At 65.8% G+C, this 53,379-nt stretch carries 60 protein-coding genes and 2 tRNA genes (1 of these 62 only partly in view); 20 read left to right on the top strand and 42 right to left on the bottom strand.

The genetic code is table 11. The features are described 5' to 3' along the window. The 4 genes from U0023_RS09120 to U0023_RS09105 form a co-directional block, all read right to left on the bottom strand. Positions 1-777, bottom strand: partial view of a beta-ketoacyl-ACP synthase gene (locus U0023_RS09120; protein WP_009490844.1) — the 5' portion only. Its footprint begins 504 nt before the window's first position; the window shows 777 of its 1,281 coding nt (coding positions 1-777); its start codon is at positions 775-777; the stop codon falls past the left edge of the window. Between the two features lie 10 nt (positions 778-787). Next, positions 788-1,912: a beta-ketoacyl-ACP synthase gene (locus U0023_RS09115; protein WP_009490843.1), complete on the bottom strand. Its 1,125-nt coding sequence runs from the start codon at positions 1,910-1,912 to the stop codon at positions 788-790. Then, positions 1,912-2,373, bottom strand: coding sequence for a 3-hydroxyacyl-ACP dehydratase FabZ family protein (locus U0023_RS09110; RefSeq protein ID WP_009490842.1), 462 nt, complete (start codon positions 2,371-2,373; stop codon positions 1,912-1,914). The genes U0023_RS09115 and U0023_RS09110 overlap by 1 nt, the downstream gene beginning before the upstream one ends. 125 nt (positions 2,374-2,498) lie before the next feature. Next, positions 2,499-2,780: an acyl carrier protein gene (locus U0023_RS09105; RefSeq protein WP_009490841.1), complete on the bottom strand. Its 282-nt coding sequence runs from the start codon at positions 2,778-2,780 to the stop codon at positions 2,499-2,501. 311 nt (positions 2,781-3,091) lie between these two features. Between U0023_RS09105 and U0023_RS09100 the strand changes: the two genes are divergently transcribed. Next, positions 3,092-3,814 (top strand): fused DSP-PTPase phosphatase/NAD kinase-like protein, encoded by a 723-nt coding sequence (locus U0023_RS09100; RefSeq protein WP_009490840.1) that lies wholly within the window; start codon positions 3,092-3,094, stop codon positions 3,812-3,814. Between the two features lie 132 nt (positions 3,815-3,946). Here the strand turns inward: U0023_RS09100 and U0023_RS09095 are convergent, their stop codons facing one another. Further along, complete coding sequence (locus U0023_RS09095; protein WP_009490839.1) at positions 3,947-5,728, bottom strand: ABC transporter ATP-binding protein; 1,782 nt, start codon at positions 5,726-5,728, stop codon at positions 3,947-3,949. A gap of 190 nt (positions 5,729-5,918) precedes the next feature. Between U0023_RS09095 and U0023_RS09090 the strand changes: the two genes are divergently transcribed. Next, complete coding sequence (locus U0023_RS09090; RefSeq protein ID WP_009490838.1) at positions 5,919-6,545, top strand: LysE family translocator; 627 nt, start codon at positions 5,919-5,921, stop codon at positions 6,543-6,545. A gap of 30 nt (positions 6,546-6,575) precedes the next feature. On the opposite strand, the gene U0023_RS09085 is transcribed toward U0023_RS09090, so the two are convergent. The 3 genes from U0023_RS09085 to U0023_RS09075 all read right to left on the bottom strand — a co-directional run bounded on the left by U0023_RS09085 (position 6,576) and on the right by U0023_RS09075 (position 10,509). Then, complete coding sequence (locus U0023_RS09085) at positions 6,576-8,972, bottom strand: transketolase-like TK C-terminal-containing protein (RefSeq protein WP_009490837.1); 2,397 nt, start codon at positions 8,970-8,972, stop codon at positions 6,576-6,578. 199 nt (positions 8,973-9,171) lie between these two features. Continuing rightward, positions 9,172-10,314, bottom strand: a complete 1,143-nt coding sequence (locus U0023_RS09080; RefSeq protein WP_009490836.1) for an AAA family ATPase — start codon at positions 10,312-10,314, stop codon at positions 9,172-9,174. Between the two features lie 120 nt (positions 10,315-10,434). Further along, a tRNA-Gly gene (locus tag U0023_RS09075) sits at positions 10,435-10,509 on the bottom strand. A 149-nt stretch (positions 10,510-10,658) separates the two neighbouring features. Here U0023_RS09075 and U0023_RS09070 point away from each other — a divergent pair. From U0023_RS09070 to U0023_RS09055, 4 genes are read left to right on the top strand one after another with little or no spacing between them, the layout of a single operon-like run. Then, on the top strand, positions 10,659-11,186 hold the full coding sequence (locus tag U0023_RS09070) for a prolyl-tRNA synthetase associated domain-containing protein (protein ID WP_009490835.1): 528 nt from the start codon (positions 10,659-10,661) through the stop codon (positions 11,184-11,186). Positions 11,187-11,228: 42 nt separating this feature from the next. Further along, positions 11,229-12,128 (top strand): thioredoxin, encoded by a 900-nt coding sequence (gene trxA, locus U0023_RS09065; protein WP_009490834.1) that lies wholly within the window; start codon positions 11,229-11,231, stop codon positions 12,126-12,128. Between the two features lie 29 nt (positions 12,129-12,157). Continuing rightward, a complete protein-coding gene (locus U0023_RS09060) occupies positions 12,158-12,829 on the top strand; it encodes an LON peptidase substrate-binding domain-containing protein (RefSeq protein ID WP_009490833.1) in 672 nt (223 codons plus the stop codon). A gap of 11 nt (positions 12,830-12,840) precedes the next feature. Beyond that, positions 12,841-13,062 (top strand): Trm112 family protein, encoded by a 222-nt coding sequence (locus tag U0023_RS09055; RefSeq protein ID WP_009490832.1) that lies wholly within the window; start codon positions 12,841-12,843, stop codon positions 13,060-13,062. Between the two features lie 130 nt (positions 13,063-13,192). Here U0023_RS09055 and U0023_RS09050 read toward each other — a convergent pair whose 3' ends face one another. Beyond that, positions 13,193-14,077 carry an HpcH/HpaI aldolase/citrate lyase family protein gene (locus U0023_RS09050; protein WP_009490831.1) on the bottom strand — a complete coding sequence of 295 codons (885 nt, stop codon included), beginning with the start codon at positions 14,075-14,077 and terminating at the stop codon, positions 13,193-13,195. Between the two features lie 112 nt (positions 14,078-14,189). On the opposite strand from U0023_RS09050, the gene U0023_RS09045 reads away from it, so the two are divergent. From U0023_RS09045 to U0023_RS09035, 3 genes are all read left to right on the top strand, one after another. Continuing rightward, complete coding sequence (locus U0023_RS09045; RefSeq protein ID WP_009490830.1) at positions 14,190-15,884, top strand: serine/threonine dehydratase; 1,695 nt, start codon at positions 14,190-14,192, stop codon at positions 15,882-15,884. Positions 15,885-15,898: 14 nt separating this feature from the next. Next, complete coding sequence (locus U0023_RS09040) at positions 15,899-16,576, top strand: carbonic anhydrase (protein ID WP_009490829.1); 678 nt, start codon at positions 15,899-15,901, stop codon at positions 16,574-16,576. 232 nt (positions 16,577-16,808) lie between these two features. Next, a complete protein-coding gene (locus U0023_RS09035; RefSeq protein WP_009490828.1) occupies positions 16,809-18,335 on the top strand; it encodes a sensor histidine kinase in 1,527 nt (508 codons plus the stop codon). A gap of 87 nt (positions 18,336-18,422) precedes the next feature. Here U0023_RS09035 and U0023_RS09030 read toward each other — a convergent pair whose 3' ends face one another. Continuing rightward, positions 18,423-19,454 carry an aspartate-semialdehyde dehydrogenase gene (locus tag U0023_RS09030; protein WP_009490827.1) on the bottom strand — a complete coding sequence of 344 codons (1,032 nt, stop codon included), beginning with the start codon at positions 19,452-19,454 and terminating at the stop codon, positions 18,423-18,425. A gap of 269 nt (positions 19,455-19,723) precedes the next feature. After that, positions 19,724-20,206, bottom strand: a complete 483-nt coding sequence (locus U0023_RS09025; protein WP_009490826.1) for a GNAT family N-acetyltransferase — start codon at positions 20,204-20,206, stop codon at positions 19,724-19,726. A gap of 119 nt (positions 20,207-20,325) precedes the next feature. On the opposite strand from U0023_RS09025, the gene U0023_RS09020 reads away from it, so the two are divergent. After that, positions 20,326-21,117, top strand: a complete 792-nt coding sequence (locus U0023_RS09020; protein ID WP_040638248.1) for a hypothetical protein — start codon at positions 20,326-20,328, stop codon at positions 21,115-21,117. Here U0023_RS09020 and U0023_RS09015 read toward each other — a convergent pair. Continuing rightward, positions 21,095-22,219: a sulfite oxidase gene (locus U0023_RS09015; RefSeq protein WP_009490824.1), complete on the bottom strand. Its 1,125-nt coding sequence runs from the start codon at positions 22,217-22,219 to the stop codon at positions 21,095-21,097. The genes U0023_RS09020 and U0023_RS09015 overlap by 23 nt on opposite strands. Positions 22,220-22,359: 140 nt before the next feature. On the opposite strand from U0023_RS09015, the gene U0023_RS09010 reads away from it, so the two are divergent. Then, positions 22,360-22,704, top strand: coding sequence for a hypothetical protein (locus U0023_RS09010; RefSeq protein WP_009490823.1), 345 nt, complete (start codon positions 22,360-22,362; stop codon positions 22,702-22,704). Between the two features lie 46 nt (positions 22,705-22,750). Here U0023_RS09010 and leuB read toward each other — a convergent pair whose 3' ends face one another. The 9 genes from leuB to U0023_RS08965 all read right to left on the bottom strand — a co-directional run bounded on the left by leuB (position 22,751) and on the right by U0023_RS08965 (position 29,986). Continuing rightward, a complete protein-coding gene (gene leuB, locus U0023_RS09005; protein ID WP_009490822.1) occupies positions 22,751-23,857 on the bottom strand; it encodes a 3-isopropylmalate dehydrogenase in 1,107 nt (368 codons plus the stop codon). Positions 23,858-23,943: 86 nt separating this feature from the next. Then, positions 23,944-25,368, bottom strand: a complete 1,425-nt coding sequence (locus tag U0023_RS09000) for a serine/threonine protein kinase (protein ID WP_009490821.1) — start codon at positions 25,366-25,368, stop codon at positions 23,944-23,946. Positions 25,369-25,371: 3 nt separating this feature from the next. Continuing rightward, positions 25,372-26,112, bottom strand: a complete 741-nt coding sequence (locus U0023_RS08995) for a metallophosphoesterase family protein (RefSeq protein WP_009490820.1) — start codon at positions 26,110-26,112, stop codon at positions 25,372-25,374. Between the two features lie 201 nt (positions 26,113-26,313). Next, complete coding sequence (locus U0023_RS08990) at positions 26,314-27,504, bottom strand: lytic murein transglycosylase (RefSeq protein WP_009490819.1); 1,191 nt, start codon at positions 27,502-27,504, stop codon at positions 26,314-26,316. Between the two features lie 126 nt (positions 27,505-27,630). Beyond that, a tRNA-Asn gene (locus U0023_RS08985) sits at positions 27,631-27,715 on the bottom strand. 402 nt (positions 27,716-28,117) lie between these two features. Next, the gene (locus U0023_RS08980; RefSeq protein WP_009490818.1) at positions 28,118-28,489 is read right to left on the bottom strand and encodes a cupin domain-containing protein; all 372 of its coding nucleotides are present in this window, start codon (positions 28,487-28,489) and stop codon (positions 28,118-28,120) included. A 74-nt stretch (positions 28,490-28,563) separates the two neighbouring features. Next, entirely contained in the window at positions 28,564-29,166 is a 603-nt protein-coding gene (gene leuD / locus U0023_RS08975; protein ID WP_009490817.1) for a 3-isopropylmalate dehydratase small subunit, read from the bottom strand. Between the two features lie 141 nt (positions 29,167-29,307). Continuing rightward, positions 29,308-29,715 (bottom strand): metallopeptidase family protein, encoded by a 408-nt coding sequence (locus U0023_RS08970; protein WP_009490816.1) that lies wholly within the window; start codon positions 29,713-29,715, stop codon positions 29,308-29,310. A 4-nt stretch (positions 29,716-29,719) separates the two neighbouring features. Further along, positions 29,720-29,986, bottom strand: a complete 267-nt coding sequence (locus tag U0023_RS08965; RefSeq protein ID WP_009490815.1) for a hypothetical protein — start codon at positions 29,984-29,986, stop codon at positions 29,720-29,722. A gap of 124 nt (positions 29,987-30,110) precedes the next feature. On the opposite strand from U0023_RS08965, the gene U0023_RS08960 reads away from it, so the two are divergent. Next, positions 30,111-30,425 carry a hypothetical protein gene (locus tag U0023_RS08960; RefSeq protein ID WP_009490814.1) on the top strand — a complete coding sequence of 105 codons (315 nt, stop codon included), beginning with the start codon at positions 30,111-30,113 and terminating at the stop codon, positions 30,423-30,425. Between the two features lie 71 nt (positions 30,426-30,496). Here U0023_RS08960 and leuC read toward each other — a convergent pair whose 3' ends face one another. The 3 genes from leuC to U0023_RS08945 form a co-directional block, all read right to left on the bottom strand. Beyond that, complete coding sequence (gene leuC, locus U0023_RS08955) at positions 30,497-31,903, bottom strand: 3-isopropylmalate dehydratase large subunit (protein ID WP_009490813.1); 1,407 nt, start codon at positions 31,901-31,903, stop codon at positions 30,497-30,499. A 230-nt stretch (positions 31,904-32,133) separates the two neighbouring features. Further along, positions 32,134-32,517, bottom strand: coding sequence for a 50S ribosomal protein L19 (rplS, locus tag U0023_RS08950; protein WP_009490812.1), 384 nt, complete (start codon positions 32,515-32,517; stop codon positions 32,134-32,136). A gap of 132 nt (positions 32,518-32,649) precedes the next feature. Beyond that, positions 32,650-33,321, bottom strand: a complete 672-nt coding sequence (locus tag U0023_RS08945; protein ID WP_009490811.1) for a winged helix-turn-helix transcriptional regulator — start codon at positions 33,319-33,321, stop codon at positions 32,650-32,652. Between the two features lie 103 nt (positions 33,322-33,424). Between U0023_RS08945 and U0023_RS08940 the strand changes: the two genes are divergently transcribed. Then, positions 33,425-34,381: a PLP-dependent cysteine synthase family protein gene (locus U0023_RS08940; protein ID WP_009490810.1), complete on the top strand. Its 957-nt coding sequence runs from the start codon at positions 33,425-33,427 to the stop codon at positions 34,379-34,381. Positions 34,382-34,384: 3 nt separating this feature from the next. On the opposite strand, the gene U0023_RS08935 is transcribed toward U0023_RS08940, so the two are convergent. From U0023_RS08935 to U0023_RS08905, 7 genes are all read right to left on the bottom strand, one after another. Then, on the bottom strand, positions 34,385-34,783 hold the full coding sequence (locus U0023_RS08935; protein WP_009490809.1) for a VOC family protein: 399 nt from the start codon (positions 34,781-34,783) through the stop codon (positions 34,385-34,387). A 125-nt stretch (positions 34,784-34,908) separates the two neighbouring features. After that, the gene (locus U0023_RS08930) at positions 34,909-35,124 is read right to left on the bottom strand and encodes a hypothetical protein (RefSeq protein ID WP_009490808.1); all 216 of its coding nucleotides are present in this window, start codon (positions 35,122-35,124) and stop codon (positions 34,909-34,911) included. A 138-nt stretch (positions 35,125-35,262) separates the two neighbouring features. Then, positions 35,263-36,642 carry an FAD-containing oxidoreductase gene (locus U0023_RS08925; protein ID WP_009490807.1) on the bottom strand — a complete coding sequence of 460 codons (1,380 nt, stop codon included), beginning with the start codon at positions 36,640-36,642 and terminating at the stop codon, positions 35,263-35,265. Then, positions 36,639-37,103 (bottom strand): membrane protein, encoded by a 465-nt coding sequence (locus U0023_RS08920; RefSeq protein WP_009490806.1) that lies wholly within the window; start codon positions 37,101-37,103, stop codon positions 36,639-36,641. The genes U0023_RS08925 and U0023_RS08920 overlap by 4 nt, the downstream gene beginning before the upstream one ends. Positions 37,104-37,202: 99 nt before the next feature. Beyond that, entirely contained in the window at positions 37,203-37,688 is a 486-nt protein-coding gene (locus U0023_RS08915; protein WP_009490805.1) for a VOC family protein, read from the bottom strand. A 21-nt stretch (positions 37,689-37,709) separates the two neighbouring features. Continuing rightward, positions 37,710-38,189: an SRPBCC family protein gene (locus U0023_RS08910; protein WP_009490804.1), complete on the bottom strand. Its 480-nt coding sequence runs from the start codon at positions 38,187-38,189 to the stop codon at positions 37,710-37,712. Positions 38,190-38,218: 29 nt separating this feature from the next. Further along, the gene (locus U0023_RS08905) at positions 38,219-38,650 is read right to left on the bottom strand and encodes a VOC family protein (RefSeq protein ID WP_009490803.1); all 432 of its coding nucleotides are present in this window, start codon (positions 38,648-38,650) and stop codon (positions 38,219-38,221) included. Between the two features lie 63 nt (positions 38,651-38,713). Here U0023_RS08905 and U0023_RS08900 point away from each other — a divergent pair, with 63 nt between their 5' ends. Further along, complete coding sequence (locus U0023_RS08900; RefSeq protein ID WP_009490802.1) at positions 38,714-39,415, top strand: winged helix-turn-helix transcriptional regulator; 702 nt, start codon at positions 38,714-38,716, stop codon at positions 39,413-39,415. Positions 39,416-39,419: 4 nt separating this feature from the next. Here the strand turns inward: U0023_RS08900 and U0023_RS08895 are convergent, their stop codons facing one another. Further along, positions 39,420-40,151: a dienelactone hydrolase family protein gene (locus U0023_RS08895; protein ID WP_009490801.1), complete on the bottom strand. Its 732-nt coding sequence runs from the start codon at positions 40,149-40,151 to the stop codon at positions 39,420-39,422. A gap of 135 nt (positions 40,152-40,286) precedes the next feature. Between U0023_RS08895 and U0023_RS08890 the strand changes: the two genes are divergently transcribed. Continuing rightward, positions 40,287-41,387 carry a patatin-like phospholipase family protein gene (locus tag U0023_RS08890; RefSeq protein WP_009490800.1) on the top strand — a complete coding sequence of 367 codons (1,101 nt, stop codon included), beginning with the start codon at positions 40,287-40,289 and terminating at the stop codon, positions 41,385-41,387. 4 nt (positions 41,388-41,391) lie between these two features. On the opposite strand, the gene U0023_RS08885 is transcribed toward U0023_RS08890, so the two are convergent. After that, a complete protein-coding gene (locus tag U0023_RS08885; RefSeq protein ID WP_009490799.1) occupies positions 41,392-41,571 on the bottom strand; it encodes a hypothetical protein in 180 nt (59 codons plus the stop codon). A gap of 76 nt (positions 41,572-41,647) precedes the next feature. Continuing rightward, the gene (locus U0023_RS08880; protein WP_009490798.1) at positions 41,648-41,929 is read right to left on the bottom strand and encodes an HNH endonuclease; all 282 of its coding nucleotides are present in this window, start codon (positions 41,927-41,929) and stop codon (positions 41,648-41,650) included. Positions 41,930-42,010: 81 nt separating this feature from the next. Between U0023_RS08880 and U0023_RS08875 the strand changes: the two genes are divergently transcribed. Next, positions 42,011-42,559, top strand: a complete 549-nt coding sequence (locus tag U0023_RS08875; RefSeq protein ID WP_009490797.1) for a BON domain-containing protein — start codon at positions 42,011-42,013, stop codon at positions 42,557-42,559. 31 nt (positions 42,560-42,590) lie between these two features. On the opposite strand, the gene U0023_RS08870 is transcribed toward U0023_RS08875, so the two are convergent. Beyond that, positions 42,591-42,794 carry a hypothetical protein gene (locus tag U0023_RS08870; protein ID WP_040638247.1) on the bottom strand — a complete coding sequence of 68 codons (204 nt, stop codon included), beginning with the start codon at positions 42,792-42,794 and terminating at the stop codon, positions 42,591-42,593. Between the two features lie 163 nt (positions 42,795-42,957). On the opposite strand from U0023_RS08870, the gene U0023_RS08865 reads away from it, so the two are divergent. Further along, positions 42,958-43,776 (top strand): MipA/OmpV family protein, encoded by an 819-nt coding sequence (locus tag U0023_RS08865; protein ID WP_009490796.1) that lies wholly within the window; start codon positions 42,958-42,960, stop codon positions 43,774-43,776. A gap of 151 nt (positions 43,777-43,927) precedes the next feature. On the opposite strand, the gene U0023_RS08860 is transcribed toward U0023_RS08865, so the two are convergent. The 5 genes from U0023_RS08860 to U0023_RS08840 form a co-directional block, all read right to left on the bottom strand. Continuing rightward, the gene (locus tag U0023_RS08860) at positions 43,928-44,314 is read right to left on the bottom strand and encodes a 6-carboxytetrahydropterin synthase (RefSeq protein ID WP_009490795.1); all 387 of its coding nucleotides are present in this window, start codon (positions 44,312-44,314) and stop codon (positions 43,928-43,930) included. A gap of 138 nt (positions 44,315-44,452) precedes the next feature. Further along, positions 44,453-45,079 carry a type B chloramphenicol O-acetyltransferase gene (catB, locus tag U0023_RS08855; RefSeq protein ID WP_009490794.1) on the bottom strand — a complete coding sequence of 209 codons (627 nt, stop codon included), beginning with the start codon at positions 45,077-45,079 and terminating at the stop codon, positions 44,453-44,455. Positions 45,080-45,173: 94 nt separating this feature from the next. Next, positions 45,174-47,105, bottom strand: a complete 1,932-nt coding sequence (locus U0023_RS08850) for a putative bifunctional diguanylate cyclase/phosphodiesterase (protein ID WP_009490793.1) — start codon at positions 47,103-47,105, stop codon at positions 45,174-45,176. A 29-nt stretch (positions 47,106-47,134) separates the two neighbouring features. Beyond that, a complete protein-coding gene (locus U0023_RS08845) occupies positions 47,135-47,653 on the bottom strand; it encodes a molybdopterin-dependent oxidoreductase (RefSeq protein WP_009490792.1) in 519 nt (172 codons plus the stop codon). 225 nt (positions 47,654-47,878) lie between these two features. After that, on the bottom strand, positions 47,879-48,817 hold the full coding sequence (locus U0023_RS08840) for a ring-cleaving dioxygenase (protein WP_009490791.1): 939 nt from the start codon (positions 48,815-48,817) through the stop codon (positions 47,879-47,881). A gap of 279 nt (positions 48,818-49,096) precedes the next feature. On the opposite strand from U0023_RS08840, the gene U0023_RS08835 reads away from it, so the two are divergent. From U0023_RS08835 to U0023_RS08825, 3 genes are all read left to right on the top strand, one after another. Further along, positions 49,097-50,290, top strand: coding sequence for a winged helix-turn-helix domain-containing protein (locus U0023_RS08835; RefSeq protein ID WP_009490790.1), 1,194 nt, complete (start codon positions 49,097-49,099; stop codon positions 50,288-50,290). 129 nt (positions 50,291-50,419) lie between these two features. Then, the gene (locus U0023_RS08830) at positions 50,420-51,172 is read left to right on the top strand and encodes a phosphatase PAP2 family protein (RefSeq protein ID WP_009490789.1); all 753 of its coding nucleotides are present in this window, start codon (positions 50,420-50,422) and stop codon (positions 51,170-51,172) included. Continuing rightward, the gene (locus U0023_RS08825; protein WP_009490788.1) at positions 51,169-51,717 is read left to right on the top strand and encodes a regulatory protein RecX; all 549 of its coding nucleotides are present in this window, start codon (positions 51,169-51,171) and stop codon (positions 51,715-51,717) included. The genes U0023_RS08830 and U0023_RS08825 overlap by 4 nt, the downstream gene beginning before the upstream one ends. Positions 51,718-51,870: 153 nt before the next feature. On the opposite strand, the gene U0023_RS08820 is transcribed toward U0023_RS08825, so the two are convergent. Then, positions 51,871-52,419, bottom strand: coding sequence for a GNAT family N-acetyltransferase (locus U0023_RS08820; RefSeq protein ID WP_009490787.1), 549 nt, complete (start codon positions 52,417-52,419; stop codon positions 51,871-51,873). 115 nt (positions 52,420-52,534) lie between these two features. After that, positions 52,535-53,179 carry a DUF1345 domain-containing protein gene (locus tag U0023_RS08815; RefSeq protein WP_009490786.1) on the bottom strand — a complete coding sequence of 215 codons (645 nt, stop codon included), beginning with the start codon at positions 53,177-53,179 and terminating at the stop codon, positions 52,535-52,537. Positions 53,180-53,379: the final 200 nt, after the last annotated feature.

Here is a 53,379-nt window from a genome sequence, read left to right as displayed (position 1 = left end):
CGCCTTCGCGCTTTCCGCGTTTTCCAGCACCAGGGCGGCCCCGCCCTCGCCCATGACGAAACCATCCCGGTTCTTGGAGAAAGGCTTCGAGGCTCCTTCCGGGTTCTCGTTCTGAGTCGAGAGCGCCGAGAGCAGGGAGAAGCGGATGAGGGATTCCGGATTCACCGATCCGTCCGTGCCAATGCACAGGGCCGCATCGGTCTCACCGCGGCGGATCGCCTCGACGCCGAGCTGGATCGCCGTGGCACCGGACGAACAGGCGGTCGAGAGCGAGATCGGCGATCCCCTGGTGCCGAAGCGGTCGGCGACCCGGTCGGCCACCGTGCCGAAGATGAAGAGGTCGTGCCAGGGCTTGAACCGGCCCGAACCCGCGGCCTTCAGGAGATCCTTGTAGGTGACGTCGCCGGTCTGGCCCGAGGCGTCTGCCAGGGCTTGGCGCTGCGGCCATTCCATCTCGACCGGCGGCACCGCGATGAACAGCGCCCCCGGGAAGTCCTCCCGGGCGAGGCCGGACTGGCCGACGGCTTCCTCGGCCGCCAGCATGGCGAGGCGCTCGGACAGCATGGGGGCGCAGAAGGGCTCCACGTCGACATTGTCGATGGTGCCCGCAATCGTCGTGCGGAGGCCCTCCGTCGGGAAGCGGTTGATGCGGTGAATGCCGGATTTTCCGGCCGTGAGAGCCGCCCAGGTATCGTCCTTGCCCTGGCCGAGGGACGTGACCACGCCCATGCCGGTGACGGCGACGAGCGGACGGCCCTGTCTGTCGCGAAGTGCCATTGCCTTCTCCTCAAGCCTTGGTGAGCCGGACGGCGCCTTCGCCGCGCCAATGGCCGACGGAGGTGACGAGAGCCTCGCCGGCTTTTCCCTCTGCGATCAGCCCTGCGGCGAGCGCCACCCCGGTGGGAGCCTGCGCCTCGAGGGTGTGGCCGACGAGGTTGCCGGTGGCATGGACCGCCGCACCGGGCGCGATGTCCTTCAGCGCCGCCTGCTCTTCTTCCGTGATGCCCTTGATGCCGGTGGCGCCGGACAGCACCACGTCGGGCTTGGCGCCAAGCTGATTCGACAGGGCATGGAGCGTTTTCTCGACGCTGCCCGCCCTGCGGCGGGACCGGTCAGACGCCACGCCTGTGATGAGGGCGAGCGGCTTGGCCCCTCGTGCTTCGGCATGGTCGCGGGATTCGAGCACCAGGAAGCAGGCCCCGGAACCGAGGATCATGCCGCCACCATCGGCGGGGCGTTCCCAGACGGACGCATAGGGCTTCTTCCAGAGGAAGCCGCCCATCTCGTAGATCAGGAGCACGTCGGCCCGCTCGGCATTGTAAGCGCCGCCGACGAGGAAGATGTCGTCCTGACCCGAGGCGATCCGCTCCCGGGCGATCCGCAGCGCGTCGACGCCGCTCGATTCCTCGCCCATGAAGGTGCGCGAGGCGCCCGTCACGCCGTGGACGATGGAAATGTTGCCTGCCAGGAGATTGGACAGCTGCGCCAGGAACAGCGTCGGGCGCAGGTCGCCCATCAGGCGCTCGTTGAGGAAAACGCCCGGATTCTCGGCCTGCCGCAGCCCCGTGAGGATCTGCCCGTCGACCGCGTAATCCCGCTCGCCGCCGCCGGCGGAAACGATGAGCTGCATCCGGCCCTTCAGGGCCGCGTCGTCCTTCGCGCCGGCCGCATCCAGGGCAAGGCCCGCCGCGTAGCAGCCGAGCCTCTGCCAGATCTCCATCTGCCGCTGGTCGGACTTCTTCGGGATCTGCCGGTCCCATTCGAGAGCCGCGATCGGATGGACCGGGAACGGCTCGAAGCTCGCCGTATCCGTATTCGGAGCGCCGCCTGCCGCGAGCGCCGCCAGATGCGCCTCCAGGCCCTCTCCGGCACTGGACACGAGGCCTATTCCCGTAATGACGACGTCCCGCATCAAACCGTCTCCTCCAGAAGGCCGATGCGCCGCGCCTGGGCGCGCATCTGACCGTCCATGCCCTCGGGGAAAGGCATGATCCTGAACCGCAGCTCCGCGTCGCAGATCGGCTTGCCCTCGGCCAGGATTTTGGCCTTGGTCACGGCGTAGCCCGAACCCTCATGCTCCAGCTGGGCCTGGACGGTGAGCACCGTACCCGGTCCGACGAAGGTGCGAAAGCGCGCCTTGTCGACGGCCATGAGGAACGGCATGTGGGTGAAGCCCATGAGGCCGAGCACGAGATAGCCGGAGGCCTGGGCCATCGTCTCGGTCAGAAGCACGCCGGGTACGAGGGGATGGCCGGGGAAATGCCCTTCGAAGACGGGGCTTTCCTGCGGGACGGTGGATGACGCCTCGATCCGCTTGGTCTCGCGGTCGAGGCTCGTCACCCGGTCGATCATTTCGAAATATTCAAGGCGCATTCGGATCCCGTACCATGTCGCTCCCGGCGGATGAAACAGGAAAGGAATCCATGAGGCGGAGCGCTGATGGATCGCCTCTTCGAGCCGGCTTTCTGGCCGGCCCGCCGGGATGGCTTGCTTGTCGTTCAGGCCTGCTTGGCGGCCACGAGGGCGTCGATGCGAGCCACGAGGTTCTTCAGGACGAAGTATTCCTCGGCGGGAGCCTTGCCCTCGTTCACTTCCTGCGTCCACTGCTCCAGCGGCAGCTTGATGCCGAAGGCCTTGTCGATGGCGAAGGCGATGTCGAGGAAGGCGAGGGAGTCGATGCCGAGATCCTCGATGGCGTGGCTCTCGGGGGTGATCTGCTCGCGCGGGATATCGGCGGTCTCTGAAATGATGCCGGCGACGGTCTCGAAGGTGGACGACATGACGCCGCTCTCCTGAACTGCTTGTTGGTCTCAACGATTCAGCGCCGGCAAGCTCATCTTTAGCCCGGTGTCCAGCCGCTCTTTTCGTCAAGGAGGGTTGTTTCGAAACGCACCCCTTACACGACCGGCCGCAGACCGGCAACCGGTTGGTTGCATTCCTGAACTTTTCGCCCGGGCCGGAGGCTTCCTTTCCGCCTGCGGCAACTACTTAAGGAACATGCGATTGATTATTCGGCCCTCATCGTCGATAAGGGCCGCCTTCGGCCGAAACCCGAATGATCTTACATTGACGACAGATTGCTTGGATCGACGTGTTCAACCGGTTCCTCAAGCCTGAAATCCGCTATGCCCGCCGCATGGCCCGCATCGCGCGTTGGGACCGACCCGTCGAGGGCTTGGCCGGGCGCCTGCGCGCCTGGGCCCATATGCTCGTCGCCGATCACGGGGTGTTCCGCCTCTTCTACCTCAACAAGCACCGGGTGACCGACCGCCTGTGGCGCTCGGCCCAGCCGGCCCCGCATCAGATCGCCGTCCTCAAGGCCGAGGGCGTGCGCACGATCATCAACCTGCGCGGCGGCCGCGAGCATGGCTCCTGGCAGCTCCAGAAGGACGCCTGCGAGCGGCTCGGCATCCACCTGGAGGAATTCGTCGTCCGCTCCCGTGGGGCGCCGGACCGGGAGACTCTCCTGTCCGCCAAGGAATTCTTCGACAAGATCGAATACCCGGCCGTGCTGCACTGCAAGTCGGGCGCCGATCGGGCGGGATTCGTCGCCGCCCTCTACCTCATCGTCTACGAGGGAAAATCCATCGACGAGGCCCAGCGCCAGCTCTCCATGCGCTTCGGCCATTTCCGCTTCTCGAAGACCGGCATTCTCGACGAATTCTTCGATCTCTACCGCCGCGAGGGCGAGGCCAAGGGCATTCCGTTCCTGACGTGGATCGAAACCCGATACGATGCCGAGACCCTGGAGCGGAATTTCCGCCCGAGCTTCTGGTCGAGCCTCCTCGTCGACAGGATCATGCGGCGGGAATGAACGGATCGATTTCCGTGCAACGCCTCACGTCATCACCGGGCTCGTCCCGGTAATCTTGTTTGGAAGAGGGCGGCGCGTCCTAATATCGGGGTGGTCAGCACAAGCCCGGCCATGACGTGGTGTGGGCAGGCCCTACGACGCCGCCAAGCTGGGCTCTTCGTCGTCGGAGAGCTGCAGGCGGTGGAGGCGGGCATAGGTGCCTCTCTTGGCGATCAGGGTCTCGTGCGAGCCCGTCTCGGCGATGCGCCCGTTCTCCATCACGACGATTTTCTCCGCGTTGCGGACCGTCGAAAGGCGGTGGGCGATGACCAGGGTGGTGCGCCCCTTCATGAGACGCCGGATGGCGTCCTGCACCAAGCGTTCCGATTCGGAATCGAGGGCGCTCGTCGCCTCGTCGAGCAGCAGGATCGGGGCGTTCTTGAGGAAGGCGCGGGCGAGCGAGATGCGCTGGCGCTCGCCGCCCGACAGGCGTCCGCCGCCGGGGCCGACCGGCGTGCCGTAGCCGTCCGGCTGCTTGAGGATGAAGTCATGGGCCGCGGCGGCCTTGGCGGCCGCAACGATCTCCTCCTCGGTCGCATCCGGCCGCCCGAAGGCGATGTTGGCCCGGATCGTGTCGTCGAAGAGGATTACGTCCTGGCTCACGACCGCGACGGCGCGGCGCAGGCTGGCCAGGGTCACGTCCCGCACATCCTGCCCGTCGATCAGGACGGCGCCCTGGTTGACGTCGTAGAGCCGCGGGACGAGCGACAGGAGGGTCGATTTGCCCGAGCCGGAGCGGCCCACCAGGGCCGTGGTCTGGCCGGCTTCGGCCACCAGATCGACGTGATCGAGCGCCACCGCCTCGCCATCGTAGGAGAAGGTGAGGTTCGAGAAATGGATCTCGCCGCCTTCGAGCGCGAGCGGCTCGGCTCCGGGCTTGTCCTGGATCCGGGGCGTCTCGTCCATGACCGTGAAGGTCCGGTGGAGGGCCGCCGCCGCCTCCTGAACGATGGCGTTCAGGTTGCCGAGCGCCCGAATCGGCTGCGCGGCCATGACGAGGGCGCTGACGAAGCCGGTGAAGTCGCCGACCGTGCTGCCGCCGGACATGATCCTATGGCCGATCAGCATGAGCACGACGGCGACCGCGATGCCGCCGCCGGTCTCCAGGATGGGATCCATCCGCCCGCGGGCATTCGCCGCCTTCATCTTGAGGCCGCGCACGTCGTCGAAAGTCCGGGCGGCCTTGGCCTTGAGATAGCGCTCAAGCCCGTAGGTCTTGGCGATGCGGGTTCCGGCCAGGCTCTCGGTGATGAGGCTCGCCATCAGGCCCGTCTGCTCCTGGGTCGAGAGGGCGACACGGCGCAGCTTCCGCCCGATCTTGTCCACCGGATAGGCGAAGAAGGGCGCGATGACGGCCGCCACCAGGGTCAGGGTCGGGTCGATCCAGAGCATCGCGGCGATCAGCGCGATAATCGTCGTGACCTCGCGCAGGAACACCGTCGAGAGGCGGGTGAGCGCCTCCCGGATGAAGGCGAAATCAGTAGTGAAGCGCTGGGTCAGGGCAGCCGGGCTCTCGCGCCCGATCTGGGCCAGGTCGGCATCGATCAGATGACCGTAGAGCGCCGTCTGCATGTCGGCCTCGATCCGGGTCACCACCTTGTTGGTGAGGATCGTCAGGGCAAGCAGCGAGAAACCCTTCACGGAGGTGACCGCAATGACGAAGAGCGGCGCCAGCATGATGGCCTGCGCGTCCTTGCTGTCGAAGGCGTCGAAAGCCGCCTTGATCAGAACCGGGTAGAACCCCGTGGCGATCGAGACCAGGGCCACCAGCAGAAGAACCAGGCCGAGGGTCTTCGCGTGCGGACGCATCCAGTCGCGCCACAGACGGCTGATCAAGGGAAGGGTTTCGCCCCGAAGGAGGCTCTTGCGGGCCATGCTCTGCCTTAAGGAAGTTCTCGATTTCGGATGGCTCGCGGTTAGCACGCAAAGGCCCTGGGCGGCAAATCCTTCACTGGGCTGAGATCCGGCGGGTGGGGCCGTATCGCTGGCAATCGGGACCATCTCCCCTCTCGACAGAACCCTCAAACCGTGGCTGCATGTCGCGATCTTCGCATTGGACACTGCCATGACGCTCGAAACCTGGCTCGCCTTCACGGCCGCCTCCGCCGTGCTGCTCGTCATTCCCGGACCGACCATCCTGCTGGTGGTGTCCTATGCTCTCGGACAGGGCTGGCGGACCGCCCTGCCCATGGCGGTCGGGGTCGCCCTGGGCGATTTCACCGCCATGACCTTGTCTCTTCTCGGCCTCGGAGCCGTCCTGGCCGCCTCGGCCACCCTGTTCACGCTGCTCAAATGGATGGGCGCCGCCTATCTCGTCTGGCTCGGGATCAAGCTTTGGCGGGCCGGCGGCGCGCTCGACGCCAAGCCGCGCACGGATGCGACCTCGGCGCTCAGGATGCTCGGCCATGCCTGGCTCGTCACGGCGCTCAATCCGAAGGGCCTGACCTTCTTCATCGCCTTCCTGCCGCAGTTCATCGACCCGAAGCTCGCGCTCCTTCCCCAGGTCGGCGTCTTCGCGGCGACCTTTCTGATCCTCGCCTTCGCGAACGTCCTCACCTATGCGCTCATCGCCTCGCGGGCCCGCAGCGTCGTGCAGAGCCCGCGAACCATGCGGGTGATCAACCGGACCGGCGGCAGCCTCCTGATCGGCGCCGGCATCGCGACGGTGGCGTTGCGGGCGGGCCAGGGGTGAGCAGCGGTCGAGGCCTCAGACCGCCTCGTTTCACACGGCCTTGAGGTAGCGCATCGGTCGGCCGGGCGCGATCATCTCGGCCGCCGCGATGATGCCCTGCGCGTCGATGCCGAAATGGCGGTACAGATCCTTGATCGTGCCGGTCTGGCCGAAATGCTCGACACCGAGCGAGCGGGTGCGGTGGCCCATGACGGAGCCCATCCAGGCCAGGGTCGCTGGATGGCCGTCGATCACCGTTACCAGTCCGCAATGGGGCGGCACATCGGCGAGCAGGCGCTCCACATGGGACCTTGCATGGACGAGCCCGCGCTCCCGAGCGCGCTGCGCAGCCGTCCAGCCGGCATTGAGCCGGTCGGCGGACGTGATCGCGAGCAGGCCGATGTCGCGCCGGTCCTCGGCCATGAGCCCCACGGCCTCGATCGCCTCGGGCGCGACCGCCCCCGTATAGGCCACCACCACCTGGGCGTTCGGACCGGGCTTGCGCAGCCAATAGGCCCCGGCCATCACGTCGTCGGCCAGCTCGGCCGTCATCGTGCGCTGCGGCTGTTCGAGGCTGCGGGTCGACAGGCGTAAGTAAACCGAGCCGCCGGTCTCGTCGCGCAGCCAGGTCTTCTCGTTCGCCTCGCCCTCGCCGTCGCGCTGCATGTAGTCGAAGGCCCAGCGCATGATCACCGCCAGCTCGTCGACGAAGGCCGGCTCGAAGGAGGCGAGCCCGTCCTGCGCCATGCCCACCAGGGGCGTGCCGATGGATTGGTGCGCCCCGCCCTCCGGCGCCAGCGTCACGCCCGAGGGGGTCGCCACGATCATGAAGCGGGCATCCTGGTAGCAGGCGTAGTTCAGGGCGTCGGCGCCGCGATAGATGAACGGATCGTAGAGGGTACCGATGGGCAGGATCCGCTCCCCGAAAAGCGAATGCGACAGCCCGAGCGCCGAGAGCACGATGAACAGGTTCATCTCGGCGATGCCGAGCTCGATATGCTGCCCCTTGGGCGAGAATTCCCAGTTGTAGGTCGAGGGAATCCGCTCCTTCTTGAACGTGTCGACCAGGCTCTCGCGGGCGAACAGGCCGCGCCGGTTCACCCAGGCGCCGAGATTGGTCGAGACCGTCACGTCCGGCGCCGTGGTGACGACGCGCGACGCCAGCGCGTCGTCGGAGCGGGCGAGTTCGTTGAGGATGAGGCCGAAGCCCTGCTGGGTCGACATGGCGGGATTGGACGGGAAGGCGAGCCGCTCCGGCACCGGCACCTGCGGGGCCGTGTAGCGTCGCGTCCCCTTCTGGATGAACGGCACCTCGCTCAGGAACCGCTCGATCGCCGCCTGCGGCACCTTGAGCCCCTCGAACTTGTCCCATTCATGGTCCGGACGGACCCCTTGTGTGGCGCGCCAGGCCTCCATCTGGGAGGGCGTCAGCATGCCGGAATGGTTGTCCTTGTGGCCGGCGAGCGGCAGGCCGAAGCCCTTGATCGTATAGGCCAGGAAGCAGACCGGGCGGTCGTGCTGGCGGGCTTTCTCGAAGGCCTCGAGCAGGCTCGGCATGTCGTGTCCGCCGAGATTGGACATGAGCCGCGCCAGCTCCTCGTCCGAGCGCTTCTCGATCAGGCGGGTGACCGGTCCCTGGTCGCCGAGATCGTCCAGCAGGCGCTTGCGCCAGGCGGCGCCGCCCTGAAACGTGAGAGCGGAGTAGAGCTGGTTGGGACAGGAATCGATCCAGGCCCGCAGACGGTCGCCGCCGGGCTCCTGGAACGCCTCCTGCATCAGGGAACCGTGCTTGAGGATCACCACGTCCCAGCCGAAATTGCGGAACAAGGCCTCGAAGCGCTCCCACAGGCCCTCGCGAATCACCGCGTCGAGGCTCTGGCGGTTGTAGTCGATGATCCACCAGGTGTTGCGGATGCCGTGCTTCCAGCCCTCCAGAAGGGCCTCGAAGATGTTGCCCTCGTCCATCTCGGCGTCGCCCACGAGCGAGATCATGCGGCCCTCGGGCTTGTCCTTGGCCCAGCCATGGGCCTTCACGTAATCCTGCACGAGGCTGGCGAAGAGCGTCTGGGCGACGCCCAGGCCCACCGAGCCGGTGGAGAAATCCACGTCGTCGATGTCCTTGGTGCGGGACGGGTAGGATTGCGCCCCCTTGTAGCCGCGGAAATTCTCCAGCTTCTCGCGGGTCTGGCGGCCGAAGAGATACTGGATGGCGTGATAGATCGGGCTGGCATGGGGCTTCACCGCCACCCGGTCCTCGGGCCTCAGCACCGAGAAATAAAGCGCCGTCAGGATCGTCGAGAGAGACGCGGAGGAGGCCTGATGCCCGCCGATCTTGAGCCCGTCCTCGTTGGCGCGCAGGTGGTTGGCGTTGTGGATCGTCCAGGTGGACAGCCAGAGCACCTTGCGCTCGAGTTCCCGCAACATTTCAAGGTGCTTCGCGTTGGCCATCGTATCCTCCGATGCTTCGTTTATATATGAGAGCATCGTTCGGGCCAGAAAACCGGGTCCACTTTTCCTTACGATGCTCTAGGCCGGACGCGTCGTTTCCGCCTCCGGAAGGAAGCAGAACGGCATCAGGCCCTACTCGTGTTCAATCGTTATCAGAGGGTACGCGCGACCGCTATCGAGACGGAAGACGCATAGCCTCTCAAAACTCCTCTTCCTCCTCGGCAAAGTCGCCGCTGAGCCGGAGGCCGTCGATCCAGGTTTCGCCCTTCCGCTTGATGACCTGCCGCTGGGAAACTCCACCATTGCGTGCGATGGCGTCGGCCAGAGGTTCGGAATGCGTCACGAGCCAGACCTGCGTGCGCTTCGAGGCCGCGACGATCATGCGCGCGAGCGGCTCCAGCAGATCGGGATGCAGGCTCGTTTCGGGCTCGTTCAAGGCAATGAAGGGTGGAAGCCGATAGGACAGAAGCGCTCCCGCCAGCGTCAGGAAATGCAGGGTGCCGTCCGACAACTCGGAGGCCTGGAAGACGCGCTTCGGGTAATCGGGAAAGATCACGCCGAACGTGGCGAAGCGGTCAGGTTCAGGGATGACGAGACGCGCCCCGGGAAAGGCATCGTCGAAGGCCTCATCGAGATCGGTGGTGTCTTGCCGGATATGAGCCAGGGTCGCGAAGACCGCCGCGAGATTCGAACCGTCGGAGGCAAGCGTCGGCGACGTCACCGCCAGGGCGGGCTTGCGCAAGGGCGCGGACGCATCCGTGCGAAATCCGTGGAAGAATCGCCACTCCAGCATCGTCCTGCGGGCGAGATGCAGATCGGGGAAGGCCGCGGCATCCTGCAACGAGCCGAGTGCGGTTTCGGAGGGGAGGATCTCGGAACCCAGCGGGCGCTTCACACCGGCCTCGTCGAGGCAATGCCCTCGGGGGCCGCGCCGTTCGAGCAGGCCTTTCGAACGCCCTCGCGCCTCATAGGTGAGGGTCTCCACCTTGATCTGCGGCTCGAGGTCGAAGCCTGCGCCCAGGAGCTCGACCAAGCCGGTTTCGACGCCGTATTCCAGGGTATAGTCGTCACTCTCGCCGCTCAGGCGAACGCCGAGCCTGACACGAACCGGATCCCTGCCGCTCCGTGGGCCCGCCCAATAGACGGAATCGAAGCCGCCCTCCGCGGCCAGCTCGTGCGTGAGCGTGCCGGCGGCGGCCGCTTGCAGGAGCTGCAACGCGCGGTAGAGGTTCGTCTTGCCGGTCCCATTGCCCCCCACGAAGACGGACAGCGGCTCGACGGGGAAGCGGATATGCCTCAGCGAGCGGTAGCCTGCGGCGAAGACTTCTTTGATGACGAGCATGACCACGACAGAAGAAACGCGTGAGGGACGTGCAACCCTATCCGCTCCTGGCACGGACCGCAAAAACGAAAAGCCCGCCTTGCGGCGGGCCTTCGTAAGTCTCTCATTTCTGAGAGAAATTGGAGCGGGCGAAGGGATTCGAACCCTCGACCCCAACCTTGGCAAGGTTGTGCTCTACCCCTGAGCTACACCCGCGCTCCGCGATGCCGTGGCATCGTTGCGAGGCCCGTGATGTGCCCCAAAACGCGGCGTATTGCAAGAGGGACCTGCCGATCTTTTCGCGGTAGCCCTTGAGCCTGCTTCATCCGGTCGCTAGAACGCGGACCGGTACGGAGGTTGCAAGCTTGGCCCATCTGTCTCCCCGGGAACTCCTGGATCGCCTGTCCTCGCTCGGCATCAAGACCGAGACGGTGGAGCACGCCCCCGTCTTCACGGTGGCCGAATCGGCATCCGTCAAGGAGCACATCCCGGGAGCCCATTCCAAGAACCTGTTCGTGAAGGACAAGAAGGGCCGCTTCTTCCTGATTTCCGCCAAGCACGACACCGCCATCGACCTCAAGCGCACCCATGAGGCCATCGGGGCCTCCGGCCGCCTCTCCTTCGGCTCGGCCGAGCAGCTGCGCGCGCTTCTCGGGGTCGAGCCCGGTTCGGTCACCGCCTTCGCGGTGGCGAACGATACGGACGGCAGGGTCACGATGGTGCTCGACGCCAACCTCATGGAGCATGAGCGGGTGAATTTTCACCCGCTGGTCAATTCCATGACCACCGGCATATCCCGGGAGGACCTGGTGACCTTCCTGCGGGCCACGGGGCACGATCCCCTCATCCTGCGCCTGCCGGAACCGCCGGCGGAATTGCCAGACGACGCCTGAGCTCCCATGTAAGGAGCGTTCTTCTCACCTTTCGAGGATCGCATGCTGTCCGATACCCCCGTCCCCTCCTCCGACGACCTCGTGAAGGACACCACCACGGCCAATTTCCGCCAGGACGTGCTGGCCGAATCCATGCAGCAGCCGGTTCTGGTCGATTTCTGGGCCCCCTGGTGCGGCCCTTGCAAGCAGCTCACCCCGCTTCTCGAAAAGGCCGTTCGGGCCGCCGGCGGCAAGGTGAAGCTCGTCAAGATGAACATCGACGAGCATCCGCAGATCGCCGGCCAGCTCGGGGTGCAGTCGATCCCGGCCGTCTTCGCCTTCCAGCGCGGCCAGCCGGTGGACGGCTTCATGGGCGCCCTGCCCGAGAGCCAGATCAAGAGCTTCATCGAGCGCCTCGTCGGGCCGCTCGGACCCGGCGCGGCCGAGGAGATCCTGGCCGAGGCCGACCGTCTGGCGGCCGAGGGCGACATCGGCGGCGCGGCCGAACTCTATTCCGCCGTGCTGGCCCAGGATCCGGAGAACGTCGCGGCGCTCGCCGCCCTCGTGAAGCTGCACGTGGAGGTGAGCGACCTGGAGGGCGCCAAGCGCTTCCTCGCCATGGCGCCGGCGGCGAAAGCCAACGATCCGGCCCTCGCCGGCGCGCGGGCGGCAATCGAGCTCGCCGAACAGGCGGGTTCCCTCGGCGACCTGGCGGAGCTCCAGCGCAGGGTCGAGACCGATCCCACGGACCATCAGGCTCGCTTCGATCTGGCCGTAGGCCTGAATGCCCTCGGGCGGCGCGAAGAAGCTGCCAACCACCTCCTTGAAATCGTCCGCCGCGACCGCAATTGGAACGAGGACGGCGCACGCAAGCAGCTCGTCCAGTTCTTCGAGGCCTGGGGCCCGATGGACGCGATGACGCTGGCAGGGCGGCGGAGGCTCTCCTCGCTCCTGTTCTCTTGACGCTGTCCGACAGGCTTTAGGAGATCGGGATGGGAATGAACGCGGTATACCGAGGGCCGGAGGATTGCCCGTCGGTCGTCCCCGTCTTCCCGCTTCCCGGAGCCCTCCTCCTCCCACGCGGGCAGATGCCGCTCAACATCTTCGAGCCGCGCTATCTGGCGATGGTCGACGAGGCGCTGAAGACCGACCGCATCATCGGCATGGTCCAGCCGGACGCGGACAACGACCCTCAGGCGAACGTGCCGAAACTCTACCGGATCGGCTGCGCCGGCCGCATCACGCAGTTCGCCGAGACCGGCGACGGGCGGTATCTCATCACGCTCATCGGCATCGCGCGCTTCCGCATCGAGGAGGAGCTGCCGGCGGTGAACCTGTTCCGCCAGTGCCGGGTGGCCTTCGAGCCGTTCGCCAACGATTTCGTCGCCCGCGCCGGCGAGAACGCGGTCAACCGCGCCGGCGTGGTGAAGGCCCTGCGCGACTTCGTCAACGCGGTGCATGTGAAGGTCGATTGGCGCGGCATCGAGGAAGCCCCCAACGAGGCTCTCGTGAATGCCTTGTGCATGATGAGCCCCTTCGGCGTGCGCGAGAAGCAGGCGCTGCTCGAAGCCTCCGACCTGAAGAGCCGGGCGGAGGTGCTCATCGCCCTGACCGAGATCGAGCTCGCCCGCGGCGGCGCCGGCTCCGACTCGACCCTGCAATAGAAAGGACCGCAATGGTTCCGGATAGCCCTCAGCCCGAAACGCCCCAGCCCGTGGAGGCGACGCGGATCGACCCCAAGCTCCTCGAGCTTCTCGTCTGCCCGCTCACCAAGGAAACCCTCGAATACGACGCCGCCCGCCAGGAGCTGATCAGCCGCCGCGCCAAGCTCGCCTACCCGATCCGCGACGGCATCCCGATCATGCTGCCGGAAGAGGCGCGGCCATTGGCCGATTGAGCGAGGCGCTCCGCTGTCATCCCCGGCGCACGCAGTGCGGGAAGGGGATCCACGGTCAAGCGCAACGTCATGGATTCCCTTCCCCACCGCTAAGCTCCGGCCGGGAATGACACCAGAGAGGGGATGACGTCTATGTGGTTTGCTTCGCTATGGCCTCCGCCATCGCCAATGTCCGCCGCGCCATCTCGGCATGAAGCCGCTCGACCATGCGGCCGCCGAGGCTGATGGCGCCCCTGGCCCGGTTCTCCGGCTGCTCGAAGGCTGCGACGATCGTCCGTGCGCTCTCGATCTCGTGCTCCGACGGAGCGAAGATCCCGTTGGCGGCCGCGATCTGATCGGGATGGATCAGCGTCTTGCCGTCGAAGCCGCAATCGCGGCCTTGCTCGCATTCGGCGCGAAAGCCGCTTTCATCGGACAAGGTGTTGTAGACCCCGTCGAGAATGTCGATGCCATGCGCCCGCGCGGCGGCAAGCGCGGTCATCAGCCAGGGCAGCATCGCGGCGCGCCCGGGCAGCAGGCGGGTGCGGGTATCCTTGGCGAGATCGTTGGTGCCCATGACGAAGCAGGACAACCGCGTGTCGACGTCGTGAGCCGCGCTCGCGATGGATTCCGCCCGCAGAATGGCGAGCGGCGTCTCGATCATGGCCCAGATTCCGGTGCGCTCCGCGGCCCCGAGCTTACGCAGGCGCAGGCCCACCGCCGCGAGCGTTTCGGCCGAGGACACCTTCGGCACGAGAATCGCGTCGGGCGCGGCCGCGACGGCCGCCGCGAGATCGGCCTCTCCCCAGGGCGTCTCGAGCGCATTGACGCGGATCACCAGCTCGCGCCGCCCGTAACCGCCGGCCTTCACGGCCGCGCAGACCTGCTCGCGCGCCTGCGTCTTCAGATCGGGCGCGACCGCGTCCTCCAAGTCGAAGATCACCACGTCGGCGGCCAGCGTCCTCGCCTTCTCGATCGCGCGGGCATTGGATCCGGGCATATAGAGGGCGCTGCGGCGCGGGCGAATCGGGATCATGGCTTGCTCCTCCTGCGGCCCACCGGTTTTAAGGAGGCTGCCGAAATAAGAACAGGGTCATTCCCGGCATAGGAGCAGCACTCTACCGAACAAGACGAGGAGACGGCGAGCGATGTGGGTTGCAGGAGTCGACGGCTGCCGAGCCGGGTGGATCGCGGTTCTGATGCGGGCGGACGATCCGGACACCCACCGCATCGTAACGGCGCCGACCTTCGAGGCCATCGCCGATGCGCCGGAGCGGCCTCGGGTGATCGCCGTCGACATGCCTGTCGGCCTGCCGGACCGGACGGCCGGATCGGGCCGCTTGCCGGAGCAGCTGATTCGCCCGTTGCTCGGCGAGCGGCAATCCTCCGTCTTCGCGATCCCCTCCCGCCGCGCCGTGGAGGCGACCGATTATGGAGAGGCTTGCGCAAGAGCCGCCGCCACCTCTGATCCGTCGCGGAAGGTGTCGCGGCAAGGCTTTGCCATCTTCCCGAAGATCCGCGAGATCGACGCGCTGCTGCGCGCCCGGCCCGATCTGATCCCCCGCGTCTACGAGGTGCATCCCGAACTCGCCTTCTGGGCCCTGAACGGAGGCCGGGCGCTCGACCGGCCGAAGAAGGTGAAGGGAACGCCTTACGGACCGGGCATGGCGCTTCGCCGCGACCTGCTGAAGCGATCCGGTCTTTGCCCCGGCAGCCTGATCGATGCGCCGCCGCCGCGTGGCGCCGCCGAGGACGACCTGCTCGACGCACTTGCGGGGTTGACCGTGGCGCTTGATCTCGCGAGAGGTGGAGGCCAATCCTTTCCCGACCCGCCCGGCCGTGACGCGCACGGCCTGCCGGTCGCCATCTGGACGCTCCGCAACCCATCCCAAGGTCGAGCCATGCCCATCACCCGCGCCGATATCGAAGCGGCCCACGCCCGCATTGCCCCCCATATCCGTCGTACGCCCGTCCTGAACATGGGCAGCGCCTTCGGCCATGACGGCGCGGTGAGCCTGAAGCTCGAATTCCTGCAGCATGCGGGCTCGTTCAAGACCCGCGGAGCCTTCAACACCCTCCTGTCGAAGGAGCTTCCGGCAGCCGGCGTCGCGGCCGCGTCCGGCGGCAACCACGGCGCCGCCGTGGCCTATGCGGCGAAACAGCTGGGCGTGAAGGCGCGCATCTTCGTGCCGGAGATCTCGAGCCCCGCCAAGATCGCCGTCATTCGCTCGCATGGGGCCGAGGTGGTGATCGGCGGCGCGCGCTATGCGGATGCGCAGGCCGCCTGCGATCTCTACGTGGCGGAGAGCGGCGCCTTGCGCATCCACCCCTTCGCGGCCGAGAGCACCATGATCGGCCAGGGCACGGCAGCCCTCGAATGGGAGCAGGACGCGCCTGCCCTCGATACCGTCCTCGTGGCGGTCGGCGGCGGCGGTCTCATCAGCGGCGTGGCGAGCTGGTGGGCCGGGCGCGTGAAGGTGGTGGGCGTCGAGCCGGAAGGCTCGCGGGCGCTCCATGCCTCCCTCGAAGCCGGGCGGCCCGTCGACGTGGACGTGGACTCGGTGGCGGCCGATTCGCTCGGCGCGAAGAACACCGGCGATCTGGTCTATTCCATCTGCCGGGACACGGTCGATCACGTAGCGCTCGTCACCGACGCGGCGATCCGCGATGCGCAGCGGCTGCTCTGGCGCGATTACCGCATCGCCTCGGAGCCGGGCGGAGCCGCGGCACTGGCGGCCCTCGTTTCAGGAGCCTATAAACCCCGCTCGGGCGAGCGCGTCGGTGTGCTTCTCTGCGGCGCCAATGTCGAACTCGCCAAGCTTGCCGAGATCACCCATCCTTGAAGGGAAGGACGCCCATGTTCCCGCAACGTCTGACCGAAGGCTATCGCGCATTCCTCGACGAACGCCTTCCGCGTGAGAAGAACCGCTACGAAGCGCTGGCCGAGAAGGGGCAGTCGCCCGAGGTCATGATCATCGGCTGCTGCGACAGCCGCGTCTCGCCGGAAGTCATCTTCGATGCGAGCCCCGGAGAAATGTTCGTCGTCCGCAACGTGGCGAATCTGGTACCGCCCTTCGAGACGGGGGGTGATTATCACGGCACTTCGGCGGCGCTCGAATTCGCCGTGCAGGCGCTGCGCGTGAAGCATATCGTGGTGCTCGGCCATGCCCGCTGCGGCGGCATCCGCGCCTTTGCCGACGATACCGCTCCCCTCTCGCCGGGCGATTTCATCGGCCGCTGGATGACCCTGATCAAGCCTGCGGGCGAGCGCCTGGGCCCCCATGGCGGCAATCTCGACGAATACCTGCCGCGCCTGGAGCTGGCCGCCATCGAGAACAGCCTGCAGAACCTGATGACTTTCCCTTGCGTCAGGATTCTTGTGGAGCGCGGCAAGCTGCAACTCCACGGCGCCTATTTCGGCGTGGCGACCGGCGTTCTGCTCGTGCGCGATCCGGAAACAGGCGAGTTCAAGCCGGCGGTCGACGATGTACCGGGGCGCGTCTCCCCGTTCCGTGCGCAAGAAGTCCGGGAATAGGAGCCTGACCGAAGCGGCAAGGCTTTCACGTGGATGCCGGATTGCCGGGTCGCTCCCGACCTCTATATTGCCATGCCGTGCTTAGCAGGACGGCTGGCCTGAGAACCATTCCTGGATCGGCGCCGTTACCGAGACAAGGATGGTATGATGATGGTGATCCTCCAGGCGGCACAGCTGAGGCAAATCGGCCCCTCTCTGCGGGAACTCCTTCAGAGTTCCCGGATAGGCGCCCGTGCACGGTAATCTGAGAACCGCACCGGCCGATTTCCTCGCGGGCGGCGGGGAAATGTCGGCCCTGATGGAGAAGTTCGACTGGGCCGGAACGTCCATTGGGCCCATGGACGGGTGGCCCCAAAGCCTGCGAACCACCATCAGCATCATGCTGCGCTCGCCGATCCCCATGGTCCTCCTCTGGGGACCGGACGGGATCATGATCTACAACGACGCCTACACGATCTTCGCCGGCGGGCGTCATCCCCGCCTTCTCGGCTCCAAGGTCCTGGAGGGCTGGGCGGAGGTGGCGGACTTCAATGCCCATGTGATGCGGGTGGGCATGGCAGGCGGCACGCTCTCCTATCAGGATCAGGAGCTCACCCTTTACCGCAACAACGTCCCCGAGCAGGTCTGGATGAACCTGGACTACAGTCCCGTTATCGACGAGACCGGTAAGCCCGGCGGCGTTCTCGCCATCGTGGTCGAGACGACCGAACGGGTCCTCGCCGAGCGCCGGATCATGGCGGAGAAGGACCGTTTGCGCGAACTCTTCCACCAGGCGCCCGGATTCATGGTCATCTATCGGGGATCCGATCATGTGTTCGAGCTCGTGAACGAGGCCTATTACCAGCTGGTCGGCCGTCGCGAGATCATCGGCAAGCCGCTCCTGGAGGCATTGCCCGAGGTGGCCGACCAGGGCTTCATCGAACTCCTCGACAACGTCTATCGCACCAAGGAGCCGTTCGTCGGTCACGGCATCTCGGTCTATCTCCAGCGCGATGCCTCGAAGGATCCGGAAGAGCGCTTCGTCGATTTCGTCTACCAGCCGATCCGCGATGGCGACGGGCAGATCACCGGCATCTTCGCGGAAGGCAGCGACGTGACCGAGCGCGTCCGTTCCGAAGAACATCAGCGCCTTCTGCTCAACGAGCTGAACCATCGCGTCAAGAATACCCTGGCGACGGTGCAGTCGATCACCTCGCAGACCTTGCGCATGGCCGGCTCGACGAAGGGCGCCCAGGAGGCGATCGAGTCGCGCCTGTTCGCACTCTCGCGCGCCCATGACGTTCTCACGCGCGAGAACTGGGACGGAGCCTGGATCAAGGAGGTGGTCCGGCATGCGATGCAGCCCTTCCAGACGACCGGACACAGCCGCATTCACTGTCACGGGCACGACGTCAGGCTCCCGCCCAACACCACCCTGGCCCTTGCCATGGTGCTCCAGGAACTCGCGACCAACGCGGTGAAATACGGCTCCCTGTCGAACGAAACAGGCGAGGTTCAGATCAGCTGGCACGTGGACCGTTCTCGGGAACGGCCGCATCTGCTCCTGACCTGGGAGGAGAAGGGGGGACCGCCGGTCGCTCCACCCTCCCGCCGGGGCTTCGGCACGCGGCTCGTCGAGCGCAGCCTGGCGCAAGGCCATCTCGCCGGAGAGGCGAAGATCGATTTCTGCGAAAGCGGCGTCGTCTGCACCATCGACGCGCCGCTCGTCGCCGCTCACGAGGAGCCGGCGCAACTCATGCCCGCGGAGGCTGGCTCGTAAGGCGCTCGCCTCATCCTGAGGGAAAGCAGACGATCGAAAACAAAAAGGCCGCCCGGAGGCGGCCTTTCCGAAGCAATCGAGCCGGGCCTACGCGGCCTGCTTCTTTGCCTTCAGCAGGCCGCGATTCGCCATGGCCTCGGCGATCTGCACGGCGTTGAGCGCCGCGCCCTTGCGCAGGTTGTCGGAGACGCACCAGAAGGACAGGCCGTTCTCGACCGTGATGTCCTCGCGGATGCGGGAGATGTAGGTGGCGTCCTCGCCGGCCGCCTCGTGGGGCGTGATGTAGCCGCCGGGCTCGCGCTTATCGACCACCATGATGCCGGGTGCGGCCCGCAGGATGTCGCGCGCCTCGTCGGCGGTGATCGGGTTCTCGAATTCCACGTTGACGGCTTCCGAGTGGCTGATGAAGACCGGCACGCGCACGCAGGTGGCCGTGAGCTTGATCTTGGGGTCGAGAATCTTCTTGGTCTCGGCCATCATCTTCCACTCTTCCTTCGTGTACCCGTCCTCCATGAACACATCGATGTGCGGGATCAGGTTGAAGGCGATGCGCTTGGGGAACTTCTTCTCCTGCACGTCCTGCAGGGAATAGAGCGCCTTGGTCTGGCGATCGAGCTCGTCCATGCCGTCCTTGCCGGCGCCAGAGACCGACTGGTAGGTGGCGACGACCACCCGCTTGATGGTGGCGCGGTCATGGAGCGGCTTCAGGGCCACGACGAGCTGGGCGGTGGAGCAGTTCGGGTTGGCGACGATGCCCTTCTTGATCTCGCGCAGCGCCTCGGCATTCACCTCCGGCACCACCAGCGGCACCTCCGGGTCGTAGCGCCAGGCCGATGAATTGTCGATCACGACCGCGCCCTGGGCGGCGATCTTGGGCGACCATTCCTTGGAGACCTCGCCTCCGGCGGACATGAGGCACAGATCGACGTCGGAGAAATCGTAAGTGTCGAGGGTCTTCGTCTTGAGCGTCTTGTCGCCGTAGGAAACCTCCGACCCCTGGCTGCGGCGGGAGGCCAGCGCCACCACCTCGTCGGCCGGGAAGGCCCGTTCGGCGAGGATGCTCAGCATCTCGCGGCCCACATTGCCGGTCGCACCGACGACGGCGATCTTGAAACCCATTGATCTTCTCCTGTTGTCGCTCTCCCCGGATGTGTGAAAACCCTATTCGGGTGTTGCCTCTCGCCCCGACGGGAGAGAGGACCGGGGACGACGAGGCTTATTCGGCCGTCGTTTTCACGGCCGTCGTGGCGGTTTTCGTTTTGCTCGTCGTCAGGGTGAGCATCGCCATTGCCATCGTCCATCCAAAAGCCCGGACAGGGCTTCGATACGCCGCCAGCAACACACCAAAGACACGCTTTCGTCAAGCGTTTCCTCGGTCTTGCGGGCCCTCAATCATCCGACAGCACGCCGGTGGAGAGGTTGAAGCGGTAGAACACCTTGTCCATCCGCTCGGCCCCCAGCCGCTCGTAGAACGCCTGGGCCCGCATGTTGGTGCCCTCGGTCGTCAGGTCGATGCGGGTAAGGCCCAGCGTCCGGGCATGATCGGCCAGCCAGCGCATGAGCCCGGCGCCCACCGCCTGACCGCGGGCCTGATCCTCGACGAAGAGCTCTTTGACGAAGAGGAGGCCGGACAGCCTGAAGCCGGGCCGCAGCACCGCGAAGCAGGCGAGGCCCACCGGGCGGCCGTCCCGGAAGGCCAGGGCGTAGCGCGTGCCTTCCGCCTCGCGCATGGAGCGCTCGACCATGGCCAGGGTCGGCGCGAGGGGCTGGGTCGCATCGGCGCCGGCATAATGCAGATCCAAGGTCCGAACCAGGGCGGCGACCTGAGGGGCGTCCTCCAGGGTAGCCAGGCGAATCACGATGGCGGGCATGACGGCACACGGGCGGTTAGGCTTCTGTTTACCTTGCTTAGCAAAACCTTTCGAACCCTGACCAGCGTCACGGTAGAACATATTGATGACGTGTTCAGCAGGGTTGATGGGTTCGAGCGATGCCGCGGGCGGTTTATGCCGAATGGGATGAGGACGACGTCGCCGACTGGGTCGACGAACGCCCCGCTCGTCGCCCACGCCGGAGGCCCATGAGCTGGCTGCGCGTCGTCCTGATGTCGTCCTGCAGCATCGCCGGACTGGTCTATTTCGCCCTGGAGCAGCAGCAGACGGCCCGCCCGACGGGGCACCAGAAGGAGGTCCCCTCCTCGGTCCTGGTCGCACCTGCGCCGGCCTGGAGGCCCCTGCCGCCCTCTCCCGTTCCCTATGCGATCGCCGGCGCGTCCGGCACCGTCGCATCGGAGGCGCGCGAACATGCGAACGGCGCCCGGGAGGACACCCTGATCCTCGGGCGCTTCGGCGACTTCCGCTATGCCCAGGTGAGTCTCGTGCAAGGCACGGGCGAGACGGCCGGGAGCTTCTATATCGATATCGTCCGCAGGGCGGCACGCTCGGGCCTCGCGGTGGCGCAGCAGGGCCAGAGCCGCATGATCGAGACCAAGTTCGGCCCCGTGGAGGCAGCTCCCCTCGTCCTGGCGAACAAGGGCGAGCAGGCCTGTCAGGCCTTCCGGCTTCCGGATGGGTCCGCCGCGTTCAGCTTCCAGGGCTGGCTGTGCGGATCCTCGGCTCCGGACGAGGCCCAGCTCGCCTGCTTCATCGACGGCATCACCCTGGCGGGAGGCACGAACCCTTCCCTGAAGGCCGTCTTCGCCCGGGCCGAGCGCAGCCGCACGGAGGCCTGCGGGCAAGGCGCCCGCACCGCCGCGGCCGTCAGGCCTCCGGCCCGACCGTGATCGCCACCCGGTGCATGACGTTGCAGCCGTAACCGTTCGGATTCCAGTTGGCCGCGCGGAAAGGCTGAGCGCGGCCGCGTGAATCCGTTGCCCGGGCAAAGATCTCGTAATAGCCGTCGCCGGTCAGAGGCAGGGATACGTGCCAGCGCACCCAGTCGTAGCGGTTGCGCGGTCGCGTCATCGTGGCTTCGACCCAGGTCGCTCCGCCGTCGAGAGTCACGTCGACACGCGTGACCGTGTCATCGCCCGCCCAGGCGGCGCCACGGACCTCGATGGAACGCGTGCCCTCCCGGTAGCGCGCGCCATCGGCCGGCGCGGTGACGATGCTGCGCACGGGCATCGATTCGAGAATCCGCGTCTCCACGCCCCGTCCGTCCGAACCCGGAGCCAGAGGATGGACCGGCAGCCGGTAGGACAGGCCTGTCATGCCCGGCCCATCGTGCTCCCGGTCGCAAATCCAGATCCGCGTCAGCCATTTCTGGCTCAATGATCCCGGCCAGCCGGGCACGATGAGACGAAGAGGACCGCCATGGATGAACGGCAGGGGCTCGCCGTTCATCGCCCAGACCAGGAGCGTGTGCTCCTCCAGGGCCTTGGCGATGGGCATGCCGCGCGACATCGCCTGTTGCTCATGGCTTCCGTGCTTGTCGGGATCGGCGCCGAAATGGCCGGTGAACAGGGCGATGTCCTTCAGGCCCGCCGCGCGCAGCACGTCGCCCAGCGAGACGCCCGTCCATTCGGCGCAGCCGGCACCGCCATTCGTCCAGGCATTGCCTTCGGCCTTGGGCTCGAAGAAGGAGCGGCCGTTGCCGCCGCATTCGAGCACCATGCGGAAGGTCTTGTGCGGAAACCGGCTCTTCAGCTCCGCCAGAGTCAGGCGAAGCGGATGCTCCACCTCGCCGTCGATGGTGAAGGCCCAGGCCTCGGGATCGCCCGCCGGCTCGGGTAGAAGGCCGTTGTTGCGCACGAAGAACCGCGCAATCGGCGTCGTCTCGTCGTCGAGGAGCTCTTCGGGCGTTTCCGCCACCAGCGGGGTCTCGCCCAGAAGGCTCAGACCCTTTTTTGCCGATAGATCGAAACCAAGCTTGGGTTTATCCTGCATTGGCAGTCGTCCTCCTCACGTCGCGGTGAACGTCACGCTTCGACGGAACCATTTTATCGGCGTCGCCTTGTTCTGACAGTATTTGCTTGTGTTGACGGCGCACAACAGAAGGTCAATGCGCCATTCTTGGAGGTTTACCCATGCGCCGCATCGCACTTCTGGGTTTGGCTTCATTGGCTGCGCTCGCATCCGCTTCGGTGGCGGCCGATGCGCAGACCCGGGACCGTCCCCTCGTCCTCAGGGTCCAGCCTCGCAGCTTCCTGGATCCGGGCCCAGCGGTCCCCGTGGGATCGATCAATCCAGGCATCAGCGGCTATGGGCAAACGCAGGCCTATCTGCTCAGCCCGGACTATGCGCCGAACCGCGGTCGTTTCGGCCTCGACCTTCTGCCCGACCCGATCACCAACGGGCCCTTCGTCGGCTCGCGCAACCCGTTCCCGTCCTACAGCACGCCGACCGTCGAAACGACCGGTTCGATCCGCTGACCTCCTCGAGGATGAGCCCCGGATCACTCCGGGGCTTTTTGCTTCCCTACGAAAGGGCTTCCAGTTCCTTGACGATGGCATCGCCCACGTCTTGGGTGCCGACCGCGTTCGCCCCGGGAGCCGCGATGTCCTTGGTGCGGGTACCGGAGGCGAGCACGTTGGCGATCGCCTTGTCCAGACGATCCGCCTCGTCGAGCAGGCCGAAGGAGTAGCGCAGGGCCATGCCGAATGAGCCGATCATGGCGATGGGATTGGCCAGTCCTTTGCCGGCGATGTCGGGCGCCGAGCCGTGCACGGGCTCGTAGAGCGCCTTGCGCTGTCCGGTGACCGGATCTTCCGCGCCGAGTGAAGCGGAAGGCAGCATGCCGAGAGATCCGGTGAGCATCGCGGCGATATCCGACAGGATGTCGCCGAAGAGGTTGTCCGTGACGATCACGTCGAACTGCTTCGGCCAGCGCACCAGCTGCATGGCGCAGTTGTCGGCGAGCACGTGCTCGAGCTCGACGTCCGAGAACTCGCCCTTGTGGATGCGAGTGACGACCTGGCGCCAGAACACACCGGTCTTCATCACGTTGAACTTCTCGGCCGAGGAGACCTTGTTGCGGCGCTTGCGGGCGAGATCGAAGGCGACGCGCGCGATGCGCTCCACCTCGTGCGTGTGGTAGATCTGCGTGTCGACGGCGCGCTGGGAGCCGTCCTCCAGGGTCACGATCTCCTTCGGCTCGCCGAAATAGACGCCGCCCGTGAGTTCGCGCACGATCATGATGTCGAGGCCTTCCACCACCTCGCGCTTGAGCGAGGAGGCATCGGCCAGGGCCGGATAGCAGATCGCCGGACGCAGGTTGGCGAAGAGGCCGAGATCCTTGCGCAGGCGCAGCAGGCCGGCTTCGGGACGCACCGCGTAGGGAACGCTGTCCCATTTCGCGCCGCCGACGGCGCCAAAGAGCACCGCATCGGCCTGTTGGGCACGATCCATGGCGGCTTCGGAGATCGACACGCCGTGCGCGTCATAGGCCGCCCCACCGACGAGATCCGTCTCCGTCTCGAAGCCGACGCCGCGCTTGCGGAACCAGCCCACGATCTTCTCGACCTCGCGCATGACCTCCGGACCGATGCCGTCGCCGGGGAGAAGGAGAAGCTTGTGCGTTGCCATGGGAGGGCCCCTGTTCTGTCTTGATAGAATGCAGGGTTCTTAAAAGACCGAATGCGCGGCTTGGCAAGCTTTTGTCGCGTCGTCCCTTAGGCGGAGGCGTCCTGGCCGTTTTCCGCACGCCTGTCCTTCGGTGTCCTGACCACCGTGACGGAGCACGGCGCCTCGGCCACCACCTGCGAGGAGACGCTGCCGAGGTAGCGCCTGAGCGCCGAGGAGGCTCGAGCGCCGATCACGATGTGGTCGACATTGTTGCGGCGGGCGTAATCGACGAGAGCGGCGGCCGGGTCGGGCGCCTCCAGCACGCTGCAGGTGATCCGCTCCTGGGGGATGTCGAGGGACACGCCCCAGTGGCGGAGCTGGACGAGCCGCTGGACATGAAGGCTGTTGCCGTCCTGGTCCTCCAGGATGTCCACGGCGATGCGCGAGGTCTTCAGGACGTTGACGCAGGCGATGCGCGCCTCGCCTTCGATGGACAGGATCCGGCCGACCATCCTGCGCAGGGCCTCTGCGAGATCCTCGTTGCCCGGAGAGAGATCGATGGCGGCCAGGATGATGGGCGCCCGCGACAGGTGACCGGCGATGTCGGGCGTCTCGAGCGGCTGCGCCTTGCGCGCCTTCAGCCAGCGCCGGAAGGTCTTGACGCCGCCGTCCCGTTCCAGCCGCTCGGCCCGCTCCGTCAGCCGGACCTGTTCGGGGTTCTCCAGGTCGAGGGCGAGCAAGGCTGCCGTTGCATAGCGCTCGTCCGGATCGACCTCCAGGCAACGCAGGATCACCTCCTGCAACCATCGCGGGCAATCGGGATTGAGCGCCCGGGGCGGCACCGGGTCGCGCCAGAGGCGGCGACGGATCTCGCCGCCGCGCGGATTGCCGAACGGGCGCTCGCCCGTGACGAACACATACATCATCACGCCGAGCGCGAAGAGATCGCTGCGCGGGTCGGCCCGGTCCTGCAGCACCTGTTCCGGCGCCATGTAGGGCGTGGTCCCGAAGGGCTCGCGGAACTCCTCGGCCAGAAGATCGGGAAGGTATTCGTGCCGGGAGAAGCCGTAATCGATCAGAACCGCCTCGCCCGTGTCCCGGATCATCACGTTGCTCGGCTTGATGTCGAGATGGATCACGTGCTGGCGATGCAGGTCGTGCAGGGCATGGGCCACCTTGGCCCCGATGGCGGCGACCTCGGACCAGGGGAGAGGCGCCTCGTCGAGCCGGCTTTTGAGCGATGCGCCGGGGATGCGCTCCATGACGATGTAGGGCATGGGATCGAGCGGGCCCGTCGCCACGAAGCGGGGCACATGCGGCCCCGACAGGCGCGGCATGATCATCTGCTCGGTCTCGAAGCACACGATGGGCAGCGGGTCGTCGCTGTCGATCAACATCGGGATCTTCATGATCAGGGGCGCCGGATCGTCTTCGCGGCTCACCGCCCAGAGCTGCGCCATGCCGCCGGTGCCGAGATTCTCCCGCAGCTCGAATCCGTCGATCACCATGCCGGGATTGACGCGCCAGCGCATGCGTCAGCGGCCCTGTTCGAGGCGAAGCGCCAGCTTTTCGGGCAGGCCCGCCTCGCGCACCTTCCGGGCCGCGGTTGCCGTGTCGTAGGGGACGCGCAGATAGCGCAGGGTCTGGCTGGCGGTGTCGAAGACCGCGTAATTCGCCGCCGCGACCCCATCCCGCGGCTGCCCGACGGCGCCGATCACCGCGAGCCAGGTGCGCGTCGGCAGGAGCGGGATATCGTTGTTGGCGACGGGGGCGAATGCCCCGACCTTGGCGGTGGTGCTCATGTGGAAGAGCATCGGCACATGCACATGCCCGCAGAAGGTGATGTGGGCGTCGACCCGGCTGAAATGCCGGACCGCCTCCATGAGACCCGACATGTAGTCCCAGCTGCGGGGGGCGTAGCCGTTGGCGTGAACGTAGAGGACGCTCCCCTCCTCGTGGGTCAGGGGAAGACCGGCCAGGAACCGCCGCTGCTCCGACCCGAGCTGTGTGCGGGTCCAGCGGATCGCCTCCTGGGCAATGCTGTTCATGTCCTGGTCGGAGCCGTCGATGGCCGCGTCGTGATTGCCGAGAAGCGCCACGGCGCCCTGGTTCACGAGCCCTCTGACCGTATCGACCACCCAGGCCGGATCGGCCCCGTAGCCGACATAGTCGCCGAGAAAGACGAAACGGTCGACATGGAGCAGACGCGCGTGGGCGAGACAGGCGGACAGAGCCTCACGGTTGCCGTGGATGTCGGTGAGAAGGGCGATGAGCATGGAATCAGTACAACTCCAAACCCGCCACCACTGCAACTGGCCGATCAAGGCCATTGGGATGAGCGTGTCCGGAGCATCGGACCCAAAAGTGGATCCGAACTTTTGGGTCCGATGCGCCGCTCATGCGCCGGCGCATCGTCCTTCACGAGAAAAACCGGGCCCGCTTTTCACGAGCACGGCTTTCTGGCTTCGTACCGGGTCCTAGCCCCGGAGCGCCTCCAGCACCTTGCCGCCGGGCCGGCCGCGGGGCTCGAGGCCGATACGGCGCTCCACGTCCTTGATGGCCTCGCGGGTCTTGGCGCCGATCTTGCCGTCCGGCTCGCCCACGTCGTAGCCGCGGGCGGTCAGGAGCTGCTGCAATTCGCGGCGCTGAGCGCGCGACAGGGGCGGATCGTCGGTCGGCCATGCGGTCTGGATGCCCGGCAGGCCCTTCAGGCGATCCCCCAGCAGAGCGATGGCGAGGCCGTAGGACTCCGCCGCGTTGTAGGAATAGACCGCATCGAAGTTCTTGGTGACGAGGAAGGCCGGGCCGTTGACGCCGGCCGGGATGATGATGCCGGCCGCGTAATTGCCCGACAGGGGACGGCCGTCGACGCGGCGCACGCCCATGGCGGCCCAGGTGGCGAGCGGCTTCTTGTTCTTGCGCCCGGCGAGGCTCGCATTGAAGTTCTGCGGCAGTCTCACCTCGTAGCCCCATGGCAGGCCGTTCACCCAGCCGGCCTTCTTGAGGAAGTTCGCCGTCGAGTGAACCGCGTCGGGGACAGAATTCATGATGTCGCGACGCCCGTCCCCGTCGCCGTCGACGGCGAGGCGCTGGAAAGTCGAGGGCATGAACTGGGTATGGCCGAAGGCGCCGGCCCAGGAGCCGCGCAGGTTGGCTGGGTTGATGTCCCCGTCCTGCACGATCTTCAGGGTGGCCATCAGCTCGCCCTTGAAATACTCGTTGCGGCGCGGCGCATAGCAGACGAGGGTCGTCAGGGACTGGATCAGCGAACGCCCGCCGATATCCTTGCCGAAATTGGATTCGACGCCCCACACGCCCGCGATGGCATGGCGGTCCACGCCGAAGCGCGCCTCGGCGGAGGCGAGCGCTTGGCCCCATTGGCGCATGGCGGCGCGGCCGTCCTGCACCCGCTCCTCGTCGACGAGCGCGGAGAGGTAGTCCCAGATCGGCGTCTTGAACTCGGGCTGATTGTTCATGAGGTCGAGGATCGTCAGATCCGGCGTGACGCCGCGAGTCGCGACATCGAAGGCTTGGCCGGAAATACCCTTGGCGGCCGCCTGCGAGCGCAGGCTGGACAGGCACGAGTTGAAATTCGCCTGGGCCGAAGCCGGGGCGGCCATCGTCACTGAGGCAAGACCGAGGAGCGCGGGAACAATGATGCGTTTCATGCCCGCGACCTTGCAGGCAATTTGGTTAATCTTATGGAAACGGGGCCGGAAGGCGATTGCACCGGTCCCCTCGCCACCTTCACGTCATCGCGACGGCAACATGATCGGTGAAGCTGAGGAATGGATTGGCTCCCAGAGAGGGCCTCGAACCCCCACGCCTTGCGGCGGCGCGTCAACAGCACGCTGCGTCTTCCAATTTCGCCATCTGGGAACTTAGTCAGTACATTTTTGATGAGCGATCGACCTAGACTGAACAGTGACGATGTATTCACGCTTTTCGGACGATCAGCTTGCTTAAAAGCTAGTACCGATCTCTCCCGGAAGGCAATATTCAGGCTTTAGCTATTGAGAATTACCCCAAAGCATAGCTCTTCAGCACAGTCTCGACTGGCGGCTTCCCTGGAGAATTAACGCCTAAGGGGCGTGAGAACGACGGATGATGGCAGGCTACGATTCGTGGCTTTCGCCAAGACAGACTTCAAGCCCGAGCCCGCTCGAAGAGTTTCGGCTGGAAGCAGGCGACGGCGCCGCCCTTTCCGGCTTGGCCGACACAAGGCCGCTGATGACGCGGGAGGGCCTGACGGCACTCTCCGATGCACGCATCGCTGTCGGATCAATCAAGCTCGGGATCGGGCAAATCCGTCTGGATCCAGCGGTCGCTGACGTGGATGTCGGTGGTTTCGAGGCGGCCGGGTCCGAGATTGACGAATTTGTGCGGGACGCCCGCCGGTCCGAACACGATCTGACCGGCCTCGCATTCGAAGCGTTCGTTGCCGACCGTGAAGAGAGCCCGGCCCTCGCGGATGATGAAGATCTCATCGTAGGGATGGACGTGCCATTTCGGTCCGACGCCCACGTCCTCGGCCACATAGAACAGAACGGTGGCGCCGGTGCCGAGGGTCTGGCCTTCGACCCGCCCCTTCCAGAGCGTGGGATGCGAGGCCCAGTCGCGGCGATCGAGAATGTGTGGCTTTCCGTCTGCCATGGGTCATCCGTCCCTAACCGGCTTCTCAGCGTCATTCCCGGCTCACATGCGGCCGGGAACGATTCCCGGACGATTTAAGCCCAGGCGCGCTCGGAGAGCTTCTGCTCGAAGCGGTCGATGGCGGTGCCCTTCTCCATGGTCAGGCCGATGCCGTCGAGGCCGTTGAGCATGCAGTGCTTCTTGAACGGGTCGATGTCGAACTTGACCGTACCGCCGTCGGGACCGCGGATCTCCTGGTTCTCCAGGTCGATGGTCAGGGTCGCGTTGGCGCCGCGCTCGGCATCGTCGAAGAGCTTCTCCAGGTCCTCCGGCGAGACCTTGATCGGCAGAATGCCGTTCTGGAAGCAGTTGTTGTAGAAGATGTCCGCGAAGCTGGTGGAGATCACGCAGCGGATGCCGAAATCGAGCAGCGCCCAGGGGGCATGTTCGCGGGAGGAGCCGCAGCCGAAATTGTCGCCCGCCACCAGGATCTGGGCATTGCGATAGGCCGGCTGGTTGAGCACGAAATCCGGGTTCTCCGAACCGTCCTCGCGATAGCGCATCTCCGAGAAGAGACCCGTTCCGAGCCCGGTGCGCTTGATCGTCTTCAGGTACTGCTTGGGGATGATCATATCGGTGTCGATATTGATGATCCGCAGCGGCGCCGCGACGCTTTCCAGCACGGTGAACTTGTCCATGGTCCTCATATCCCTGAAGGCGGCAGCCGGGCCGCTGTCCGATGCCTCATACCAAAGGGTTTCAAGGACGGCTAGGTCAACGATGGTCGCGGCGCGCAAAGAATTGTCGCCGACCGGGCATTTGGCGCAATTTTATAAGCCTTAGGAAACCGCCGCCTCGATGGCTTCCATGTCGTCGTCGGAGAGTCCGAAATGGTGGCCGATCTCGTGCACCAGCACATGGGTGACGAGGTGGCCCAGGCTCTCCTCGTTCTCGGCCCAGTAATCGAGGATCGGACGGCGGTAGAGCCAGACCATGTTGGGGAACTGGCCCGTCTGCATCATGGCCCCGCCCTGCGCCAAGCCGATGCCGCGGAAGAGGCCGAGGAGGTCGAAAGGCGTCTCGCAGCCCATCTCCCGCTGGGTCTCGTCGTCGGGAAAATCTTCGACCCGGATCACGACGCCCTCGCAAAGCCGGCGGAACTCCTCCGGCAGGCGGGCATAGGCGTCCCGCGCCAGGATTTCGAGGTCGTCGAGGGTGGGGGCTTGCAGATCGGCGAGGGCGGTCATGGGGTCAGAGGATCCTCAGCTGAACGAGAAGCCACAAGGCGAGAATCACCACGCCCACCAGGGATAGAGCCCGCCCGATACGGCGGCCCCAGAGCTCGATCGGGTCGGTGCCGCCGTCCTCGCCCGCCCCGATGGCATCCTTGGCGCCGAAATGCTCGCCGGCGCGCCGTCCCATGCGGGCGAGCGCCGAGGAGCCAAGGGTGTCCGTATCCCTCTGGACCCGCTCCAGCGCCTCGCGAGCCTCGCGGGCTTCCCGGTCCTGGTCGCTCATGAATCCCTCCTCCAGCTCCCTTACCGTTGCTTTACCATGGCGATTGAATTGGCTCTTCGCAACGGAACGTCTCGCACGCTTGGCCGTTAACAGGCCCGAACTGTCAACTGTTCACGAGGCAACAATGCGTAAGGTGTTTGGTATCCTGGCTGCGGCCGGGCTGGTGGTTCTCGGTGCCGGTGCGGCGTCGGCACAGGGTGTCGATGTCCGGATCGGTCCGTCGGGCGTCCGCGTGGCGCAGGAACGGCATTACGGTCACGATTATCGCGACGGCTATCGCGGGCGCGTCGTCGAGCGCCGCGTGGTGCGTCCCGTCCGGTCCCGCACCGTCTGCCGCACGGTCATGGAAGAGCGCGTCCGCCCGAACGGCGTGGTCGTCCGCCGTCCGGTCGAGCGCTGCCGCCAGGTCGTAGCCGGCCGCCGGGGCTACATCGACTAAGCGTTTGGTATCCCATGGAAAAGGCCGCGGCTCGGGCGAGTCGCGGCCTTTTCGTTTGGTGCCGGATTAAGTCAGCCGAAGGTGCGGATGTCCACGAACCGGCCGGCGATCGCCGCCGCCGCCGCCATGGCGGGCGACACGAGATGGGTCCGGCCCTTGAAGCCCTGACGGCCCTCGAAGTTGCGGTTCGACGTGGAAGCGCAGCGCTCGTGAGGCGCAAGGCGGTCGGCGTTCATGGCGAGGCACATGGAGCAACCGGGCTCGCGCCAGTCGAAGCCGGCTGCCTTGAAGATCTTGTCCAGCCCCTCGGCCTCGGCCTGCATCTTCACGATGCCGGAGCCCGGCACGATCATGGCGTTCACGCTCTCTGCCACGCGCTTGCCTTCGACCACCTTGGCGACGGCCCGCAGGTCCTCGATGCGGCCATTGGTGCAGGAGCCGATGAAGACGCGGTCGAGGACGATGTCGGTGATCTTCGTGCCCGGCGTGAGGCCCATATATTCCAGCGCCCGCCACTTGGAGCGGCGCTTGTTCTCGTCCTGGATGTCGTCCGGGTTCGGCACCACGCCGGCAACCGACACCACGTCCTCAGGCGACGTGCCCCAGGTGACGATGGGCGGCAGATTGGCGGCATCGAGACGGATTTCGGTGTCGAAGAAGGCGCCTTCGTCCGTCCGGAGGCTGTCCCAGTACCGCACGGCCGCGTCCCAGGCCTCGCCCTTCGGGGCCTTCGGGCGGTCCTTCAGGTAGGCATAGGTCTTCTCGTCGGGGGCCACCATGCCGGCGCGGGCTCCGCCCTCGATCGACATGTTGCAGATCGTCATGCGGCCTTCCATCGACAGGGACCGGATGGCCTCGCCCGCATATTCGATCACGTGGCCGGTGCCGCCGGCGGTGCCGATCTCGCCGATGATGGCCAGGATGATGTCTTTCGCCGTGACGCCGGGGGGCAGCTGCCCATCCACGGTCACGCGCATGTTCTTGGCCTTCTTCTGGATCAGCGTCTGGGTGGCGAGCACGTGCTCGACCTCAGAGGTGCCGATGCCGTGGGCGAGCGACCCGAAGGCGCCATGGGTCGAGGTGTGGCTGTCGCCGCACACGATGGTCATCCCCGGCAGCGTAAAGCCCTGCTCGGGCCCCACCACGTGGACGATGCCCTGGCGGGTGTCGAGCTCGTTGTAGTACTCGACGCCGAATTCCTTGGCGTTCTGGGCGAGAGCGGCGACCTGGGTCGCGGCCTCGGGATCCTCGATGCCGTGCGAGCGGTCGGAGGTCGGCACGTTGTGATCGACCACGGCCAGGGTCTTCTGCGGCTGGCGCACCTTGCGGCCGGTCATGCGCAGGCCCTCGAAGGCCTGGGGGCTGGTCACTTCATGGACGAGGTGACGGTCGATATAGAGAAGGCAAGTCCCGTCATCCTGCTGATCGACGACGTGGTCGTCCCAGATCTTGTCATAGAGGGTGCGGGGCTTGGCCATAGGTCTCTTCCAACGGTCGAAAATGGTGGTCTGGCGTGTTTAGCGGCCTATCGCGCGAACGGGAAGATGTCCTGAGCGCACACGGCCTTGAAACGATCGCATAGCAGAAGGCAATCGGCGCGCAATTATATTTTTGTCGCGCTTGGGCCTGGTGCGGTCCTCAAGGACCGCTCAGCAAAAAGGCGCGGTTTCGAGCCGCGCCTTCGTGAATTCTGCCGATGAGACGGGCCTTACTCGGCGGCAGCCGGGGCCTCGGTCTTCTTCTCGGTGCGCTCGGCGATACGGGCCGACTTGCCGCGACGGTCGCGCAGGTAGTACAGCTTGGCGCGGCGGACGGCGCCACGGCGCACGACCTTGATGGAATCGACGAGCGGCGAGTAGAGCGGGAACACGCGCTCGACGCCTTCGCCGTAGGAGATCTTACGAACCGTGAAGCTCTCGTGGAGGCCGCCGCCGGAACGGGCGATGCAGACGCCCTCGTAGGCCTGAACGCGGGTACGCTCGCCTTCCTTCACCTTCACGTTGACGATGACGGTATCGCCGGGCTGGAAGTCGGGAATGGTCTTGGCGAGCTTGGCAATCTGCTCCTGCTCGAGCTGCTGAATGAGGTTCATCGTTGTACTCCTGCCGTTGCGTGGCCCTGAGCGATCTCAAAACCCGCGGGATTTCGGCGTCCTGTTTTAAGTTGAGGCCGCGCCTATACAGGAGATTGGCAGGGTTGTCGAGCCTTTCACGAGGTCGCCCCCTCAGGTTCCGGCGGCAGGCGGGACTTCGGCGAACATGTAGCGCTCGAACCAGTCCGGAAAGGCCTGGGCGAGCGCCTTGGGGCCTTCCACGTTCAGCCCCCTCCGCTGAGCCTCGGCAAAGCTCACGTCGCCCCGCCACCAGGCAGCCAGGGCAGGGAGAGGGCCGCGCACGCGGAGCGGCTCGGGAAAGCCCGGGTTGCGGCCGCAGAGCGCGACGTCGGCCACTTTCATGAGCAGGAAGCGCGGCTGGCGCTGACCTTCAATTTCGAAGCGGATGACCATGGGTTCGTCCGGCAAGACCTCGGTCCGAACGCGCCGCTCCATGTCGACGAGAATGGGCTCGAGGTCGAGATCCTCGGCCTCGGCCCGGCGCGGGAGCCAGCGCTGCCCCCAGGTCCCGAGAGCGCCGACAATACCCATCAGCTCCCGGCCCGCTTCCGTCAGCGCATATTCGGGCCCATGGCCGCCCTCGATGCGCGTGACCACTCCCACGTGGACCAGCTCCTGCAGGCGCTCCGAGAGCATGGTGCGGGAAATGCGCGGGATGCCGCGGCGGATGTCGTTGAAGCGCCGGCTGCCGCACAGCAACTCCCGCACCACGAGGAGAGTCCAGCGCCCACCGATCGCCTCATGGGCGCGGGCCACGGAACAGAACTGACCGTAATCTGCCATGGGCCATGGGCTAGCATGATCGTCGGCTCGGCAGAAGTCCGGATTCTGGACCTGACAGGCGTCCTGCCTCGGCCTACAAGGCGGCGTTCCCGGACAAGAGCTCATGACACATCATTCCCCCACCATCCTCGACCATATCGGCAACACCTCCCTCATCGGCCTGCGCAACATCCGCCCGACCAACGGCGCCCGCATCCTGCTGAAGCTGGAGAACCAGAATCCCACCGGCAGCATGAAGGACCGAATGGCGCTCGCCATGATCGAGGCGGCGGAGGCGGATGGGCGCCTCGCGCCGGGCGGCGCGGTGGTCGAGTATACCGGCGGCAGCACCGGGGTGTCCCTGGCGCTGGTCTGCGCCGTGAAGGGATACCCGCTCGACATCGTGACCTCGGATGCCTTCGCCCAGGAGAAGCGCGATCACATGGCGCTTCTGGGCGCGACGCTGCATATCGTGCCCAGCGACGGCGGACGCATGACCGAGAAGCTGACGAAGGACATGATCGAAGAGGCCCGCGTCATCGCCGAGGCGAAGGGCTCGTTCGGGACCGACCAGATGAAGAACCGGGATCAGATCGCCGCCTATCACCGGATGGCCGACGAGATTTTACGGCAGACGGAGGGCCGTATCGACGCCTTCGTGCAGAGCGTCGGCACGGCCGCCTCCCTGCGCGGCATCGCCGAGCGGCTGCGGCGGCACCGCGAATCGGTGCGGATCGTCGCCGTCGAGCCGGCGGAATCCCCCGTCCTGTCGGGAGGCCCATCGGGCGCTCACAAGATCGACGGCATCGGCGCCGGCTACGTGGTGCCGCTCTGGCACGACAGCATCGCCGACGACATCGAGCGCGTGTCGACCGAAGAGGCCACCGCGATGGCGTTCCGGCTCGCCCGCGAGGAAGGCCTGTTCGCCGGCACGTCGACGGGCGCGAACGTGGTCGCGGCCTTGCGCCTCGCCGACAGGCTGGGGCCCGATGCCACGATCGTCACGGTGATGTGCGACACGGGCATGAAATACCTGAAGACCTTCGGAGCGAGGCTCGCGGCAAAAAGCTTGCCCGCGTGATGATCAGACCCGTTCCAGGAACTCGACCACGATGCCGTCCGGGTCCTTGCAGAACGCCACCTTGCGGATCAGTTCGGCATTCGCGGCCTTGCGCGGCGGCACGGTGAATTCCACGCCGGCGGAACGAAGCCTTTCGTAGATCGCCTCGACGTCGTCGACCCGGAAGGTGATGTGGCGGATGCCGGCTTCGGTGACGGGAACCTCGCGGGCCGGAACCTGGACCGATGCGGCCGGCTCGACGATTTCGAGCATGACCCCGCCGGTTTCGAGAAACGCGATGCGGCCGCCCTCGCCCGTGCGCTTGACCAGGATCTCCTTGAGACCCAGCAGACCGCTATAGAACCCGATGGTCCTGTCGAGATCGCTGCTGGTCATGCCCACATGCTCGAAACCCTGCACCATCGACGCTGCTCCTCCGGGTGGCCCATCCTACGATATTCCAGAATCGGTTACGGCCGGGTTTAAGGTCATGGCCCTTGAGGCGGGATCCCCGATGGTCCGCCGTCCTGGGCCGCAGGCTCCGCTCTCTAACCGAAGATCCGCCAGCGGGGCGAATGACGTTCCTCCAGGGTATAGGTGGGATCCTCGTTCTCGAGCGCCCGGATCTTTTCCTCGACCAGATCGGCCAGGGCGCTTTTCGGGCTTGCCGCGCGCAATTGACTGACGGCATCCCTGATCTGTTTCAGATCGAAGGGCGACAGCTTGGTTTTCCCTTGCCCATCGAGCTCCTGATTCGCAGTCATGGATGCTCCTCCGTCCGAACCGACGAGGATCAGGTTAGGCGTGGCCGTTTGTGCGCTGCATTGCGGGAGAATTACAATTCCGTAATGCGCCCGAGGTAATGCGACCGAGCAGCCCGGGACCGAGATGGGCGACCGCCTTCAAACCGCAGGTTTCAGGTCGCCGAGGACCGTGGGGATCAGTTCGGAGACCGTCGGATGGATCGGCACCGCCCATTGCAGGGTGGTGTAGTCCGCACGGGCATTCATCATGTCGAGGATGCCGTGGATCGCCTCGTCGCCGCCGGTCCCGAGAATGGCCGCACCAAGGATTCTCCGGGTCTCGGCATCGGCGACGATCTTCATGAAGCCCATCGTTTCGCCCTTCTCGATGGCCCGCCCGACCCGCGTCATCGGGCGCTTGGAGACGAGAAGCTTGCGGCCCGATTTGCGCGCCTCCGTTTCCGTCATGCCAACGCGGCCGAGCGGCGGATCGATGTAGAGCGCGTAGCCGAGAAGCCGGTCGCTCACGCGCCGCGATGCACCGTCGAGAAGGTTGGCCGCCACGATCTCGTAATCGTTGTAGGCCGTGTGCGTGAAGGCGCCGCGGCCGTTGCAGTCGCCGAGGGCCCAGATGCCCGGGACGTTGGTGGCGAGGAAATCGTCGACCTCGATCATGCCCCGTGCATCGACGGCGATTCCGGCCTTGTCGAGGCCGAGATCGTCGGTGTTGGGGCGGCGCCCGACGGCGAGCAGCACATGCGAGCCGACCACGAACGGATCGCCGGAGGTGCAATCCACGTCGACCGCCACGCCGTCCTCGTGGGGCTTGAATCCGATGCAGGTGGCATCGGTGCGAACCGTGATTCCCTCGGCGGTCAGGATGTCGCGAATGGTCTCCGACACGTCCTCGTCCTCGCGGGCGATCAGGCGCGGCCCTTTCTCGACCACGGTCACCTGCGCGCCGAAGCGGCGATACATCTGGGCGAATTCGAGCCCGATATAGCTGCCGCCGACCACGACGAGATGACGGGGAAGGGTATCGAGCCGGAGGATCGACGTGTTGGTGAGATAGGGCACCGTGTCGACGCCCGGCATGGCGGGGATGCTTGCACGGCCGCCCACGTTGAGAAAGATCCGCGGCGCTTTCAGACGCTCCTCGCCGACGTGGATCGTGTCCGGCCCCTCGAAGCGGGCATGACCTTCGAGCACCGTCAGGCCATCCATGCCGCGCAGCCAGGTCTCGACATTGGTGCGCGCATGGGTCGAGACGGTCTCGGCCCGGGCCTTGATCCGCTTCATGTCGACCGCGACGGGGCTTGCGATGGAAAAGCCGAGATCCGCCCCCCGGCGCGCCAGATGCGCCGCATAGGCGCTCGCCACGAGGGTCTTCGTCGGCATGCAGCCGGTGTTGACGCAGGTTCCGCCGAAGAGCTTGCGCTCGACGATGGCGACCTTCATCCCCGCCGCCGTCAGCCGCCCGGCGAGCGAAGGCCCCGCCTGTCCGGCCCCGACCACGATGGCATCGAAGTCTTTCGTCATGGCACCGCTCCCACGATCAAGACCGCTCCCACAATGGCAATGGCATCCTCGATCAAGGCGGCGGGGCGATCCTTGCCGAAGGCGGCGGCGAGGCGCGCCCGTCCTTCCGCTCCGCCGAGCGTCCCGATGATCCCGCCCAGGGCTCCGGCGACGAGCCCCCCGAGGAAGGAGCCGCCCTGCACGGCGATCGCGCCGCCGCACAGCCCGCCGATGATGATCCGGGCTGCGAAGGGAAGCGGCGTCTTGCGGCTGGGCGTCGTGGGAAGCTGATCGCCGATCAGCTCGCCGATGGCGAGAACCGTCATGATCCAGGGCGTGAAGCGATAGCCCAGGAAGGCGAGCCAGGTTCCTTCGAGATCGATGAGGCCGAGAAAGGCCGCCCAGCTGACCGCCGCCGGAGCGGTCATCGCACGCAGGCCCGCAATCACTCCGATCAGGAGCGCCAAGACATAGACGACCATCGCTTTCCCCTGCTGCCTGCCTGAGCTTGCATGGCCGGGGTGACTTTTTCAATCCTGTGCGGGCGGCCGATGCAGCCTGCCGCCCGCACAGGCGGCGCGTTATGCCGCCGCCGAGCCGCGATAGGCGTTCTCGAGCGCACGGACATCGAGCTTGACCATCGTGAGCACCGCTTCCATGACCCGGCGGACCTTTGCGGGGTCCTTGTCCTTCATCATGGCGTCGAGGGCGGCGGGCACGACCTGCCAGGAGACGCCGTAACGATCCGTGAGCCAGCCGCATTGCTGCGTCGAGCCGCTATCGGACAGGGCATCCCACAGGCGGTCGATCTCGGCCTGATCGGCGCAGGTCACGGCCAGCGAGATCGCCGGCGTGAACTGGAAGTACGGACCGCCGTTGAGGGCCATGTAGCTCTCGCCGGCGAGCGTGAACTCCACGACCATCACGTCGCCAGGCTTTCCGCCGGGCGTCTCGACGCTGTAGGGCACAAGGGCGTCGATGCGCGAATCCGGCAGGAGCGAGACATAGAATCGTGCGGCTTCCTCGGCCTTCCCGTCGAACCAGAGGCACGGCTTGATCTTGGACATTCTGTTCCTCCCCTCGATGAATCAGGCCGCGGAGGCCACGGGCCGGCCTTCCGCCAGCTCGGCCAGCTGGCCCGCCACGATGCTCCAGCCTTGGTGGAAGCCCATCTGCTCGTGCTGCTTCATGGCCTCATCGCTCCAGTGCCGCACGCGGGCCGTGTAGCGGGTGCCGGAGCCTTCCGGCTCGAAGGTGAAGACGGCGAGCATGAAGGCGTTCTGCGGAATCCAGTCCGGCCCGAAGGCGTCGGTCACGACGATCTTGCGGTCGGGCACGACTTCCAGGAACACACCCTCGTGGGGCATGTCGGTGCCGTCGGGCGAGCGCATCATCGTATAGGCGCGCCCGCCGGGGCGAAGGTCCCAATCGACCACCGGCGTCGTGTAGGGGCGTGGTGCCCACCAATCGGCGGCGCGTTCGGTCCAGACCTTGTAGACGGCCTCGGGCGAGGCATCGATCAGACGCGTGATCGAGAGTTCATGCGCGGCGGCATTCTGGTCGGGCATCGTCTTCTCTCCCCTTGAACTGTGTGAGCCTAGGCCACGGCGGGTGCGCTCATGGCCTCCTTGGCGGCCGCGAGATCCATCCACATCACTTCCCAGATATGCCCGTCGGGATCCTCGAAGCTGCGGCCATACATGAAGCCGTAATCCTGCTTCGGGCCGGGATCGACCGTGCCTCCTGCGGCCGCGGCCTTGGCAAGGGTCGCGTCGACCTCGTCGCGGCTATCGGCGGACAGGCAGATCAGCACCTCGGTGCTGTCCTTGGCATCGGCGATCTTTTTCGGTGTGAACTGGCGGAACTTGTCGTGCGTCAGCAGCATCGCATGGATGGTCTCGGAGAAGACCATGCAGGCGGCCGTGTGGTCGGTGAACTGCTCGTTCTTCACCGCCCCCAGGGCCTCGTAGAAGGCGATGGACTTGGACAGGTCGCTGACGGGCAGGTTCACGAAGATCAGTTTGGACATGGGGCCGCTCCCTCTTGGCTTGTGGTTTGACAGTGATTCCACGTTTAGTTATAAATAGCAACTATGAAGTTAGAAAAAATAACTGATAAATCGGAAGGCCGCTCCAAGCGTCATTACGAGGACGCCTGCGCGACCGCTCACGCGCTCGATCTCGTCGGCGAGCGCTGGGCCCTTCTGGTGATGCGCGAGCTCATGCTGGGGCCGAAGCGCTTCAGCGACCTGCGCGAGAGCCTGCCCGGAATCAGTGCCAATGTTCTGACGCAGCGCCTCGAAGGACTCGAAGCCGCAGGAATCCTGGTGCGGCGCAAGCTGCCCCCGCCAGCCGCCACGCAGGTCTACGAGCTGACGGAATGGGGCTACGAAAGCGAGCCGATCTTCCAGGCCATGGGCCGCTGGGCCGCCCGCTCCCCGTCGCACGATCCGACCCTGCCGTTCAGCACCGCCTCCCTGGTGCTGTCCATGAGGACGATGTTCGACGCGAAGCGTGCCGAGGGTCTCGATGCGCGAATCGGCTTCCGCATCGGCGAGGACACCTTCGTTGCCCAGGTCGCGGACGGACGGATCGGGATCACCCGCGCACCGCTCGACTCGGTGGATGTGACCTTGGCGGGTCCCCCGCCGGTGCTCGCCGGCGCGATCTATGGCGGCCAGCCCCTGGACACGCTGGAACAGGCGGGCGTTCTGCAGGTCGAGGGCGACCGCGCCCTCGCGCTTCGCTTCATGAGCCTGTTCCCGCTCCCGTCGAAGGCGCCGAAGCCCGTGTAAGAACTTACCGCAACGTCTCGTCGAAGAAGGTGAGCAGCCGCTTCCAGTGCCGCTCGGCGCCGCGCTCGTCATAGACGCCGTGGTCCGACACGGTCCAGCCATGCGCCATGCCGACATAGTTTTCGATGATGTGATCGATCTCGGCCCGCCGCAACGCCTCTGCCAGAAGGGCCGATTGTTCGGGCGGGAAACTGCCGTCGACGCCGGCGCTGCCGACATAGACGCGGCCCTTGATCGTCGCCACGTGACGGTGCGGGCTGTCGGGCGCATCGCTCGCGAGGCGACCGCCGTGGAAGCTCGCCGCGGCGGCAACGCGGTCCGGATAGGCGGCAGCCGCATGGATGGCGCGGCCTCCGCCCATGCAATAGCCGACCGTGCCGATCCGGCCCGTGGCGCCGGCCTCCGTCAAAGCGGCAATGAACGCGGCCGAGTCCCGGCGGGTCATGTCCTGGGTCGTTCCCTCGACCATGCCCCTCAAGACGCTGCGGGTCGGCTCCACCGAGAAGGCCGTCTTGGCATCGAGGGGGCCGTAATCGCCGAAGCGGTAGAAGAGATCGGGAACGAGAACCAGGTAGCCCTCGCCCGCGAGACGCTCGGCCATCGCATCGAGCGCGGGTCGGGGTCCGAACGCATCCATGTAGAGGATGACGCCTGCCGTCGAACGCTGGCTGGGGTGGAACAGCCCCGCCTTGGCGGTTCCGTCTTCAGTCCGGATGGAAATGTCCTGCTTCGCCACGGTCGTCTCCTCGCATCTGCTCTGCCTGTGCCCGGAACCCTCGTCGGAGGCGAGCGTTTCCTGCCGTCTCCTATGCCCGCATGGGGACGTTTCTTCAAACCTGGCGGCCTGCGCCGATTTGCCAAGGCGTTTCCGATGAACCCTCCGTCGAAATCCGGTCGAGCGAGATTGGGCAAGGAACAGCCGCTCGTCCTGGTGCTCGGCGGCGGCAATGCGCTCGGCTCCTATCTCGCCGGGGCCTACGAGCCGCTTCTGCGGCAGGCCATCGAGCCGCAATGGATCGTCGGCGGATCCATCGGGGCGGTCATGGGTGCGATCATCGCCGGGAACGCGCCCGAGGATCGCCTGGAACGGCTCAGAGCCTTCTGGGACGAAGCGATGATCCACTCGCCGGGCCGGCTGGGACGCGGCACGCGGATCCGGCACACCTACAATGAGCTTCACACGATCACGGCGCTTCTGTTCGGACGGCCGGGGCTGTTCGGCCATCGGTTTCCCGGCATGCTGTCCATGCTGCCCTGGATGCCGGACGATGTGGCGCTTTACGACCATGCGCCGCTGCGGCGGACGCTGGAGCGGCTCATCGATTTCGACCGCCTGAACCGGGGCGCCATCAGGCTCGCCGTCGTCTGCGTCGATCTGGAATCCGGCGACGAAGTCCTGTTCGACACCACCCGCGACACGCTCACGCCCGAGCACTTCCTGGCAAGCGCCGCGATCACGCCGATCTTCCCGCCGGTGGAGATCGGCGGCCGCCTGCTGTGCGATCCGGGCTACGCCAACAATCTGCCCCTCGACGTGCCGTTCGCCGAACCCATGGGGCAGGATTTCACCTGCATCGCGGTCGAGCTCTTCAACCTGCAGGCTTCCCGGCCGGCATCGCTCGATTCGACGGCGGAACGGGCGAACGATCTCATCTTCGCCAGCTCCACGCGGCGAACCCTGAGGGCGCTCCAGCGGGAATATGCCCTGCGCGACCGATGGGAGCCGGACGGCCCCAAGGCCACGCTGCTGCACATGGCCTATTACGCGGGAAGCGACGAGCGCGCGGGCAAGGCCTTCGACTACTCGCCCTCCTCGATCCGCGACCGTTGGGCGGCCGGAACGCGCGACATGGACATGAGCCTGTCGCTCCTGGACGGGGCACCGAAGGAACGGCGGAGGCTGCGCTATCTCGCCCTGGATCCGCACCAGGAGGCAATGTCGGCGCAGCTCGGCGCGGCGGCGGGGGCCTGAAGGCTCAGGGGCCGCCGGCCAGAGAGCCCACCACCGCCATCGTCAGCTCATCGAGGTTGACGCGACCTTCGATGGTGATCGTCTCGGCTTCGCCCGACGTGACGCGAAGGCCTTGCTCGCCCGCCTCCGACTGGCGCTTCAGCTCGGCCACGATGGCCTCGCGTACCTGATCCTCGATGTTCATCGACATTGTCCTGTAGCCGTGACGCTTCCGGCTGTCGAACGTCGGGACGGACGGACCTGTTCCACGCCGTGCGGCTTCAAAGCTCCTGTCGCTTCGCCTGCCGCGCCTTCAAGTCCCTGAACGCCTGTGCGTCCATGGTGCCGCGCTCGTTGTTGCAGGCGGCGCATGCCAGCACGATGTTGTCGCGGTCGAGGGGACCTCCGGCCGATTTGGGCGTCACGTGATCGAGGGTCGCGAGATCGGGAGCGCGCTTGACGCCGCGTCCCGGGCGCCTCGCGGGAATGCCGCAATAGACGCAGCGCCCCTGGTCGCGGGCGAAGATGTCGTTGAAGAATGCGATGCGCCGAGCTGCTTTCATGCCGGAAAAACCTGCGCTCCTTTTATGTGGAACCGGAGGGAAGCGGGGTGGTTGCTCCTGCGAATGGTCGGGAGCAGAACGATGGTAGATGTCCGCCGCAGAAATCGGAACCCTTTCAACGACGACAACGGCTATGGTGACGTGCCGCCGCGCGGCGCCGTCGGCTTTCGCGGCGAGGGGCGGGAGTATCCGGGTGGCTACGGTGGCGATGCCGACGATTTTTCCGGCGGCGTGATCGACGATGGCAGAGGCGGGCCTCCGGACGACGAAGGCTTCGACCCGGGTTACAGCCGCGATCGCTCGGGCTTGGGCGCCTTCGGTTCGCGCGATCCGAACGATCCCGAACTTCGATCCGGCCGGGACGAAGGGCGCCCCGCCGGCGCTCATCGCGGACGCGGGCCCAAGGGTTACAAGCGCTCGGACGAGCGGATCCACGAGGATGTGTGCGAGCGCCTGACGGACGATCCGTTCATCGATGCGTCGAACGTCGAGGTGCTGGTGAAGGACGGCGAGGTCACGCTCGCAGGAACCGTTTCGAGCCGCGGCCTGAAGCGCCGGGCCGAAGACCTGGCGGAGCTGGCCTCCGGCGTCGTCCATGTGCAGAACAACCTCCGCGTCGAGGGCGCCTGAACAGGCCGCAGGCGCGTCTCCGAATCAGCCCTTACGGAACCTCGGGCGGCGGCATCGGATGGGTGATCGGCTTTTCGGGTTCCGGCGGCTGCTCGGGCAGAGGAGACGGGGCGCTGGGGAGAACGGGCTGGGGCGTCTCGGGCGGTGTCGGGATGCCGGGAAGCGGCTCGGTCGGCGGCGGCTTGGGATAGAATTCATCCGGGCGCGGACGGCTGCTGGCGCTGAAGACGGACAAGAATTTCTCCCTTGCAACATTCTGTCTTTCGCTCAACCGCTCAAATGGACGAAAGTTCTTCCCTCGGCCTGTCACGAACATGAAACCATAGCCCAAGCCGAGGCTTGACCTTACGTCCTTTTACGGCCACGACGGCAGGATGGAACTTGCAATCGGAAGAGTCATGCGCGCAGCCCCATCCTTCGCCGTCCTCGCCGCCTTCATGGCGGGCACGACCATGGCTCAGGCGGCCGATCTGATCTTTTCGCCCGAGCCGATGCAGCAATCCACGGGCTGGATCGTCACCGTGAAAGGCAATCTGCGGGTCGGACCGTCCTATCCGGGTTCGGACGATTACAGCTTCATCGGCTATCCGTCCTTGAGCTTCCGCCGGGCCGGAACGGTCGAGCGGTTCAGCGCTCCCGACGACGGCCTGAGCTTCTCGTTCCTGGAGGATTCCGCCGTCCGCGTCGGCGTCGTGGGGCGTTTCGTGGGCGGGCGCTACTATCAGGACAACCGGGAGCTCTTCGGCCTCGAGAAGATCGACTGGGCGGTGGAGCCCGGCGTCTTCGTGGAATACTGGCCGCTCGAGTTCCTGCGGGCCCGTGCCGAGATCCGGCGCGGCTTCGGCGGGCACGAGGGCTTCGTGGCTGATTTCGGCCTCGATGCGGTCCAGCGCTTCGGGGCCTTCACGGTTTCGGTCGGACCCCGCCTCGCCCTCGGCGACAGCGAGTTCATGCAGACCTATTTCGGCGTGACGCCCGTCGAGGCGGCGCTGAACGGCCAGGTCACCCCCTATCGGCCGTCCGGCGGCGTCACGTCGGTGGGTGTCACGGGCGCCATCAGCTACGAATGGTCCCCGCAATGGTCGACCACCGCCTTCGTGACTTACAAGCGTCTGGTCGGAGACGCGGCCGACAGCCCGATCGTCAAGCAGTTCGGCTCGGAGAATCAGTTCGGCGCCGGACTGACGGTGTCGTATTCGTTCGGCTACACGCCCTAGAGCAATTTTTCGGTGAAGTGGGTCCGGTTCACCGCCAGAAAATGCGTCTAAGCAGAGAAAAGAGACGATTCCACTGGCGTGGAATTATCATCGACACTGAAAGAGCCGCCCTCAGGGGCGGCTCTTTCGTTATGGAATTTGGAGACCCGTGTCAGGCGGCGAGGCTGCTGCTGCCCGCCGTTTCGCCACGATAGATGCAGCCTTCCGTGGAGCCGGGCATGCCGCGCCTGAGCTCGACCTCTTCGAGGTTCGGGAAGCGGTTCTTCACCAGCCGCCAGATATAGGTCGTCACGTTCTCGAGCGAGGCGATGCCGATCTCGGGATTGAGATCGAGATTGCCGTGATCCAGGCCCGATCCGTGCTCGCCCTTGATTTCCTTGATGTAATTCTCGACCTCGTAGAGGTTGACCGGCCAGCCGTAGATCTCGTCGACGGCGCCGCCGAAGGTGAGCTTGACGATGAAGGTATGCCCATGCAGCCCGGAATAGGGAGCCACCGAATGCGCGGCCTCGAACGTGAATTCGCAGTAGGTCTTCATCAATCCTGCTCCCGCTGATCCTGGTCGTGCTGTCTGCTTAACGTTCCGGCAGATTGATCCTGCGTAACATAGGACAACCGGACGGGCAAAGAGTGAGAAGGTATTTTCTCTTATGGCGTCGGTTCCATTCGGCGCTCGTCATCGATCCTGCCAGGAGCGGTAAAGCCCTTCGATGTCGGACGAGCACAGAAGCGGCATGGCGTCTCGGATCTGCTCGACAGGCCAGTCCCACCAGGCCATTTCGAGCAGCATGGCGATCTCCTCGTCGGAGAAGCGTTTGCGGCCGGGACGCGCGGGATTGCCGGTCACGACCGTATAGGGCTCGACGTCCCGGGTGACCACGGCCCGGCTTCCTACGATGGCGCCGTGGCCGATTCGCACGCCCGGCATGATCATGGCCTCGGTCCCGATCCAGACATCGTTGCCCACCACCGTGTCGCCGGCCGGAATGAACGGATCCGGGGGGCTTCCGAAGGCTCCGTCCTTGTTCATGTAGAAGAACGGGAAGGTGGAAACCCAATCGCGCCGATGCCCCTGGTTTCCGTGCATCACGAACGTCACGCCGGTCGCGATGGAGCAGAAGCTGCCGATGATCAGCTTGTCGGCCTCCGGCTCGTCGGCCAGCAGGTAACGTGCGCATCGGTCGAAGGAATGGCCGTGGTAATAGCCCGCGTAATAGCTGTAGCGTCCGACGACGATATGCGGATTGGTGACTTGTTCCGATAGGGGGATCCCTTGCAGTGGGCCCTGGAAGAAGTTCGTCATGCTGCCCCTCGTTTTGACAAGGTTAGCACGATCGAGGCGGTCACGAACAAGCCCGCCTATAGACTAGACTATCGAACGCTCGCGTGTGTTCCGGTCACGCGACCTGAACCTTGTGCCGGAGGGCCGCCAGGGTATGGACGAGCTCCCGAGCCGGCTTGGGCCGTCCGAAATAATAGCCTTGGGCATCGGTGCATCCCGCCGCCTGGACCTGGCGCAGCTGGTCCTCCGTCTCGATGCCCTCGGCCACGGTCGGCATGCCGAGGCTCGAGCCCAGATTGGCGACCGACTGCACGATCGCCAGGCAATCCGCCCGCTGGGACATTTCCCGCACGAAGGACTGATCGATCTTGATCTTGTCGAACGGAAAGCTGCGAAGGTAGCTCAGGGACGAGTAGCCGGTTCCGAAATCGTCCATCGCGATGCGCACGCCGAGCCGCCGCAGCTGATGGAGCGTGGACACGGTCATCTCGTTGTCCTGCAGAAGGACCGACTCGGTGATCTCCAGCTCCAGCCGTTGCGGAGAGAGCCCGGACGACGCCAGGGCATTGCTGACGCTCTGCACGAGACCGCGGTTGCGGAACTGGATCGGCGAGAGATTGACGGCCACATGCATCTCGCCGGGCCAGGTGGCGGCCTCCTTGCAGGCCTGCTCGATGATCCAGTCGCCCAGGGGCGAGATGAGGCCGGTATCTTCGATGACCGGGATGAACTCCGCGGGCGGGACGAAGCCTCTCTCGGGATGGTGCCAGCGCAGGAGAGCCTCAAAGCCGCCGATCTCGTTTTTCTGGATGTTGATCTGCGGCTGATAGAACAGCTCGAATTCGCCGTTGCTCATCGCCTTGCGCAGATCGACCTCGAGGGCGCGGCGCGCCTGAAGCTGCTCGTCCATGTCGGGCTCGAAGAAGCGGAACGTGCCCCGTCCATCGGCCTTGGCATGATAGAGCGCCATATCGGCATGCTTCAGGATCTGGCTCGGGGTCACGTTTTTCTGAGCCAGCGCGATGCCGATGCTGGTGCCGATGAAAAGCTCCTGCCCGTTGACGCTGAACGGCTCGCGCAACGCCTCGACGATGCGCGAGGCGAGCGCGGCGCATTCCTCGGGCCGCCGGATGCCCGTCTGAAGGATGGCGAATTCGTCACCCCCGAACCGGGAGATCAGGTTCCGCACCTGGCCTTCGCTGGCCGGAATGCAGGCGCGCAGCCGCTCGGCAACGGCCTTGAGCAGTTCATCGCCCGTTTCATGGCCGAAGGAATCGTTCACGTCCTTGAAGTGATCCAGATCCAGATAGGAGACGGCCAGCGTGCGGCCGTTCGGCTTCAGCCGCGTGAGGGCCTGCTCCACCTCGCTGCGAAGCACCACGCGATTGGGCAGGCCCGTGAGTGCGTCCTGATGGGCGAGGACGTGCAGTTCCTCGTGGGCTCGTCCCAACAGGCGATTATGCCGGTTGAGGAGCAGGATCAGGACGACCCCGATCAGGATCAGGCTCGCGGCGATAGCCGAAAACACCCAATGCAGGCGAATGAGTTCGTGCTGATCCTGCTGTACGATTTCGGACCCGTAGATGAGCACGGTCGACGCGATCTGGGCCAGGCTGCCGTCGAACGGCTTCAGGCTGTCGATCACCTTCTGGACGCTGCCGGGCTGCTCCAGGTTCTGGATCAGCGGCTCCATGGCTTCGAGCGCGGTCTCGAGACGCTGCAGATTGGCCTGATGCTCGGGCTCCCGCCGGAGCAGGGCGTGGAAATCGCCCTCGTTCAGCATCTTCACCCGGCCGATGAGGATGTCGTAGCGCAGGGCCACTTCATCCTTGTCGACTCCGCTCCCGGGCCTCTCGAACTCCGAGAGGCGATGCTCCAACCGAACGAATTCGGAGGCTGCCTGGCTCGCCTCCCAGGCGGGATTGTAGACGGAGATCTGGCGCAGCGCACCCTGGCGCTGGACGACCAGCACCGAGATGTAGATCGCGGCGATCAGAAACCCACCGATCACGAGGGCGATCACCGTTTTGAATGTGCGCAGCGACAATGGGAGGCCTCCGCCCCTGCCTACCCTACTTACTTCACTTCGATCCTGGCGACCTGCCAAGCCGAGCGTGCAAAGTAGGTCTGACTCTTCAGATCCGGATTGCTGTCATAGGGATAGATGATGAACAAGGGGCCCTTGTCGCGCACGGACATGTATTCCCCGTTGCGCTTGATGGCGAGGATGACGTTGAATTTCGCGAAATCCTCCATCGGAATTTCAGTCGTGTAGTCGTTCAAGGCCACGACCACGATCCTCTGCCCGGAGGCCCCCACCAGCTTCATCAGCTTGTCCATGGAGACGCCTTCGAACTTCACCTTGCCTTCATGCCAGGGCGTCGTCGTCTCGACCGTCACAAGACCCAGCGATTCCAGCATCGCGCGATCGAACTGGGCCGTGTTGTCCTTGTTGGTGACGTCGATCTTGCCGGAGATCGTGAGGATCGGCCGCTCCTTGGGAGCCGGCAACGACGCGGCATAGGCCACGCCAAAAATACCCAGGAACGCGACAAGCGTTCCCAGCAGGCCCATTCTCATCTTGGCGCCGAGCATGCAATTCCCCTACGGAGCATTAAATATAAGCGATAGAAACACATAAATTTGATCAAAGCGTTACACAACTCCGCTACGGAAGTAAAAGGGCGAAAGCGCCGGTGTTATTTTGTCATGGTTATCCAAACGTAGCGGCATGACTTCCGCAAAGAAAAACCGTCTCGCGCTATAACGCGAGACGGTCCGGAAAATTCCAGTCGTGTTCAGGTTACCGGACAGAGCGCCTCAAAGCGGCTTGAGGCCCGCCTCGATCTCGGCTCGGCGCGGCTCCAGGAAGGGCGGCAGGGCCAAGCGCTCGCCGAGCTTCTCCATCGGCTCGTCCGTGGCGAAGCCCGGGCCGTCCGTGGCGATCTCGAACAGGATCCCGTTCGGCTCGCGGAAGTACAAGCTCTGGAAATAGTAGCGATCGACCGGGCCGCTGGATGGCGCCCTCAGAGATTGCAACCGCTCCCAGCATTCCTGATAGGTCTGCTCGTTCGGCGTGCGGAAGGCCACATGGTGCACGCCGCCCGCTCCCGGTCGGGCCGGGGGAAGGCCGGGCTCCACCGCCACATGCAGCTCTGCCGCCGGACCGCCCTCGCCCATCGCGAACACATGGACCGGGGTGTCGCCGACCCGGTACTCGCGGACGGCGCGCATATCCATGGCTTCCGTCAGGACGCGAGCCGTGCGCTCGAGCTTCGGCACGCTGATCCGGATCGGGCCGAGGCCGCGGATCTGATATTCGACCGGCACGGGGCTGCGCTCCCACGGATGCGCCTCGCCCTGCCCGCCATCGTCGACGAGGCTGAGGCGCTGCCCCTCGAAATCCTCGAAGTCGAGGCTGAGGCGACCGTCCCGTTCCACGATGGCCTCGCTGCGGATATCGAGAGCGCCGAAGCGGTCCTTCCACCATTGCAGCGCCTTCTCGCCGTTCACGCGCAGCGCCGTCTGCGAGATGCTGTGCGTGCCGCGCCGCTCGCGCTCGACCGGCCAGTCGAAGAAGGTGATGTCGGTGCCGGGCGATGCCTTTCCGTCCGCATAGAACAGATGGTAGGCGCTCACGTCGTCCTGGTTCACGGTCTTCTTGACGAGGCGCAGACCCAAGGACTGCGTATAGAAGGCGTGGTTGCCCGGCGCGTCGGCGGTGACGGCCGTCAAATGGTGAATCCCGGTCAGCTTCATGGTGCTGTCTCCATCAATGTTGGGGTGAAGATAGACCCGGGAGAGTGCCCTTGCGAGACGGCGGGACGCCAAGCCGATCTTGCTGAAATGCAAGAATGACCCGTTGGCGATTCAGCATATTTGCAGAACTGAAAAGATACCCACGCCGGGCTGATCCACGAGGCCCCGCTCTCCGGCCTTCGGGCGCCGAGGGTAGAGTGGAACAACGATCCACAGCTTCCGCGTCATTCCAGGCCAAGGCTCTGGCGTCCGGCGACAACGTTCCGGTATTGTTCGCCCATGGCACCCCGTACCAAGCTCAGTCTCGCCCAGGCCCGTCGCATCGCGCTCGCCGCGCAAGGGCTCCATGAAGTCCGGCCCGCATCCACGTCGCGGCGGCACTTGAGCCGCGTGCTGCAACGCTCGCACCTCCTGCAGATCGATTCGGTCAACGTGCTGGTCCGGGCCCAATACATGCCGCTCTTCTCGCGGATCGGCGCCTATGACCGCGATCTTCTCGAGAAGGCCGCCTATCACGCCAGGAAGCGCGAGACCTTCGAGTACTGGGGCCACGAGGCCTCGCTGATCCGGCTCGACCTGCATCCCGTCTTCCGCTGGCGGATGGAACGCGCCAGGCGGGGCGAGGGCATCTATGGGGGGCTCGCCAAGTTCGGGCAGGAAAAGCGTGCCTTCATCGAGGAGGTGCGCCGCGAGATCGCAACACAGGGCCCCATGGCCGCGGGCGAGCTTTCCGGAGGGCATAAGGGACAGGGCTCCTGGTGGGGATGGAGCGACGGCAAGCGGGCCCTGGAATGGCTGTTCTGGGCCGGCGAGGTCACCACCGCAACCCGGCGCGGCTTCGAGCGCATCTACGATCTGCCGGAGCGGGTTCTGCCTTCGGACATCCTGAACGTCCCCACACCCTCGGCCGACGAGGCGCAACGCGAATTGCTGCGGCACTCTATCCGGGCGCTCGGCATCGCGTCGGAGCGCTGCCTGCGCGACTATTTTCGCCTGGAGCCGCAGGATGCGAAGGTCCGCATTCCCGAATTGGTGGAGGCCGGCGATCTCGTGCCCGTCACGGTCGAAGGCTGGAGCGGGCCGGTCTATCTCGACCCGCAGGCCAAACTCCCCCGCCGGGTCGAGGCCCGGGCCCTCGTATCGCCCTTCGATCCCATCGTCTGGGAGCGCACCCGCACGGAGCGCCTGTTCGACTTCCGGTACCGGATCGAGATATACACGCCGGCCGAGAAGCGGGAATTCGGCTATTACTGCCTGCCCTTCGTGCTCGGCGAAAGGATCGTCGCCCGCGTGGACCTCAAGGCCGACCGGGCGGCGGGCAACCTCATCGTCCACTCGATCCACCCGGAAGCCTCAGCGGCGCAGGACGAGATCGCTCCCGCTCTCGGCGAGGAGCTTCGCCTGATGGCCCAATGGCTCAACCTCGGCAGCATCACCGCGCCGAAGGAATGGCAGGCCCTGCTGGACGTGTGAGGGTCATGACACACCCGACCGTCGTGGCCCGCCTTGGGCCGGTCATCGCGCCTGTCTGAAGCGCCGCGCCTTGCCTTGCCCGCCGCCGCCCCTCGCCAGATGCGCCGGACTCTCCTATCTCAAGAGGCCATGAATACGCTTCTCGCCCCCGCCACGCGCCTGTGGCTTCGCCTGCGCCTCAATGAGGTCGGTCCGCTCCTGTCGCTGTCCGCCTGCGGCTTCTTCGCCTGGGCGTTCATCGCTCTGGCCGACGAGGTGCGGGAGGGCGAAACCCATGCCCTCGACAGCCACCTCCTGCTGGCCCTGCGCGATCCGCAGAACCCGGCCAATCCCCTCGGCCCCTCATGGCTCGAGGAATCCGCCAGGGACTTCACCGGTCTCGGCGGCTACGCGATCCTGACGCTGATCACCCTGGCGGCCGTCATCTATCTGCTCATGGCCGGCAAACGCGGCGCAGCCATCCTGGTCCTGGTCGCCATCGTGGGCGGTACGCTCCTGTCCACCGGGCTGAAACTCGGGTTCGAGCGCCCCCGGCCCGATCTCGTGCCGCACGCCACGAGGGTGTACACGGCGAGTTTCCCGAGCGGCCATGCCATGATGTCGGCCATCACCTACCTGACCCTCGGCGCCCTGCTGGCGCGGGTGGAGAAGAGCCGACGCGTCAGCACCTTCATCATGGGTCTGGCGATCATCACGACTCTCCTGGTCGGCATCAGCCGGGTCTATCTCGGCGTGCACTGGCCGAGCGACGTTCTCGCCGGCTGGGCCGTCGGCGCCGCCTGGGCGGCCCTGTGCTGGTTCGTGGCGCTCCAATTGCAACGGCGGGGGCAGGTCGAAAAGCCGGGCGAGCTCACGCCGCCCTCCGATGCGAAGCCGGAATGACGGACGATCCCGGAAAACCGCTCCGCAAGCCGCCGCGACAGGTGACGCCCGCCTATCTGCAGCGCGCGGCCCTTGCCTATCTCGAACGCTACGCCTCCTCGGCCGAGAACCTGCGCCGCGTGCTGCGGCGCAAGGTCGACAAGCGCTGCCGCCTGCGCGGAGAGGATCCGGCCGGGTTCCAGGAGATGATCGACGAGGTGGTGGCGAAAAGCCTCAGGAGCGGCCTCATCGACGATACCCGCTATGCGGAAGCCCGGGTCGCCACCCTGCGGCGCCGGGGCGGCTCGGCCCGCGCCATCCAGGCCAAGCTCTCCGCCAAGGGCGTGGACCGCACGGCCATCGCGGCCGCCTTGGAGGGCGAGGACGGGGACGAGGAACAGGCCGCCCGCGCCTTCGCCCGTCGCCGGAAGCTCGGGCCGTTCCGGCCCGGCGAGCGGGCGCCTTACCGCGACAAGGACCTGGCCGCCATGGCGCGGGCCGGATTCCGGTTCGCCGTCGCCCGCGATGTCATCGACATGGACCCCGACGACGATCCCGACGCCTGATGGCGGACAACCGGGCTGAGTGTTCCGCGCGATGCTAAGGTTTTGGTTTGAGGCATCCTTCTACGCGAAACCGGTTCCCACTTTTGCGTTCGATGCATGTTGTCCGACGCATCCTTGCACACAAAACCGAATTTCACGTTTGCGTTCGATGCTTCAGGCCCTCGCCTGCTCCCGCACGAACATGATCGTCGGCTGATCCTTGTAGGTGGTGCGCCGGAACTCCCGGTAACCGCATTTTTCCGCCACCCGGATCGACGCTTCGTTCTCCGGCGCGATGATGCAGGCCGTGCGCACGGGACCGAAATGCTTCTCGCCCCATCGAATCGCGGCACGTGCGGCCTCGGTCGCGTAGCCCTTGCCCTGGCACTCGGGCGCGAGAACCCAGCCGATTTCCGGCATGCCGTCGAGGGACGGATCGATCTCGCGCCTGAAATCGGCGAACCCGACCTCACCCATGAAGCGGCCGGTCGTCTTGTCCGTGATGACCCAGTAGCCGAAACCGAGCATCGCCCAGTGCCCCACATAGCGCAGCAACCGTCCCCAGACCTCTTCCTGCGTGGAGGGCTTGCCGCCGATGAAGCGCGTGACGCCCGGGTCCGTCCAGAGCGTGAAGCAATCGGCGAAATCGTTCGCCCGGTGGCCGCGCAGGACGAGGCGCTCGGTTTCGAGAATCGGGACGGGAACGGAAGGGACGGTGGGCATCGGTTCATTCGGCGGGCATGGATCACGCGCCCTGAGCGGCAGCACGCGTCGTTACCGATAATTTCTGCATAACAATCATGGTCATGCAAGGCCCGAGCCTGCCGGCGCCCCGGCCTTAAAGCATTCCCGCCCCCACGTTCACGGCGAGCGCGAGGATCGTGGTGTTGAACAGGAAGGACAGGATCGTGTGGGCAAGCGCCAGGCGTCGCATGCGCTTGGACACGATGACCACGTCCGACGTCTGTGCCGCGGCCCCGAGGTTGAATGCGAAATAGAGAAAGTCCCAGTAATCGGGCTGGCCTTTGTGCGGAAACGCGAGCCCCTGCCGCTCGCCTTTGTCGCCGTAATATTCATGGGCGTAATGGATGGCGTAGATCGTGTGCACGAAGAACCACGAACAGAGGATCGTGATGCCCGCGATGGACAGGTGGAAGCCCTTCCCGTCGGCCCCGCCGTCGCGGATGCCGGCGAGTTCCACCGCGATGGCGGCGAGGCTTGCGATCGAGGCCGCGAGCGTCAGGGCGAGCACCACGGCGGCCGCCTCGTCCTCCTGCGCGGCGCGGTTCTGCATCATGGCCGTCGAGGAACGCGCCGCCATGATGCCCGCCAGCACGAGATAGAACACCACGCCGAGATCCCAGGCGACGAGCACCCGTGAATTGAGCTGCCAGGAGGACGGCAGGGCCGCGAAGACCAGAAGGACGACGAGAGCCGCTCCGAGGAGCCGCGGGCGCAGACGGATCTGATTGATAATCGACATCACATACTCGCAACTCGAATAAGATAGGGACTCTGGAGCCTGGCGCGAACTGTCCTAGATCACTAGCGCATCGTGCGGAAAAGTGGACCCGATCTTCCGCACCGAACGATGCACTCTTCAGAGAGTGGAGCATCGGAATCGATCCCGAAGCCGGGTCCGCTTCCGGGTCCGATGCTCCGAGCCTGTCCGCAAAAGGAGAC

The sequence above is a fragment of the Microvirga lotononidis genome (assembly GCF_034627025.1).
GTDB lineage: Bacteria > Pseudomonadota > Alphaproteobacteria > Rhizobiales > Beijerinckiaceae > Microvirga > Microvirga lotononidis.
Note: the sequence above shows the minus strand (reverse complement) of the source record. Positions and strands in the feature narration are given on the sequence as shown.

Excerpts from the sequence above, each read along its gene's own strand:
- leuD (WP_009490817.1), bottom strand. The coding sequence starts at position 29,166 with ATGGACAAGTTCACCGTGCTGGAAAGCGTCGCGGCGCCGCTGCGGATC.
- U0023_RS08960 (WP_009490814.1), top strand. The coding sequence starts at position 30,111 with ATGCGTAAGGTGTTTGGTATCCTGGCTGCGGCCGGGCTGGTGGTTCTC.
- U0023_RS09010 (WP_009490823.1), top strand. The coding sequence starts at position 22,360 with ATGCGCCGCATCGCACTTCTGGGTTTGGCTTCATTGGCTGCGCTCGCA.
- U0023_RS09060 (WP_009490833.1), top strand. The coding sequence starts at position 12,158 with ATGGGAATGAACGCGGTATACCGAGGGCCGGAGGATTGCCCGTCGGTC.
- trxA (WP_009490834.1), top strand. The coding sequence starts at position 11,229 with ATGCTGTCCGATACCCCCGTCCCCTCCTCCGACGACCTCGTGAAGGAC.
- U0023_RS08980 (WP_009490818.1), bottom strand. The coding sequence starts at position 28,489 with ATGGCAGACGGAAAGCCACACATTCTCGATCGCCGCGACTGGGCCTCG.
- U0023_RS08880 (WP_009490798.1), bottom strand. The coding sequence starts at position 41,929 with ATGAAAGCAGCTCGGCGCATCGCATTCTTCAACGACATCTTCGCCCGC.
- U0023_RS08970 (WP_009490816.1), bottom strand. The coding sequence starts at position 29,715 with ATGACCGCCCTCGCCGATCTGCAAGCCCCCACCCTCGACGACCTCGAA.
- leuB (WP_009490822.1), bottom strand. The coding sequence starts at position 23,857 with ATGGCAACGCACAAGCTTCTCCTTCTCCCCGGCGACGGCATCGGTCCG.
- U0023_RS09115 (WP_009490843.1), bottom strand. The coding sequence starts at position 1,912 with ATGCGGGACGTCGTCATTACGGGAATAGGCCTCGTGTCCAGTGCCGGA.
- U0023_RS08860 (WP_009490795.1), bottom strand. The coding sequence starts at position 44,314 with ATGAAGACCTACTGCGAATTCACGTTCGAGGCCGCGCATTCGGTGGCT.
- U0023_RS08990 (WP_009490819.1), bottom strand. The coding sequence starts at position 27,504 with ATGAAACGCATCATTGTTCCCGCGCTCCTCGGTCTTGCCTCAGTGACG.
- U0023_RS08885 (WP_009490799.1), bottom strand. The coding sequence starts at position 41,571 with ATGAACATCGAGGATCAGGTACGCGAGGCCATCGTGGCCGAGCTGAAG.
- U0023_RS09105 (WP_009490841.1), bottom strand. The coding sequence starts at position 2,780 with ATGTCGTCCACCTTCGAGACCGTCGCCGGCATCATTTCAGAGACCGCC.
- U0023_RS08940 (WP_009490810.1), top strand. The coding sequence starts at position 33,425 with ATGACACATCATTCCCCCACCATCCTCGACCATATCGGCAACACCTCC.
- U0023_RS08840 (WP_009490791.1), bottom strand. The coding sequence starts at position 48,817 with ATGAAGCTGACCGGGATTCACCATTTGACGGCCGTCACCGCCGACGCG.
- U0023_RS09020 (WP_040638248.1), top strand. The coding sequence starts at position 20,326 with ATGCCGCGGGCGGTTTATGCCGAATGGGATGAGGACGACGTCGCCGAC.
- U0023_RS09000 (WP_009490821.1), bottom strand. The coding sequence starts at position 25,368 with ATGCGCTGGCGCGTCAATCCCGGCATGGTGATCGACGGATTCGAGCTG.
- U0023_RS08920 (WP_009490806.1), bottom strand. The coding sequence starts at position 37,103 with ATGGTCGTCTATGTCTTGGCGCTCCTGATCGGAGTGATTGCGGGCCTG.
- U0023_RS09095 (WP_009490839.1), bottom strand. The coding sequence starts at position 5,728 with ATGGCCCGCAAGAGCCTCCTTCGGGGCGAAACCCTTCCCTTGATCAGC.
- U0023_RS08875 (WP_009490797.1), top strand. The coding sequence starts at position 42,011 with ATGGTAGATGTCCGCCGCAGAAATCGGAACCCTTTCAACGACGACAAC.
- U0023_RS08830 (WP_009490789.1), top strand. The coding sequence starts at position 50,420 with ATGAATACGCTTCTCGCCCCCGCCACGCGCCTGTGGCTTCGCCTGCGC.
- U0023_RS08815 (WP_009490786.1), bottom strand. The coding sequence starts at position 53,179 with ATGTCGATTATCAATCAGATCCGTCTGCGCCCGCGGCTCCTCGGAGCG.
- U0023_RS09110 (WP_009490842.1), bottom strand. The coding sequence starts at position 2,373 with ATGCGCCTTGAATATTTCGAAATGATCGACCGGGTGACGAGCCTCGAC.
- U0023_RS08925 (WP_009490807.1), bottom strand. The coding sequence starts at position 36,642 with ATGACGAAAGACTTCGATGCCATCGTGGTCGGGGCCGGACAGGCGGGG.
- U0023_RS09045 (WP_009490830.1), top strand. The coding sequence starts at position 14,190 with ATGTGGGTTGCAGGAGTCGACGGCTGCCGAGCCGGGTGGATCGCGGTT.
- U0023_RS09055 (WP_009490832.1), top strand. The coding sequence starts at position 12,841 with ATGGTTCCGGATAGCCCTCAGCCCGAAACGCCCCAGCCCGTGGAGGCG.
- U0023_RS09090 (WP_009490838.1), top strand. The coding sequence starts at position 5,919 with ATGACGCTCGAAACCTGGCTCGCCTTCACGGCCGCCTCCGCCGTGCTG.
- U0023_RS09085 (WP_009490837.1), bottom strand. The coding sequence starts at position 8,972 with ATGGCCAACGCGAAGCACCTTGAAATGTTGCGGGAACTCGAGCGCAAG.
- U0023_RS08900 (WP_009490802.1), top strand. The coding sequence starts at position 38,714 with ATGAAGTTAGAAAAAATAACTGATAAATCGGAAGGCCGCTCCAAGCGT.
- rplS (WP_009490812.1), bottom strand. The coding sequence starts at position 32,517 with ATGAACCTCATTCAGCAGCTCGAGCAGGAGCAGATTGCCAAGCTCGCC.
- U0023_RS09015 (WP_009490824.1), bottom strand. The coding sequence starts at position 22,219 with ATGCAGGATAAACCCAAGCTTGGTTTCGATCTATCGGCAAAAAAGGGT.
- U0023_RS08905 (WP_009490803.1), bottom strand. The coding sequence starts at position 38,650 with ATGTCCAAACTGATCTTCGTGAACCTGCCCGTCAGCGACCTGTCCAAG.
- U0023_RS08930 (WP_009490808.1), bottom strand. The coding sequence starts at position 35,124 with ATGACTGCGAATCAGGAGCTCGATGGGCAAGGGAAAACCAAGCTGTCG.
- leuC (WP_009490813.1), bottom strand. The coding sequence starts at position 31,903 with ATGGCCAAGCCCCGCACCCTCTATGACAAGATCTGGGACGACCACGTC.
- U0023_RS09080 (WP_009490836.1), bottom strand. The coding sequence starts at position 10,314 with ATGCTCGTCATCAAAGAAGTCTTCGCCGCAGGCTACCGCTCGCTGAGG.
- U0023_RS09050 (WP_009490831.1), bottom strand. The coding sequence starts at position 14,077 with ATGATCCCGATTCGCCCGCGCCGCAGCGCCCTCTATATGCCCGGATCC.
- U0023_RS08935 (WP_009490809.1), bottom strand. The coding sequence starts at position 34,783 with ATGGTGCAGGGTTTCGAGCATGTGGGCATGACCAGCAGCGATCTCGAC.
- catB (WP_009490794.1), bottom strand. The coding sequence starts at position 45,079 with ATGACGAACTTCTTCCAGGGCCCACTGCAAGGGATCCCCCTATCGGAA.
- U0023_RS08995 (WP_009490820.1), bottom strand. The coding sequence starts at position 26,112 with ATGCTCATCGCCCTTCTCACCGACATCCACGGCAACCGTGAGGCTCTG.
- U0023_RS08965 (WP_009490815.1), bottom strand. The coding sequence starts at position 29,986 with ATGAGCGACCAGGACCGGGAAGCCCGCGAGGCTCGCGAGGCGCTGGAG.
- U0023_RS08825 (WP_009490788.1), top strand. The coding sequence starts at position 51,169 with ATGACGGACGATCCCGGAAAACCGCTCCGCAAGCCGCCGCGACAGGTG.
- U0023_RS08865 (WP_009490796.1), top strand. The coding sequence starts at position 42,958 with ATGCGCGCAGCCCCATCCTTCGCCGTCCTCGCCGCCTTCATGGCGGGC.
- U0023_RS08845 (WP_009490792.1), bottom strand. The coding sequence starts at position 47,653 with ATGCTCGGCGCCAAGATGAGAATGGGCCTGCTGGGAACGCTTGTCGCG.
- U0023_RS08890 (WP_009490800.1), top strand. The coding sequence starts at position 40,287 with ATGAACCCTCCGTCGAAATCCGGTCGAGCGAGATTGGGCAAGGAACAG.
- U0023_RS09040 (WP_009490829.1), top strand. The coding sequence starts at position 15,899 with ATGTTCCCGCAACGTCTGACCGAAGGCTATCGCGCATTCCTCGACGAA.
- U0023_RS08945 (WP_009490811.1), bottom strand. The coding sequence starts at position 33,321 with ATGGCAGATTACGGTCAGTTCTGTTCCGTGGCCCGCGCCCATGAGGCG.
- U0023_RS09025 (WP_009490826.1), bottom strand. The coding sequence starts at position 20,206 with ATGCCCGCCATCGTGATTCGCCTGGCTACCCTGGAGGACGCCCCTCAG.
- U0023_RS09030 (WP_009490827.1), bottom strand. The coding sequence starts at position 19,454 with ATGGGTTTCAAGATCGCCGTCGTCGGTGCGACCGGCAATGTGGGCCGC.
- U0023_RS08910 (WP_009490804.1), bottom strand. The coding sequence starts at position 38,189 with ATGCCCGACCAGAATGCCGCCGCGCATGAACTCTCGATCACGCGTCTG.
- U0023_RS08835 (WP_009490790.1), top strand. The coding sequence starts at position 49,097 with ATGGCACCCCGTACCAAGCTCAGTCTCGCCCAGGCCCGTCGCATCGCG.
- U0023_RS08820 (WP_009490787.1), bottom strand. The coding sequence starts at position 52,419 with ATGCCCACCGTCCCTTCCGTTCCCGTCCCGATTCTCGAAACCGAGCGC.
- U0023_RS08915 (WP_009490805.1), bottom strand. The coding sequence starts at position 37,688 with ATGTCCAAGATCAAGCCGTGCCTCTGGTTCGACGGGAAGGCCGAGGAA.